The sequence below is a fragment of the Amphibacillus marinus genome, from assembly GCF_900110345.1.
GTDB lineage: Bacteria > Bacillota > Bacilli > Bacillales > Amphibacillaceae > Amphibacillus_D > Amphibacillus_D marinus.
In genome coordinates, this window is the sequence record NZ_FODJ01000013.1 from 55257 (window position 1) to 99542 (window position 44286).

Below are 44286 nucleotides of genomic sequence, written 5' to 3' on the forward strand. Positions count from 1 at the left end.
ATAGCTTAAGGTTCACTTCATATGCTACCTTGCCCCACTTTATGTTATTAAAGTATGATTTGGATTTTCCTTTCATAGTAAACAACTTAATCAATGATTTTCATGCATCAAAAGAAATTTGCACAAAAAGAATAAATCAAATTAAGAAAAATACAAATATTTTTGATAATCATTTTTATAGAAAATGAACACATATTACTTACTTTTTAATGTATTATTAAGTACATAATACAACTAATATGTAATCAATTGGAGTGATTTTAAAATGAATGGAAATTCACCTGTAACCTACCATACTCTGTACGACACTTTACCGAGATTTGAATCAATGATAGAAAATAAAATTGAGAATAATGATATAAGCAATAGTAAAATAGATGTAGTATTGATTAAATCATTATTGATAGCCAAACACTTAAAAAAGGTGCTCAATAATAATGATCCCTTACTTTTTAGAAACAAAACTTTAACTAATTTAGAAAATAATATAAAAATTGTTGAGAGATCCCTTAAAAACCTTAATAATTCCAATGATTTTACTAATATCAATAGTAGAATTGACGATATCATAACTGATACCAGCAGTCTTCTCAATACTAAGGATTCAGAAGACATAAACAACATTAGGGATACTGTTGTCTCATTTAGACGGTCTTTGGGTAGACATAAAACAGTTTTAACTGAAGAAGCCTCTAATTTAAAAAAAGAAAGTACAGAACTCGCAAATTTGAGAGAACAACACATGGAAAAATTTAATTCCATTGCAAGAGAAATAGAAGAAAAAAAACAAGAAATAGTACACTTTAAAAAAGAATTAAGCGAGGAATTTCTGGATCAAAAATCGGAACTTTTTGACAATTTAGAAATGGAAATTAATGAATCAAAAGCAAAATATAATGGTGTTTTTGATGATCTCGCTAAAACACTTAAAAATGATTTCAAAAATATGATTGATATATACGATAATAAACTAGAGAGTATAATAAATGAAACTATTATAAGAAAGGATAAATATGATAAGGATTTAAGTGCCCATAAAAGATCTGTAGAGGAAATTGTTGGTATAATTTCAACAACTTCGATTTCGGGTCACTTTAAAGAAAATGCAGACTTTAATAGAAAATCAAAGAATATATGGCAAATTGTGACTATCTCAGCTTTTTTACTAACAGTTATATTCGGAATTTTCGCCTTCATGTATGATACATCTAACACTTGGGTGGGACTAGTTTCAAGAGGTATTGTAACTACAGCACTTGGGTCTTTAACTGCTTATGCAGCAAGGCAAGCTTCAAAAAGCGAGGCCGAGGAGAGAAACAATAGAAGAATGGAAATAGAGCTTAAAACTTTAGATCCATATATTGCTTCTTTTAAAAATGAAGATAGAATAAAGTTAAAAGAACAGTTATTCCCTACTATTTTTGGAAATAATACAGCTTCAGAATTAAATTTAAATGAAGCGTTGGATGTTAAAATAGATAATATTAATGACCTCCTTAAACTATTATCAGAAATAGTCGGTAAAATCAAATCATAAATTTTTTTGGTCACTATTTTAGAATAGTGACCATTTTAATTATAAATGTTATTAAATTACTACTAAAAAAATTTAGTAGTTTAAAATTCTATAAATTAATATATATGTATTATTTTGTTGAATACATAGATCTTTTCTCTCACATAAGATAAAATAGGAATATATTTTAATAAGTAAATTAACTTTTGATTTTTAAGGGGAATTTTGAATGGAAGCAAATGAGATTCTTGAAATATCGACTTCATTAGCTAGTGGTGCACTAACTCTTTTTCTTGGAACTGGTTTTAGTAAACATATGACTGACGATAATGCACCTAGTTGGTTAGAACTCCTATATGAGTGTGCCGAAAAACTAAATGATGATGATTTAATAAACAGTTTGTTTGTTACAAATGATGAAGGCGTAGTGAGCAAATGTAATTTTCAATTAACTATTTGCGCCCAAATATTAGAAGAAGAGTTCACAAAAAACAGCAAGGATATAAGGGAAGAAATAGCGACGATTATTGAAGAGAAAATTAATATACATACTATTAACCCTGACCACATTAGAGAGTTTAGAAAATTCTTGGAAAGTCACAACGATATTAACATCATAACAACTAATTATGACTCGATTATTACTGATTTCATCTTACCACAGGCAAGTAAAACTGTAGTAGAAGGCACCATACTCCCAAAAACACTAGATATTAAACCAGTTCTTCATATTCATGGATCGATCAAAAAACCTAATTCAATAATTTTAACAGAAGCTGATTATTTTAATTTTTCACATAATGAAAGTTATATGTCAAGAAAGTTATTCACTTCAATACAAGAAAATACTATTGTTATTATTGGTTATTCTCTAGGCGATTTTGATTTGAATCGCATTTTAAATGAAGCTAAGGAATTAAAGTTAGATAATACAAAGCGAAGCGATATTTACTATGTGAGCAGGGATGCAGTAAATGATATATATCAGCGATATTATTACTCAACTTTTGGTGTAACTGTATTAGAAGAAACCGAAATAAGCGATCTTTTTCAGAGAATAGAGGGGAGTTATCATGAAGCTGAAAAAATAATAGAATATTCAAAGAGACTACATGAGGTTTTTGAAAATAAGGTTGGTTTTACTGACGATTTTATTAAATTAAGCGACTCCTTATATAAGATATTATTGTGGGCAGATGTTGGCGGTCATTCATTAAGAGATGAGAGCTTGCAAAGATTAATTATAGACTTTCTTCATCAAAAAAAGAAGAAAACACTTGAACCCCATGCATGGAATCAATATGCACACTTAGCTGATTGGTTGATATATCTCGGATCAATAATAGACATTGCCGAAACCTCTATAGAAGATGAGTACCTAGAATTAGTAAAATACTCTTTCAGTAAGATGAGCAAGATTACAGAACGTGGATACTCATGGAAAGCACATTCAATTTGGTTTCAAAATTTTATAAAATTAAAAAGTTCTAATAAAACACTCATACATAAGATGAAAGAAGAATCATTTTTTCGTGAAAGTAATAGTGTTGAAGAGATTATTAATTAGATCGGAGTAAGAAGTACTTCTGCTAATCAAAAAGAGTTGAAGTGTTGTTTGCAATCACCATGAATCACATTTGAAATATGATTCCTAACTGTTTTCTGCGATATGAATAGTTCGTCTGCTATGTCCTTGGTTGTTTTATCCTGCACCAGTAGTTCGAATACTTCTCTTTCACGTTTGGTCAATAATTGCTTCGGTTTATAGTCGTGATCCTTCAAAATTTAGACCCCTCCTTGCTGTCCTTAAAGCTGCAGTTGAAGGGTATTAATTCATTTAGTCATGGTATTTTATGATGACAATGGCTTTCTGTGCTTTGCCAAACCACTTTTATTTCAAATCAAACGACTGTCATTGTGGGACAATAACCTAAATAACAAAGTCTTTTCTCAAAGTTGTGCGTAATTAAGATACATGCACAACTCATTCATTTACTATATACTAGCTAACGAAGGCATCTAACGCCAGCCTAATTAAACACCTCCGTTTTGTTTCTTTAGCATATGTAACCTAACGCCAGCTTGATACTGTCACAGGAAAGCAACATTTACGCATGAATACGAACAGCGCTTTAACGCTCCCTCTTACTTTGCAGTTCGTAAATAAGTTCCCTCATTAGATCATTTTTTTCACGCATCAAGTTTAAAATGGTGATTGCAAAATAAATGAGAAAAATAATTAAGCCCAACGGTAATAATGCCATGATAAATTGAAAAAAACTAAATAACATAGTAAACCCTCCTTAAGCTACTGATTTTGTTTCCTTAACTCCCGCAATTGTAACGCAATGTCCTCTAATGCTTCTTTTTTTCCTTGCATCAGGACAAGTACCTTAATTAAGAAGTAAATGAAAAAAACACCTAATGCTAGCGAAGCAATATACATAAAAATTGCTAAAACCAATCTTAAACCCTCCTTATCATTTATTATCACCATTTTACCATATAATCCCTTAATGACATAGGACTATTTCTACCCAAAAGCGTGTAATCTGGTTCAATAAAATCATTGCATTCCCTTTGTTAAAAAGCGATAATAAGAGATAGGCAATTGTTTGAGAGGGGATTATTTCCATGCATGAAAATATGAAGAAAATAGACAAGATTGTGAATGAACTTGAGACAACTGGGACTGGCTATGATTTATTAAGGTATGTGGCCTTGCCTGACCTACTAGGTAAAGATGCTGCACAAATTTTATATGTATTGGGTAAGAACATGGCTCGAGAATTAGCTTTTTCTTCTGTTGGGGAGATTAGTGGATTCTTTTATAAAACAGGCTGGGGCAGTCTAGAGCTTATTAAAGAGAAACGGGCTGAGCATATTTTCAAGCTGCAAACTAGGGCTATTTCACAGCGCTACCACGCTGGCATTGTGACAGATTATCGTCTAGAGGCCGGATTTTTAGCTGCGGGTATGGAGCAGCTTAATAATTATAGCTGTGAATGTGTTGAAGAGGAAAAACCGAAGAAGAATTATGTTGAGTTTCGTGTTCAGCATTACCGTTAAAAAAATAAGGACCGAGCAATTCAATCATTGCTTTGGTCCTTTTCTTGATTTAAATGGGCCAAAATCGTTTCAGCAGTTGGTACAGGTATCCCTAATCGCTGGAGTGTTTCCATTGATGCCTGTTTAATTTCGGTAATTGATTTAAAATGGGTCAGTAATAGTTTTCTCCGTTTTTCACCAACACCTGGAATCGCGTCAAGCTCTGATTTAAAGGCGCTTTTTCCTCTGAGTTGGCGGTGGAAGGTGATCGCAAAGCGGTGTACTTCATCTTGAATCCGTTGAATTAAGTAAAATGCTTGTGATTTCCGATCGAGTTCAATTACTGCTGGTGGTGAGCCATATAAGAGCTCACTTGTTTTGTGCTTATCGTCCTTTGCTAAACCACAAAGGGGAATGTCTAAACCGAGTTCATTTTCCAGCACATCAAGAGCCGCTGACATTTGCCCTTTACTACCATCGACCAAAATAAGATCGGGTAATGGCAGTTCTTCCTTAAGCACCCGTGTGTAACGCCGTCTAATGACCTCGCGCATTGTGTCATAATCATCTGGTCCCTCGACATCTCTGACTTTATACTTGCGGTATGCCTTTTTCTCAGGCTTACCATCGACAAAGACCACCATGGCTGAGACCGGGTCAGTTCCTTGAATATTTGAGTTATCAAACGCTTCAATGCGATGAGGCGTCTCAATATTTAGCGCCTCACCCAACCGTTCAACTGCTTTAATGGTACGCTCCTCGTTTCGTTCAATTAGCGAGAATTTTTCCTCTAGGGCAATTTCGGCATTTTTCCCAGCAAGCTCCGTTAATTCTCGTTTTCGACCACGATATGGAATGGTAACATCAACTTCAAGTAGTTCGGTGAGTAGCTGATAATCAATTGGTGCCGGAACAAGAATTTGCTTTGGTTTGGGATGGTTTTGATGCAAATAAAACCGGCCAACAAAGGTGGTAAAGGCTTCTTCAGCATCGTCAAAGAAAGGGAAAATTGAGACATCACGTTCAATTAGCTTGCCCTGTCGAATAAAAAAGACTTGGACACACATCCAGCCTTTATCATAAGCAAAGTTAAACACATCCCGATTTACTTGATCGTTCAAGGTCATCTTTTGTTGCTCCATAACCGCATCGATATGCTGAATTTGATCACGAAGCTCCATTGCCCGTTCGAAATTAAGGGTTTCACTCGCCTGTTCCATTTTTTGCTTAAGCTCTTTTTTTATCGTCTGATGGCCACCGTTTAAAAAAGCGACCAGACTTTGAACAATGCCATGATAGACCTCTTTAGCGGGGGGCTGCTCCTGACAAGCCAAGCACTGGCCAAGGTGGTAATACAAGCAATGCTTTCCCGGTGGATTATTACACTTTCTTAACGGGTAAATCCGATCCAATAGTTTTTTGGTTTCACGGGCTGCCAGAACGTTAGGATAGGGACCGAAGTACTTCCCTTTATCCTTGTACACCTTTCGGGTCACAATTAATCGTGGATGCCGTTCATTGGTGATTTTTAAATAAGGATAGCTTTTATCATCCTTAAGCAGCACATTGTACTTAGGATCATATTTTTTAATTAAATTCATTTCGAGAATAAGGGCTTCTATCTCAGATGAAGTGACAATATACTCAAAGTCAACAATCTCTTGCACGAGGCGCTGGGTTTTTTGATCGTTCGCACCTGCAAAATAAGAGCGGACTCGATTTTTTAATTTTTTAGATTTCCCAACATAAATAACTGTTCCATGTTTATCCTTCATTAAATAACAGCCGGGCTGAACAGGGAGAACAGCCAATTTTTCCTGAATTGTTGTTGCCATCATAAACACTCCATCACACTGATAATCTTATTCTTATTATAGCATAAACACTAGCAAAAGCCGTAAAAACACCTCATCCTATGTAAATGATGAGGTGTTTTATAGAAATTAATTAATAATATTAAAACCACCAATAATAGGTAATGGTTTCATTAACCCTTTATTAGCATTCAACATACCAATAATCAGAAATGCTAATCCGATTAGGTTCCCAATTGGCGAAATAACGGCCCAACCAAATATCGGAATAATCTGCGTTAAAGTCCAAATTAGTGCTTGATAGATAAATAAGATTAAACCCTGATTTGCGTGATATTTAGCAAATACTGAGTCCTTCGCAGCAATTAACGGAATAAAGAAAAGTAAGTATGCCAGTATTGCCATTACCTTATTTTGGTGGAAATCCTGTTCATCCGCAACTCTTTCTGTCGTCATGTTTCTACCTCCTTTCTAATCTCAAAACTTTAATAATATAAAAGTGCTTGCTGAAAAGATCGTAGCATATTCATTTATCTGAAACAATCCTTTCAGATTAAAACAATTACTTAGCACTATTTAGCAAGACGAGCTAGGTCAATGGTCGTTCATTTGACGTTTTTCTACTACTAATTTATAGTCCATCTTAACTGAAACACCTGCTGAGATCATTTAGACGATACTTATGTCTCAATCACTATGATTTGTTATTCTTTTCTCAATACCCATATTACCTATGGATAAAACTATTTTTGGAATTAAAAAATAAAATAAGCATCTAGCAGATTTGCCAGATGCTTATTCACTATTATGCATGTTGTTTAATACGCTCTTCTAATGCTTCTTTAGGCTGGAAGCCAACGATCTGATCAATAACTTCACCATCTTTGAATAATAGCAGGGTTGGGATACTCATCACGCCGTATTTACTGGTTGTCTCTTGATTATCATCAACATTCAACTTGACGATTTTAACCGTATCGCCCATTTCTTCAGCTAACTCTTCAAGAACGGGTCCAATCATTTTACATGGTCCACACCAAGGTGCCCAAAAATCGGCCAAAACTAAGTCTGAACCTGTTTCTTCAGCAAAAGTTGCATCAGTTGCATTTATAATTGCCATAGTTTATTCCTCCTTAACGAATTGCGTTTACGTATACAAGTCCTAGTATATCATCACAGGGGAAGGATTGGCTAACGGTTTGCTTACTAGCTAGTTTACCCCCAATATAAAGAACCATGCGTTTACTTGAATTCCAATATTGTTACGCCACTTCCACCTTCGTTCATTGCCCCAGCTGTTGCCGAAGCAATGTGGCGATGCTTAGCAGCAAATTCTTGAACCCCTTTTCTAAGCGCACCGGTGCCTTTTCCATGGATAATTGAAACACGTGGGTAACCAGCGAGTAACGCATCATCAATATACTTCTCAAGGGCCTGAAGAGCATCCTCAAACCGCTCGCCTCGTAAATCTAGCTCCGTCTTAACATGATAGCTAGCGCCTTTAATGGTGGCAAGTGGCTTTTTAACAATCGGATCGTCCCGCTTGACTAACTGAAGGTCCTTCTTCTTGACCTTCATTTTCATCATCCCGACCTGAACCTGAAAGTCATGCTTGCCAATCTGTTCAACAATAGTACCGTTCTGATTAATCGTTAATAGTTTGACCTCATCACCAACCTCAAGCGTTTGATCTTGATTGCTATGCTTAGAAGTGGGAATAACCTGACCCTTCTTGGCTAGGGATGGCTGAGCTTCATCAAAGAGCTTTCGTGCTTCAATCCATTCATGCTCCTTAAGCGTGGATTGATGCTTCATTTCGCGGATAGTAGCCACAATATCTTCTGCTTCTTGCCGTGCCTTTGCGACCGCCTTCTCAGCTTTCTCTTCTGCCTTTTTATATAGCGCTTCACGCTCACGTTCGAACTGCTGCCACTGTTTTGCTAAATCAGCTTTTAACTGCTCTGCCTCATCTAATGCTTGAGCTGCATCCTGATAATCTTGTTCAGCACCGCGTCTTGCTTGGTCAAGTGAGGCAATCATATTCTCAACACTTTTCGTATCCGTACCAATTAATTGCTTAGCGGCAACAATTAATTCATCTTCGAGCCCTAATCGGCGTGAAATGTCAAAGGCGTTACTTCGACCTGGTACCCCAATTAGCAAGCGATAGGTTGGTTTTAATGTCTTAACATTGAATTCAACTGACGCATTAATCACCCCAGCACGATTATAGCCGTATGCTTTCAGCTCTGGATAATGCGTGGTCGCAATAATACGGGCGTTTCGTTTCACAACAGCATCCAGAATGGCCATTGCTAAGGCGGCTCCTTCCTGAGGATCAGTTCCTGCACCTAGTTCGTCAAATAGCACAAGGGTTCGATCATCAACATGTTGCAAAATGTCAACAATATTTGTCATGTGCGATGAAAACGTACTTAGACTTTGTTCGATTGACTGCTCATCACCAATGTCGGCAAATACTTCATTAAACACCGCCAGCTGACAGCCGTCTAAAGCAGGGATTTGTAAACCTGATTGCGCCATAAGTGTACAAAGCCCGACAAGCTTTAAGGTCACCGTCTTCCCGCCTGTATTTGGTCCCGTAATGACAATAGCATGATAATCAGCCCCAATGATAATATCATTGGCGACAACTTCAGCATCAGCTAACAATGGATGTCGTGCCTGCTTCATCTCAATATAGCCTTGGTCATTCATCTTCGGCATGGCTGCGCGCATTAATTGGGCAAGCTTAGCCCGAGCAAAGATAAAATCAAGTCCAGTCAGCACGTCAACATTTTGCCTTAACGCGTGCTGGTCAACAGCAATTCTGATCGTTAATTCGCGTAAGATGCGTTCAATTTCAGCCTGTTCCTGTGCTTTGGCTTCAGATAATGCATTGTTAATATCAACAACTGCTTGGGGCTCCATAAACAATGTTTGGCCAGATGCTGACTGATCATGGACAATTCCACCTATAGCCTGGCGATACTCTTGTTTAACAGGCAAGACGTACCGATCATTACGAATGGTCACAATCGCATCTGACAGCATTTTACTCTTTGAACGCGTGTAGCCTTCAAGTCTCTCCCTAATTCGACTTTCACTTGTTCTAATCTTGGTACGAATGGTTCGGAGTTTATCAGATGCACCGTCCATTACATGACCGTGATCGTCAATGCATTGCTTGATCTCGGTTTCCAGCTCTGTTAACGGCACAATATTAGCAACCATTTCCCTAATTAGCGGTGATTGCGGCTCCTCCATTTGCTCAATGAATCGGCGTAATCGTTTACCACCATAGATTGTACTTGCAATTTGCAAACATTCCTGCGGATTAAGAATACCACCAATTTCTGCTCGTTTGATACTTGGTTTGATATCAGTAATACCGCCGAAGGGTACGTCCCCATGCTTACGAACAATCTGGACCGCTTGATCAGTTTCCTCTTGAAGGAGCTGAACTTGCTCAAGGTTAGTAGACGGCTTTAGTGCTCGGGCCTGATCCTTTCCGAGTGAAGACGCCGCCTGTTCTACTAACTGGTCAATAATTTTATTAAATTCTAAGACACGAAATATACGTGCATTCATCTTTATCACCTATCTTCTTTTTGTCGCCAAAAGGCTGTTAATCGATCAAGAGACCAAGTATTGACAACGGTCTCAGCCTTTAGCCAGCCTCGTCTTGCTACACGAACCCCCGCCGTCATGTAGCTTAATGTCGCTTTATTATGGGCATCTGTATTAATAGCAATTTGAGCACCCTTATCCTGAGCAATCCTTACCCAATCTGCTGATAAATCAAATCGCTTTGGATTCGCATTTAACTCAAGAATCGTACCTGTTTCAACTGCTTTATCAATAAGTTGTTCGACATTAGCCCGATAGCCTGACCGTTTGCCAATAATGCGCCCAGTCGGATGGGCAATCATTTTTACGTACGGATTCTCCATCGCATGGACAAAACGCTTCATGATCTCTGCTTCGCTCTGATTAAAGGAAGAATGAATCGCGCCAATGACAAAATCCATTTCCTGCAAAAAATCATCAGCGAAATCAAGATGTCCATCTGGGCGAATATCCATTTCAACCCCACATAAAATATTAATATTAGGATAGACAGTACGGAGACGCTCAATTTCTTTTCGCTGCTCTCGAAGGCGTTGTTCAGTAAGTCCGTTAGCAACTCGCAAGAACTTTGAGTGGTCGGTAATTGCGATGTAACGATAACTAAGCTCACTAGCAAGCTGAACCATTTCTTCAATTGACTGTGCCCCATCACTCCAAGTCGTGTGCATGTGCAAATCACCCTGAATGTCTGCTTGTTCAATTAAGGGTATTTCCTGCTCAAACGCTTCTATTTCACCAGAAAACTCACGTAGCTCTGGAGGAATGAAGTTCAGATTAAAGTGCTTAAAAAAATCAGCCTCAGTCGCAAAAGTTGTTATTTCTCCAGTCTCAACGTTTTCAACACCATATTCACTGATCTTCTCACCTTGAGCCTTGGCTCGCTGCCTCATAGCGACATTGTGATCCTTGGAACCAGTAAAATGATGTAAGGTTGTCGCGAATTGATCGTCAGTAACTATGCGAAAATCAACTGAGACGTCATACTTTCCTTGTAACAGAACAGAAACCTTTGTCTGACCAGCAGCAATGACCTCTTTAATATCAGGGAGCGCAAGCAGCGCATCTTTAACCTGTTCAGGTTGGTCTGTTGCAATGATATAGTCAAGATCCTTGAGCGTTTCACGAAAGCGGCGCATACTGCCTGCAATGGAGAAGCGTGTTATCTTGGGAAGTTCGGCTAAATAAGCTTCAACCCTTGCTGAAATAGGCATGACCTCATAGACGGGTAGACGTTCTGGGCGTTGGCCAACCTCTTCAACTGCTTTTAATATTTTTTCAGCTGACTTCTGACCAAATCCTTTTAAGCTCGCAATTTCACCAGCTTGTGCTGCTTTTTTTAAGCTCGTTAGATCGACCACATTAAGCTCCTGATAAAGTTGTGCTAGCTTCTTGCCACCCAAGCCTGGTAGATCAAGCAACGGCACTAGTCCGGCTGGAACCTCTTGCTCTAATTGTCGGAGCGTCTCAGACTGACCCGTTGTCAAATATTCCTCAATGACAGTAGCAGTCCCTTTGCCGATCCCTTTTATCTGTGTGTAATCATCAATTTCATTCCGTGATCGTTGATCAGTTTCTAAAGCCAAAGCCGCCTTCCGATAGGCCGATATTTTAAAAGGATTCTCTCCCTTAAGCTCCAAGTAAATTGCAATCTGTTCAAGTAATTTTATAATATCTTTTTTATCAATGGTCACCATCTTGCAGTCCCCCAACAGCCTTTTTTAAGTAAGAAAAACCCCTGTGCATGTGCTGACAAGGGTTAGCCATTAATCATATGCTCAAACCATAATGTTCTAACCTGTTCTGAAAGCACCGGTGTCTGATCAATCATGAAAGCAGCAAGGTTTGACTGTTCCAGGACAGATTGCACCTGCGCAACAGGTAGAAGTGAAGCAATAAAAATAAGGACGAATAGCACAAGGTATTGCTCAACAAAGCCAAAAACAGCACCCAATAGTCCATTAATTGCGCTCAATATCGGTAAATCCGCTACAAAATCAAGCATTGAGCTGATAATGCTTAATATGATCTTTGTACCAAAGAACAGCACAGCAAAAGCAATCATATTGTAATAAGCATTTTCCAAAGGTAACGTATCATTAAAGAAAGCCCATTGCTCGCCAGATATGCGCGGATAAGGGATAAGCATTTCTAAATGACCAGCCAAGCTATTGTAAAAATTCACAGCGACAATAAAGGCTACGAAAAAACTAATAAAATGAAAAACTTGCAGGACTAACCCACGCTTTAAACCTCTAAATACTCCAAAAACCAATAAAGCAATAATAATAATATCTAACATCGGTCTAGTAATCCTCTTTCTCTTCTATTTTTTGTAATAACTCGTTGTATTGTTCTGTTAATTTAACATAGTCATTGACAGCATTTACAGCTGTTAGAACAGCTAATCGTGTTGTATCTAAACTTTTATTATTTTGATAAATATCACGCATCTTCTCATCGACCATACTGGCAACAACGCGCGTATGGTGAATATCTTCATCACCAATAATGGTGTATTTTCGACCATATATTTCAACCACGGTCCGTGTTTTTTTTGCTTGGGACACACTAATTCCCCTTTCTATCAAATCCTAATATTTATCTTAACATGAACCGGTTGATTTAGGAAACTATTCTCTTAATAGTTTTCTTGCTATAATGAAGGAAATGATCATGAAAGGAGAAACCATGGGACAAATCGTTGTACAGGTTACCGATCAAACATTAACAAAAATGAAAGACAATTATCAAAACGAACTAAGGAATCCCCCACCTGGTGCGGCGTTTTCAGCTAAAAAGGCTGGTATTACGATTACTGGTTATAAATCTGGCAAAGTTTTATTTCAAGGGGCGAACCCTGAGATGGAGGCCAGTAAATGGGGCAACCTTTCAACTGGGCAAACTAAGCCAAAATCAGCTTCAACGCAACACCCCTATTCACCCGAACCTTCGCTCTATCGTCAATCATTAATTGGATCTGACGAAGCAGGTACCGGTGATTATTTTGGCCCGATCACTGTTGCAGCGGCATATGTAAAGGCAGATCAAATTGAACTCCTTAAAGAGCTCGGGGTACGCGATTCCAAAAACCTAACGGATGCTTCGATTCAACAAATTGCTCAGCAAATACTTTTGTTAGATATTCCATACTCACTTGTTATTTTACATAATCCGAAGTATAACCAGCTTCAAGCTAAAGGCTGGACGCAGGGTAAAATGAAAACAATGCTTCATCATACCGCAATTGAAAATGTGCGAAAAAAAATAGCCCCTGAGCAGCCTGATGGTATTTTAATTGACCAATTTTGCCTGCCTAATATCTACATGAAGCATTTAAAGTCAGAACAAAAGACGTTACCGAAGTCAACCTATTTCGTCACTAAAGCAGAGAGCCATTCAATTGCCGTCGCAACAGCCTCAATTATTGCGCGTGCAAGCTTTGTCAAGCAAATGGATTTACTAAGTAATCAGGTTGAATTCACACTACCAAAAGGGGCATCGGCAAAGGTTGACCAAGTAGCGAGTCGCGTCATCCGCCAAAAAGGAAAGACGTACTTAGACCAAGTAGCCAAGGTCCACTTTGCCAATACGGCAAAAGCATTTGCCTACTTAAAGAAATAAGTGAGGTGGTTGGATTAACAGCATAAAAGCAGTTTTTTAAAAAAAGTGGGCTCCTCTGTAATGTACCAGCAAGACTGCAAACAAAGAACTCGCCACCTAGTAGGCGAGTTCTAATACTAATACATAAGGAAAAACCAAATAACAAATAGAAGACAAATTGACAGATAGCTTATTGTGCCAACTCTACGCACTTTAACGGGATAGCCTGCTTTCTTTTCTAAAGACCGGACATATTGATAAAGGTACAGAACAAAAAGAAACAAGCCTGGTGCCAACAAAAGTCGATATCGTGAAACATCAACGTTAAGAAAAAACACGATCAGGATCATCCCTACAAGAATACCGATACTTGCATGAGCAGCACCTACGTAGAATCCATTTCTGGATGAGTGGATAGTAAAACCTCCTTCTTTATTGGCAATACTATTACCATCATAACATAAGTCTTTGCCCATTTAACAAGTCCAATAGACTTATCACCTTGACCAGATCTCCACTAAATCAGCTTCCTGTTCACCTTTAATAAATACCTGGTTAACCTCAGAAAAATCGTCTTCAATCGAAATTCTGAAATCTCCGGTTGGATTTTCCTTACTTGTTAAACGATTGTATTTCAACTCAATGACAAGCTGATCGTTATCTAATTCATATTTAACATGCGAGAAACCACTTGCTGAATAGAGCAAAAAGCCATTTAGCTTAAAAGTATCCTCACTTACGTCTACCTCTCTAACAATAACATTGGTTTCATTGAAAGTAAGCTTAGTCAGATAAACGTAATAACCACCTGCTATTATTATTAAACTAACATAATTACGACAGCAAGCTTCCGATAAATTGATTTCACTTTTACACCTCTCTTGTATGTTTAGATTCTTACAATTATCATACTGTAATTTTCCAAAAATATCAATTTACCAACCATAAAAACAGACTAGCAGAGAGTAATTACTCCTTGCTAGTCTTGTTAGTTAACCTCTTAATTCAGCCTGATGGTGGTCTTGAACAGCGGTTAGAATGGCTTGGTAGGATGCTTCTACTTCATCATCGGTTAAGGTACGCTCTGGATCAAGGTACAGTAAGCTAAAGGCAAGTGATTTCATTCCAGTAGCCAAGTGGTCACCCTGATAGACATCAAATACATGAATGCTCTTTAAAAGTGCGCCAGCTGCTTGACGGACCGTTTGCTCAATCGCACCAGCAGGCACCGCTTCATCTACAACAAGGGCAATATCTCTTGAAATTGATGGAAAGCGTGGGATCTTCGCAAAGCTTGGCTCGTCGTTGTACATCATGAAGAGATAGTCTAAATCAAGATCAAATACATACGTATCCTTTAGATCAAAGCTCTTTTGCACAGTTGGATGCAATTGGCCAATAAAGCCAACTGGTACCTCCCCAATGCATACTTGAGCTGTTCGACCAGGGTGCATGTCAGGCATTTCCATTTGGCGATAGTTAGCCGTATAGCCGAGTCGCTCAATTAGCCCTTCGACAATTCCCTTGATGACGTAAAAATCAACCTCTTTTGCTTCTTGTTGCCAAGGATGGCTGAGCCATCTCCCGGTAATCGCCCCACTCGCTCGCAGCTTTTCATCGGGTTGGGCAGAAATTTGCTCTTCTGTCGTAACAAAAATACTGCCACATTCATAGAACCCTAGATTTTGCTGCTTACGCGCTTGGTTATAGGATAACGAGGCGAGCATTTCTGGTAAAATACTTAATCTTAGTGTGCTATGCTCTTCACTCATTGGCATCGACAGTCTAACCGAGCCCTGCTTAGTCTGAGCAATCTCTGGGCTTACCAGCATACCTGCCCGCTCTGCTGTTGTAAGTGAATAGGTAATTGCCTCTGATAGGCCAGCACTTTGGAAGTATTGCTTCACATAACGCTTTAATAACTGGTGATCAGTTAACCGCCCCGCTTGTTGCGCACCTTGTGGTAACGTATACGCAAGATTATCATAGCCGTAAATACGGGCAATCTCTTCTAACATATCCTCAAAAATCGTAATATCCTGACGTCTAGTCGGAATGGTAACAACAAATGTCTCCCCGTCCTGTTCAAAGGAGAATGCAAGCTTGGTTAAAATGATCTTAATCTCATCGTCAGTAATTTCGGTACCAAGTCGATCATTAACACGACTTGTTGTGATGGTTACCTGCTTTTCGGAACGATCGAGTTGATCAAACTCAGACACGCCCGCTAAAATGGTCCCATTCGCATACTTAGCCAGTAACTGTGCCGCTCTATATCCAGCACGTTTTACCCGATCTGGATCAACACCCTTTTCAAATCTGGTGCTCGACTCACTGCGTAATTGGTGGTCCTTTGCAGCTGTGCGGACTCTGCTTCCAGCAAAATAGGCTGCCTCGAGCAATACTGTTGTTGTCATATCTGTTACCTCAGAATTAGCGCCACCCATCACACCTGCTAAAGCTGTTGCTTCTGAGCCATTGGTGACGACCAGATGCTCAGGCGATAACGTCCGGGTTTGATTATCTAGTGTAACAAACTTTTCCTGATCATATGCCCGACGGACAACGACCTGACTTGAGCCAAACTTATCAAAGTCAAATGCATGTAACGGCTGACCATATTCAAGTAGGACGTAGTTCGTAATATCGACAACATTATTAATGGGACGAATGCCAGCCGCTATTAAATAGTTACGCATCCATAACGGAGCCGGTCCAACCTTAATATCCTTAATTAAAAAAGCGCCATAATAGGGATTATCCTCTGGTACTGCTACTTTTATTGAGACGAGCTCGGTCGCACTTTCTGCTACTGGTGCAATTTCCTCACTTGGTAACTGAACCGTTTCATTTAATATTGCCGCTACTTCATAAGCAACGCCCAGCATACTGAGTGCATCTGATCGGTTTGGCGTTAAGCCTAACTCTAAGATAGCATCATCTAGATTTAAATAATCACTTACGTCATGACCCACCTCAACATCAGCTGGAAAAACAAAAATCCCCTCGACACTTTCCTTCGGTACGTATTGCTCAGCTACACCTAACTCCTGCAAGGAGCAAATCATGCCGTTAGATTCAACCCCACGAAGCTTTGCTTTTTTAATTTTAAAATTCCCCGGAAGGACGGCACCAGGTTTGGCAACGGCCACCTTTTGCCCTGCTGCAATATTAGGGGCGCCACAAATAATTTGTAGTGTTTCAGAACCAACATTCACCTGACATAAATTTAATTTATCTGCATTTGGGTGCTTTTCACATGACTCGACATAGCCGACGACAACATGATCACTTTTCGGCGCAATATAACGAATACTTTCAACTTCAATCCCGGTTTTGGTAATCTTATCTGCAAGTGCTTCTGGTGTATGTCCACCTAAATCCACATAGTTTTTTAACCAATTTAACGATACAAGCATCTTGTTCCCTCCTTAGACCTGATGGTATTGCTGTAAGAATCGAATGTCATTTGTATAGAAGTGACGAATATCATCGACACCATATTTCAGCATGGCAATTCGCTCGGGTCCCATCCCAAAGGCAAAGCCACTATAAATATTCGGATCATAACCGGCCATTTCAAGAACAGATGGGTGAACCATACCACCACCTAGAATCTCAATCCAGCCTGTTTGCTTACAAACTGAGCAACCCTTACCTTGACAGACCTTACAAGAAATGTCCATTTCTACAGAAGGCTCAGTAAATGGGAAGAAGCTTGGCCGCAAGCGAATTTCACGTTCTTCACCAAAAAATTGCTTGGCAAACTGATTAAGTACGCCCTTTAAATCACTCATACGCACATTTTTATCAACGTATAAACCTTCTATTTGAGTAAATTGGTGCGAGTGCGTCGCATCATCAGTATCACGACGATACACCTTACCGGGGCAAATCATTTTGACTGGTTTATTGCCCTTATATTCCCCCATTGTCCTTGCCTGAACAGGAGAAGTATGGGTGCGTAATAACAGGTCTTCAGTAATGTAAAATGAATCCTGCATGTCACGCGCTGGATGACCTTTAGGTAAATTTAATGCTTCAAAGTTGTAATAGTCTGTTTCAACCTCAGGACCTTCGCGCACCTCAAAGCCCATTCCAATAAATAAATCTTCAATCTCAGTTACAATATCAGAAAGTAAATGAGAGCCACCCACCTGAACAGGGCGACCTGGTAAGGTAACATCAATCGTCTCTGTCTTAAGTTGTTCATTTAAGGCAGCCGTTTCAAGCGCTTGTTTTTTACGATCGAGTTCCTCAGCAATCTCACCACGAACTTTGTTGGCTAACTCACCAAGAACAGGTCGCTCCTCAGCTGAAAGCTGGCCCATCCCTCTGAGCACCTCGGTAATTGGGCCTTTTTTCCCTAAATAAGATACACGAACTTGCTGAAGGTCATTTAATGTTTCCGCCTGCTCAACCTGCGTTAACGCCTCAGCTCTTAATGCTTGTAATTTTTCTTTCATATTAATTGCCTCCTTTTCATCAATCAAACGCATCACGAAGCCTCTGGAAATGACGTTTAGCACATACAAAAAAGCCCCATCCCCTAAAAAGGGACGAGGCTATCTAATCGCGGTACCACCCTTGTTGACAAAGCCAGTATGCTTTGCCCACTTCATTTTCATAACGGACATCGTGTCCGGTACGCTCTTACTTAGCTGTTAAATAGTAACTAAGGTCCCAAGCGCCTGCTCCAGAGTGAAGGTTCAGTCTTTTAACAATGCGTCTGCTTTCAGTCGAGGCAGAGCGTTCCTGTCAGTCATTGTGTTGTAAAAGCTTACTAACTCTTTCATTGCTTTTGGTATATTCATCTTTGTCTTATTATAGAAAACAAAGCGGGAAGATGCAACTCTTTCTTTTAAAAAATCATACTCAGTACTTTAAAGAAATTAAATAGGTATTATCACCTAAAGATAAATAAGTTAATTTGCAATAAAATTACTTTTTTATATTTTTTTCTGGAAAAAACATTGACTTAAATCAACGCTTTATATATGATTTTGTAGTACTTTATACATAAATAGGAGGATGAAAAATGCAAAACACCAAAAAATTAGTTCGTTTAGTATGTGCTGTTCTTCTTGTTTTTTCACTTTATAGCGCTCCAATTCAATCTATCGTGTATGCTACTGATAATGTTGATCAAACGATAGATAATGAACAATTTATAGGCATAGATCAAACAGAAGAAGAATTAGCTGATCGTGAAGAAAATGATAGTGTTGATCATGATTATTCTGAGAATAAAGAGTTAGATGAATCAGTTAATTCAACTCAAGACGATGATCATCAAGAAATGATAGAAGAGTCTGACGAAAAAAATATTACTACAAATGAGCCACAGGCTAAAACGATTGATTCTGAATCACCAACAGTTCATTTTGAGGACTCTGAACTTAGAAATGCAATTGCTCGTGAACTAAAGATTAATGATCGACCAATTACTGAACGTGATATGGAGAAATTGACATCCTTGTGGGTGCCGAACTATGGAATCCAATCTTTAGATGGCCTGCAGTACGCCATAAATCTTGAAAATTTATCCTTACAGAGGAATAGAATTACTGATATTCTTGTCCTATCAAACTTGAGCAATTTAGAATCTGTTAACTTAAATGAGAATCCCATTTCCGATATATCTGTGTTTCGAAGCCTTACAAAATTAAGATCACTAAATTTAGAAAACATTCTTTCAACAGATGAAGAGACAATTGAATATTTAACTGACATTGGCGTTTTTGTCAACTATAGTCTAACACCCAATGCACCAAAAGGACTATTTGCTGATGGAACCTTACACGATTTAGTCGCTAACGATCTTGGTATAAAAGGTAGGGTTCTTACCGAAGAAGATTTGGATAAATTAGAAAAGCTTGACATCTCTTATAAGTCAGTTCATTCCCTTGGTGGTTTAGAGTATGCGAATAATTTAAGTCATCTTGATTTATCATGGGCAACTGTTAACGATTTTAGTACATTACCATTGCTTACGGGACTCAAATATTTAAACTTACATTCGAATTATCCTTATAAAGATTTAGAGGTCATTTCAAGTTTAAACAAGCTTGAATACTTAAACATTCAAAATAGTAAGGTAACAGATATTAGTGAATTGTCAGCGTTCCCCAACTTAAAAGAACTATATGTAGGTGGTACTTCTATCAAGGATTTAACGCCTATTGAACAGTTTACCGATTTAGAAGCTTTATCAGTTAATTATCTTAAAGGACACGATTTAAATTTTCTTTCCAAACTAGTTAAGCTAAAATACTTAGATGCAAGTGGCACTGATTTTAATGACATTTCCGTTTTAGCAAATTTACCAAAGTTAGAAACTTTAATTATGTATTATAATGATGTTAAAGATATTCAACCATTACAAAAATTAGTAAACTTAAAATCAATTGATTTCTACGAAAGTCAAATTAGTGATATTAGTCCTCTGGAAAATTTAGTTAATTTAGAATATATTCGCATAACTAGCAGTCAAATTAGCGATATTAGTCCTCTGGCTAAACTAACCAAGCTTAAATTTCTTGGTATTCCTAATAACAACGTTAGTGATATTAGCGTTCTAGCAAATTTAACGTCAATAGAACGACTTGACTTAATTATGAATAACATAACTGATGTAAGTAGTTTAAGTAATTTAGACAATTTAGTTGATTTAGATGTATCATGGAACTTTATTACTGATTTAAAACCATTGGCAAAAATTAAAAACTTACAGTACTTATTTATACAAAGTAATAATTTAACTAATATTCAGGCATTAAAGGATGCTAAAAAACTAGTTCAAATATCCCTAAGTGACAACTTTATTGATGATCAAGAAACTATTCAATATTTCCTTGATCGTGGTGTAGCAATTTACGGTCTAGATGAGCAACATCAACAAATTGAACATGAAACTCTATTACCTCTATTCCCAGAAAGTAAAGGCTATGAAATAAAAAAAGATGGATCTATATCCATCGACTTATCCAAACAAGAGAATAAACAAGCTGCAAAATTAGACACTGAACAGGTGGAAATGCTTATTAAAAACAGAAAACCACTTATTATTTATCGTTCAGGCGTTACTGTGAACATTCCAATATCCGCTTTTCTTTACGGAAAGGACCCTATTACGATCGAAGTAATAGAGGAGGCAGCTGAAAAGAATAGTTTAAGCAAAACTTTTGTGTTTAAAATAACACAAGGTTCTAAAGTCATTAGTCAGTTTGAGCAAGGCATTACATTAACTTTTGAAGTTGATAGGAGCTTAGCTCAAAATGTAAATAATCTTAAAGTATTTTATTTTAATGAAGAAAAAGGCGTCTGGGAAAATATTGGTGGATCTTATAATGGTGGTAAAGTAACAGTTGTTACAAATCACTTTAGTAAATTTGCAGTATTTGAAGTTGCTGGTAATGACCCAACTTCAAATACTATCGTTGAAATTATCAAAACTGATAATAACAATAATCATGTACCAGGAAACAAGTCCAGTAATGATACCGCGCAAAGTGAAGAAAGTAGTAACAAACCAATTTCATCTAATAATGGCAGTACAACAAGATTACCGGAAACAGCAACAAATCTTTATGCATTCTTATTAATAGGGGTATTGCTGTGTTTAGGTGGTGCAAGTGCAATCATTTTAAACCGTAGAGTAGCAAGAGTCACTAGATAAATTAAAACTATTAGTACGGTTCCCTTTCTCCCTAAAGTTGAGTAAGAAACTTTAGGGAGCTGTTTTTTTATGGTTAAATATAATGAAGATAGGGTCAGACACAATTATGAAAATAAGTAATACACCACTTGTCGAGAAATAAGAAAGGTAGCAGGTTGCACGGCTATGAATTCTATCATGATTTACCAGTATTAACAGGGTGCCATATTTTAAAAGTTAAAGTTTAGGATGGTATAGTGCAAATTATATAAAGCCTTCACACGACTAAAACGCTATCCAGACGGACATTTTAATATATTTATTTCTTCTTGTATGTGGTTAGATAGGTATTAATAATCAATATAATGGTTAGCATAGCGCACCCAGCAATCCCATCGCTTTCCATGGACACGGCTTTGGGCTCAGAGGATGTGAGTCAGCTAGACGCTACGACATGATGTCGCGACACTCATCTAACATTCTCAAAGTGGATCTTCAGCTGCACTGGTCCCATAGGATTCTACGGGACTGCTGGGTGCTTGGGCGCCACTATTTTCACGACATAAGGAGTGAAAAAAGATCGTGCTTTCGTGCCGGTGAGTGAAAGCAAGTCCATTAGCTGACAGAGCGGGTTAATATTCTAGTCCCTCTCTTAATGTTCGTGTTTAGAACTAGTATAAGCAATTATGAAATTCATTCAATTGTTAGAGATTCAAAAAACAACTTTCATTATTATAAAATCATATGGTATAACATAATGCCCGTCGCAACACTTACATTTAACGATTCCGCTTGACCAATAATTGGAATATGAATACGCTTGTTGGCTAACTCTACATGTTGCGGTTGAACACCATTCCCTTCATTACCCACGATAAGCGCCATTTTTTCACTTTGTGGTAATGATTGAATGGGCTGTGCTTGCTCAAGTGTTGAGGCGCAAACAACAAAGCCTTGTTCTTTATGCTTAGCAATACTTTCAGCTAAATTGGCATGGGTAATTGCAATATGAAAAAGTGACCCCTGCGTGGAGCGAATTACCTTATCATTATAGATGTCAACAGTTCCCTCACCAAGAATGACTAAATCAAATCCAGCGGCATCTGCTGTCCGAATTATGGTGCCCAGATTGCCTGGGTCCTGAACGGCGTCGAGCATAACGACGCGGTTGACCCGCTTAGGTTCTAGTTGTTCCATATGTACAACAGCCAGAATACCTTGAGGTGACTTCGTTTGTGCCATATGTTCAAAAACATTGCTTGCCACTTCAATAATGGTTATGTCCGCAAGTTCAAGTTGGGTTGTGAACCCTTCAGCAACAATAACTGTTTCAATTCCCCAGCTGCTTTTTATTGCTTCTTCTATAAGATGCTCACCCTCTAATAGGAATTTCTGCTCCTGCTGGCGATATTTCTTTTTTTGCAGCTTGACAATATTCTTAATCGTTTCATTCTTAACAGATGTGATCATGTCGTTCATCCTTTTATAACAATTTGTTTTCTTAATCATACATATTTACCCCAATTCCGGTCAAACTATTTTTCAGAACGACTAAATTAAAATGAGGTGATCAAATGGATCTTAATTTAAGAAAGGCTATTCTAGCGAATGTGTCTGATAATAGTAAAGATGAACTTGAAGCAACGATCGTTGATGCAATTCAAAATGGTGAGGAAAAAATGCTCCCAGGCTTAGGTGTGTTTTTCGAATTAGTGTGGAAGCATTCTGGCGAAAACGAAAAGAATAGCATTTTGCAACTTCTTGAGCAGGGTGTTCAAACTGCTGGTGCATAGTTGATGACAAGACACTTTTATTTAAATAAAGTGAATCTTCAATTAGTGGTGGGGTTTACAGTCAGCTAACCTGCGATAAAGTGTCTTTTTTCATATTGCGCCTTGTCGATTATTGCTTTAAAATAGAAGGCAATAGTCATGTAATTAAAGGAGTAGTCAGATGGACATTCGTTTATTTCAAAGTATGCTTCAAGCGCAAACAACCGATAATCTTAGATTGCCAAGTAGCTCAAACAGCTCAGCGCTATTTAATGACTTGTTAATGACACAGATGCAACCACCCACTTTGTTAAATCCAATCGAGACCGGGCTGTCTATTCGAGAAATACTTGAAGGCAGACCATCATTATTAGCTCAGACAAGTGCTGTTACCACACCCGTTCAGGCAAATGTAGCACAAGATCTTGATGCGATTATTAAGGAAGCTGCTGCGACCTATCAAATTGATGAACGACTGATTCGTTCAGTTATTAAAACGGAATCTAACTTTAATCAGCATGCTGTTAGTCGAGCTGGCGCTGAAGGCTACATGCAACTTATGCCCCAAACAGCTAAAGGGCTTGGGGTAACTGATTCCTTTAATGCTAAACAAAATATTTTTGGTGGGACGAAATATTTACGTCAAATGCTAAATCGCTATAATAATAACACTACTTTGGCACTAGCTGCTTATAATGCCGGGCCGGGTAATGTCGATAAATATAACGGCATTCCACCGTTTACTGAAACACAAAACTATGTCAAAAAAGTATTAACGCAATATCAGGCCTAGTAACGAGATCAGCATGTAGATCTCGTTTTTTTATGGCCGTTTTCCTTGTTTGCCATCTTCAAACTGCAGATCCCAACTAAATACGTCACTGTCTGCCTTTTGCTGATAGGATAAATAAGCGCTAAAGACCTTTCCATTCTTACTCTTCAGCCCTTTGACGAACACTTTACCCTTGGCTAGGAGTTGCTTTGCCATGGTCTTAGTCACTTGTTTTTTAAAGCTAGCTAGAAATTTATCACGCTTCCAGATGACAAACTGACATCCTGCCTGCCAGTTGCTACAACCAAACCCTTTCTTACCTTCAATTATTGGATGATCGCAAAGTGGACATGTACCAACCTGTTCATTCTTGCTTGGCTCTTGTTTGCTAGGACGTGATAGGACTCTAATTGGCTTAGCCTGGTCTTCTTTTACAATGGCAACTGATTCTTTGGTGAATTGATAAATTTGGGTAAGAAATGCCTGCTTCGATAATTGATTTCTTTCAACATCATAAAGTGACTTTTCAAGCTGGCCAGTGAAATTGAGATCAAACAATTGTTTGATTGGAAAAGTCTGCACTAATTGCTGTCCTAGCGCTGTGCATTCAAGCTGTTTATTAACACGCTTAATATACTTAATATCAATCAGCTTTTTTATTGTTTCAGCTCGGGTAGCTGGCGTACCAATACTATAACCCTTCAACACCTCAACTAAGCCTTCCTCTTCCTGCTTGGATGCTTTGCCACAGGTCTCCATAACACTTAACAAGGTGCGTTCAGTATGCTTTTTGGGTGGCTTTGTCATATGAGTAGAGAGCTCCGATTGTGTAACCACTGCTGCCTCACCTTGGTACAGATCAGGTAAAAGGACATCCTTCACTTCAATGTGCTCAACCTGTTTCCAGCCCGCAACCTGCTGAATCCGCCCCTTCGTCACAAATATGCCTTTAAGTGCAAGACTCGGTATTTCTGTCCTAATAATGGTTTCATCATATTCAGCAATCGGCATAAACTGCATAATAAATCGATTTCGAATTGCTTCGTAAACGCGTTGCTCGTCTTGTGAGAGCCGCTTTGGTAACAGATAAGTTGGGATGATGGCACTATGGCTGTCTACCTTAGCATTATTAAAGACGCGCTTGTTTTTGAAAAAGTTTATCTCATCCCGATATGGCAACGCTTTGCTGTGCACCTCTAACACCTGCGCCGCTTTCTTAACTAGGCTTTCATCAAGGGCTGTGCTGGAGGTCCTTGGGTAGGTAATGTATTTTTTCTCATAGAGTGATTGAGCGACTTTCAACACCTTATCAGCCGTCCAGCCTTGAAAACGACTCGTGATATAGCCTTGGAGCTGAGAAAGATTAAATAGAGATGGTGGGTATTCCTTCTTGCGTTTCACTTGCTTTTCAGATACGACTGCTTGCTGATCCTTTAATTGACTTTCAATGGCTTGTAAAGTCGCTTGATCCGTAAATTTGTCCTTTTCCTCTGTATAAATCCCTTGATAGCTCTGCTTATCCTCTGGTTGAAAAGTAGCCGCTAGCTTGTAATAAGGCTCTGGTTGGAACGTTTTAATTTCTCGATCTCGGTCATAAATTATTTTTAAAGTCGGCAGAAGTACTCTGCCAATATTTAATACTTTTCCTTTTCCAGTTTGATATTTTAATGTGGCGACAGAGGTTAAATTAATACCGATTAGCCAATCGGTCCATTGTCGACTTAGACCGGCATTTAACAAAGGCCGTAGCTCTTGATTCGGCTTCAGTTCTACTAACCCTCGTTTAATTTCGGCAGGTGTCCATTCATTAAGTAATAGTCGTAAAACAGGCTTGTTTGTTTTACTCTTGTAAATAATACTGTCCCCAATTAGCTGACCCTCTCGATCATAATCGCAGGCAGAGATAATTTCCTTAACATCTTGCCGTCTAATTAAAGTATGGATTGTTTTTAATTGCTTAACGGCACCACCATCACGCTGCTTGCGATTTCTAGGATTAGCCTTTACCTTATACTGAAATGCAGTCGGAATAAATGGGAAGTTCTCTAGCTTCCAGCGCGCCATCTTCTGATCATAGTCCTTGGCATCATAAAGCTCAAGCAGGTGACCAAACGCCCAGGTTACCAGATAGCCGTTGCCTTCATAGTAGCCATCTTTTTTTGTCGAGACAGCCAGAGCTTCCGCAATATTTTTAGCCACTGATGGCTTTTCTGCAACAAATAATTTCATCATTTTACTCCGTTCTCAACAGGATTACTAATCTTCCTAAAGCTTATCATAGACTATCGATCGTCTCAACGGGATTGTCTATCTTTACTAAAATCACGCTAAACAGGCGGTAAAATAAGCTAATGTTTGTCTAAACTAAAAAAACTTGCCTTCATTAGTTCGAAAACCATGAAAGCAAGCTGGTTACATAAATCGTTTAATCAAATGTAATTGCTCTAACTGTGGTATTATCTAAGCCTTTAATGACCTCAACAATTAATTTTACAGCATGATCGAAATCATCCTGATGAATAATTCCGGCATGGGAGTGAATGTAGCGGGTCGCAATGCCAATGGACAATGCTGGTACCCCATTTGCCGTTAAATGAATCGAACCACTATCCGTCCCGCCAGCAGCGATAGACGCATATTGATAGGGAATATTATGCTGATCAGCTGTTTTGACGACAAAATCACGAACACCCTTATGCGAAATCATTGAGCGATCATAGACAACAATTTGTGGACCCTGACCGAGCTTACTATCTGCATCAGCTGCCGAAATCCCTGGTGTATCACCAGCAATTCCGGTATCTACAGCAAAGCCAATATCAGGCTGAATGGCATGTGCTGCTGTTTTAGCACCACGCAGACCAACCTCTTCTTGAACAGTGCCGACTCCATAAACGACGTTAGGGTGCTTTGCGTCTTTTAGCTGTTTTAGCACTTCAATTGCTACTGCACAGCCAATCCGATTGTCCCAAGCTTTTGCTAACAAGAGTTTATCATTCTTCATTGGTTGAAATTCAAAGTAAGGAATGACTGAGTCACCTGGTCTTACCCCAAACGATTCGGCTTCCTCTTTACTTGTCGCACCAATGTCAATAAACATATCTTTTATTTCATAGGGTTTTTTTCGAGCTTCCACCGGCATAATATGAGGCGGTTTAGAGCCAATAATACCAACGATATTGCCTTCCTTCGTTGCTACGGTTACGCGCTGGGCCAGCATTACCTGATTCCACCAACCCCCAATGGTTTGGAAGGATAAAAAGCCCTGATCATCTATCCGCGTCACCATTAGCCCAATCTCATCCAAGTGGCCAGCAACCATAACCTTAGGACCATTCTCATCACCGACTTTTTTAGCAATTAGGCTTCCTAAGTGGTCAGTAAACACCTCTGTTGCATAGGGTTCGATATGCTTTTTCATCACCTCACGCGCTTCTCGTTCGTTACCAGAGATGCCATTCGCCTCGGTCAATTCCTTAAACATAGTTAATTTATCATTCATTTATGTATGGCCTCCTTTTTCTAAATACCATTATAACGTAAATCTCAATTATCATAAAGGGAGCTTATTTAGTGGCAAAAAAAAATCCTTTGAAAAGCATATAAATACTTGGCGTCCTCATCATACAGATAAAAAGCCTCTTGGATATTAATGGGGCAAATGTCATCATTAATTCTAGGTACTCTTTTGGCAATGTGTAGGTTTTCTGATTGCCCTTATCCAGGGTATGAATTGTTTCCCTATTTAATAACTTTAATATGTCAATCTTAATGCTTGACTTATTAATGAATAATTTTCTTCGTATGGAAAATTAACAACTACTAGTAACTATTATTTTTTTTATGTTAATATATAGGTGGATAATAGGAGGGATGGAGGAACGCCAATGAGAAACAATAATCCAAATGAATTTGATCGTGCCTTTTTCGGTAAGCCTGGTTTTATGATTATTATCGTCCTTATCATTATCATTGTTAGTATTCTTTTAAATATCTGATTCCGCTAAAACTGGATTATCCGCATAATTCTAACAAATTTTTAGCAACTAAAAAACGAGCACCTCTTAATAGTGCTCGTCCTGCCGTTTAAAGTTTACTTCATTTTTTGCTAAATAGGCTGCTTGAATCGCCTGATCGTCAAAACCTAAATTCTCAGCTAATGTCAGGTATAAGCCGAATACGGTCAAGTAGCTTGGTTGTGTTTGATCATCCCTAAAATAATCAATGGCCCGATAAAGCTGATTAAACAAATCGGTTAAATCACCGGTAAATGGTAAATGATCAACTTGGTCAACAATAAAACCTTGATCAAGACCAAGTGAAAGGATGAAATGAATACCATCGACATATTCTTCTAAAATAACTTCTGCTGAGCTTGCTGGCTTTAAGCTCCAAAACTTAAAGCAACGTGTTTCATTAGCGAGTTCGCCTAGTTCTACGAATAAGGCAAGTATTTTTTGCTCAAACAGCTGGTCAGATGTCACGTGATGGTTAGTTTGAATATATTGATCTAGTTTCTGTTGCATTTCAAATAATGGTTTCCAGTTCAATGTCGACGCGCTCCTTTATTATCTCAAGAATTCTCGTAAACTTACGCCGTTTGACTTCTTTCTAAATACAAAGATTAATGGCACTAAGCTAATGCTTAATATGACTGTTGTCATTGGCGAAAAGCTCGTAATAGATTGGCCAATTGTCGTATAGACAATTGTCATTGGAATAACCGTAAACAATGATGACTCCATGTAAGATCGAAAATGATCTGATGATTCATAGATTAGAAAAGATAACAGATGAAAATGGATAAAAGGAATTAGTCTGAGGATAGCAATTTGACCAGTTGATAGCTCAGCATCCTGACCGACAACCTTTGCTTTCATTTTCGATAAACGCCTAGTTGTATTTGGCATAATACGGGCAAGCTGATAGAATAAAGCACTTGATAACATCACCCCAACAATAGATAGCAAAATCCCTGGAATAATGCCAAAAATTAAGCCTCCTGCAATAAAAATAACTAACACAGGGATAAATAAAATTGGGCGGATGACATGTAGTAAGATAAACACAAGAGGTGCAATTAAAAAATGTGTGCTCCTAATTAACTCAATATAAGACTCTATTTGTGCCACTTTATCATCGCCTCCCTTCGTATCTCTTCAACTTATGAAAAAAAATCACTGATTATGCTAAACCCAAAGTACCAGCACAGTCCAATAACGATCTGACAAATTAACAACAGGGGCAAACCTAGCTTAAAAGATAAATGCTTCGTTTTGTGCCGATAACCATACATACCCGTAAGCGCACCTAGTGAACCACCCAAAATGCTAATTGTCCAAATCATTCGCTCAGAAATTCGCCATTTATTTTGTTTCGCTCTCTGCTTATCTGTCCGCATTAGCAGTAATCCTATTATATTTATGATAATGATATAGGTAATGATCATGTTCATGGCCTACCTTTTTACGACTATTTGTTAAGTGATTAAACTTTACCATGAATTTGGCATAATGAAAAGAGTTGTCCTCTTAACTAAGAAAACAACTCTAAACGTTGAAAAGCTTATTTATTTAAAGCAGCTTTTGCTTGATCAGTTAATTGTGTAAATGCTTGTTGATCAGAAAGTGCTAATTCTGCAAGCATCTTACGGTTAACTTCAATACCAGCCAACTTCAAACCGTGCATTAAACGGCTGTATGAAAGATCATTTGTACGTGCTGCTGCATTAATACGTGCAATCCATAATTTACGGAAGTCACGTTTCTTTTGCTTACGATCACGATAAGCATATTGACCTGATTTCCATACTTGTTGCTTTGCTACTTTAAATAGGGCATGTTTTGAACCATAGTAACCCTTTGCTAGTTTTAATAAACGTTTACGACGCTTACGTGTAACTGTTCCACCTTTAACACGTGCCATTTTAATTCCCTCCTATATATCTAACCGAATCTATTAGTATGTCTTATCTTGGTAACATTTGATCAATACGTCTTTGGTCCCCAGCAGAAACGACTGCGCTTTTACGCAATTTACGCTTTTGCTTTTGAGACTTGTTCGCAAACATGTGGCTTGTGTATGCATGTGAGCGTTTAAGCTTTCCAGAACCTGTTCTTTTAAAACGTTTTTGAGTGCCTTTATGTGTTTTCATTTTTGGCATGAGTTGTTCCTCCTTAAAAGCATATGAATTAAAGCTTATTTTTCGTTGATAGGGGCGAGCATTAAGAACATGCTACGTCCGTCCATTTTAGGTCTTTGCTCGATAGTTGATAAATCCTTACATTCATCCGCCATCTTTTCAAGAACTTTTCTTCCAAGATCTTTGTGCGTAATTGCACGACCACGGAAACGAATTGAGACTTTAACCTTGTCTCCTTTTTCCAAAAACTTGCGTGCATTTTTTAGCTTGGTATTAAAATCATGATCTTCAATGCCAGGGCTTAAGCGCACCTCTTTGACATTAATAATTTTTTGATTTTTACGCGCTTCTTTCTCTTTCTTTTGTTGCTCAAATCGGTATTTACCGTAGTCCATAATTCTACATACGGGCGGCTTGGCCGTTGGCGCAACAAGAACTAAATCTAAATTGCGATTTCCGGCAATTTCCAAAGCCTCTTGACGAGATTTAACACCAAGTTGATCGCCATTAGAATCAATAAGTCGTACCTCGCGTGCGCGAATATTCTCATTGACATTCATATCTTTGCTAATAATCATCCACCTCCGTGATTTTTTAAAAGCGTCATGAACTATGACCTGCTGCTTTCATTTGAAAGCAACATGACCGTTGCAATGGTCAACTGACAAGCTTGCTGTTCGATTCCCAGTCTGATGGGTAAACCGTTCATCTGCTGGGCAAAATAAAAAAGTGTCGGTACTTTATGCACCCACACGTATTCTGTCATTATTTCAGAATCCTATGCTAACCTGACAACTACATTACTGTGTCGTTCAGGCGAGAAGCGGGTGCCTCTACTTGTCGATAGATCATATTCAATTTCACTCAAACTATATTATCATGCATTGCTTGGTAAGTCAACCCTTTTTTAACGGTCGTTCGAACATAAAGTATGAATAAGCACGATAGCTAATTGGGATCGCCAGCACAAGAGTAAAGAGTGGAAACATACCTTCAATAAAGAAAGAAACGAGAAACGCTAGTGCAGCTAGAAAAAAAGAACAATTACCCATTACGCTATTAATTGGTTGACCAGCTAAGAAAAAGCCCTTTCCTCTTTTTATATCTCTTGCATAGCAGAGTTCATGATAGGCCACCACGTCAAACAAGTGGTTGTCTGTTACTAATTCTTCTATACCTAGAATTTCGTCATTGCATTTTTCACAAAGAATCTTCTTTACTGTCATGATGTCACCTCTTAATCAAAAATAACAGAACATGCGCTAAAGAAAAAAATTAGCACATGTTCCCTTTTATTATTAGCTGTTTCTCATTGTTTTTTCATCAATTTCTTTCTTAATTAAAGAAATATAAGCATCTAAAGCAATTGTTTCAGATTGCTGCTCACCATAGCGTCTAACGTTAACAGCTTCATCTTCAACCTCTTTGTCGCCAACAACAAGAGCAAATGGGACTTTCTCTGTCTGTGCTTCACGGATCTTATAACCAATCTTCTCATCACGTTGATCAAGCTCAACACGAATACCTGCAAGTCTTAGCTTATCTTCAACTTTTTTCGCATAATCACTATGCACGTCTGGAGAAACAGGAATAATTCTTGCCTGAACTGGTGCTAACCAGGTCGGGAAGGCACCCTTGTACTCTTCGATTAAAAATGCAACAAAGCGCTCCATTGTTGACACGACACCACGGTGAATCACAACAGGACGATGATCCTTACCATCCTCACCAACATAAGTGAGATCAAAGCGTTCCGGTAAGTGGAAATCAAGCTGTACTGTCGACAATGTCTCATCTTTGCCTAATGCCGTCTTGACTTGAACATCTAGCTTCGGTCCGTAAAAAGCCGCTTCGCCATCAGCCTCAACGTAGTCAAGATCCATTTCCTCCATAGTCTCCTTCAGCATTGCTTGTGCTTTTTCCCACATCTCATCGTTATCGACATACTTTTCCTTGTCCTCAGGATCACGATACGATAAGCGGAAATAATAATTGTCAATGCCAAAGTCACGGTAAACGTTTTGGACGAGTTCAACGACTCTGATAAACTCATCCTTTAATTGATCTGGTCGCGCAAAGATATGCGCATCATTCAAGGTCATCGCTCGAACGCGTTGTAAGCCAGCAAGTGCGCCTGACATTTCGTGACGATGCATCGTGCCTAGCTCAGCGATCCGAACAGGCAGATGACGATAGCTATACAGCTGGTTTTTGTAGACCATCATATGGTGAGGACAGTTCATCGGACGGAGCACAAGGTCCTCATTATCCATCTCTAGCGTTGGGAACATATCATCCTTGTAGTGATCCCAGTGTCCACTTGTTTTATACAGTTCAACATTACCGAGAATTGGTGTATAAACATGCTGGTAACCCAGTCTTTCCTCGAGATCAACAATGTACCGCTCAATGCTCCGACGAATTGTTGCCCCTTTTGGTAACCAAAGTGGTAGACCTTGACCGACTTTTTGCGAAACAGTAAAGAGGTTCAGCTCTTTACCAAGCTTCCGGTGATCACGCTCTTTCGCTTCCTCTCTTAGCCGTAAATACTCCTCCAAATCTTCCTTCTTAGCAAACGCTGTACCATAAATCCGCTGGAGCATCTTATTGTTGCTATCACCACGCCAATAAGCACCTGATATACTGAGCAGCTTAAAGATTTTGATTTTGCTAGTAGATGGGACATGGACGCCACGACAAAGGTCAAAGAATTCACCCTGCTCGTAAATGGTCACCTTCTCATCAGCTGGAATTGCCTCAAGTAGCTCTATCTTTAAGTCATCACCAATTGCTTTAAAGCGTTGCTCAGCCTCTGCTCGTGAGACTTCTAGACGTTCAATTAATACATTCTCATCAATGATCCGCTTCATCTCTTTTTCAATTTTCGGTAAGTCCTCTGGCGTTAAGGCATCAGCCATGTCGATATCGTAATAGAAGCCATCCTCAATTGTTGGTCCGACCCCTAGCTTAACCTCAGCACCATATATTCGCTTTACGGCTTGTGCCATTAAATGCGCGGTTGAATGGCGCATAATCTCAATGCCCTCTGGCTGTTTATTGGTAATAATTGAAATGGCTCCATTAGCCGGTAACGGTGTTTTTAAATCGTAAAAAACGTCATCCAGTTTAACCGCCAATGCCTGCTTCCGTAAGCCTGGCGAGATCGACTGGGCAATGTCTTCACCAGTTGTCCCAACAGGAAACCCTTTTACTGTACCGTCTGGAAATGTGATGTTTAACTGCTCTGCCATACTACGTTCACTCCTTTTATAATTGTAATCGTTCGCTACGCACAAAGACGTCAATTAAAAAAACGCTCATCCCTCTGCGTAATCGCAAAGGGACAAGCGTTAGCTCGTGGTTCCACCCTAGTTCCCAACCATTCTTAACAAATAGTTGGCTTCATTAGCTCCGTAACGGGGAGAGGCGCTACCTCTTAGTTTTTTAAAAGAAAAAAATTCAGAAGTAGAGTTCAGAGGTGGTAATTATAAGTGAATTGACCAGGAAGCTTTCAGCAACACTTCCCTCTCTATTGATCATCATTCCTATAACCATGTCCTCATCAATACTTTTAAAATATGATATGCCTTGTATTATAAAAGGTTAAAAAATAAAAAGCAAGTCTATTTTTATATTTTAAACGCAATTTTCGTGATGATTACCTACAGTCTTTACATAGTAACCACTAAACTTAAATTAGTATGGAAAGGCATGTTCAGGACAAATAATGACCCGTTCTTCAAAAACATTTTGTAACGTTGTTAATATGGGGTCTGTTTGTGCATCACTATAAATGTACAAGTTCTTCGGATTCAGAGCAAGTAACGGACATAAACATTCATCATCATAGGAGAAATCATAGATATGTAGTGGTGTCGACATGATGAGTTGATCTAATTCATGATTTTGATAGCGTTTACCCCCATCTTGATAAATGCGAAGTTGATCAGCGTCTTGCTTTAAATAGCAAATAGCTCCAAGTGCTCGTTCCTTTACGAAATCTCGTAATGATTGCAGAAAGATTTGATAGCTTTCGTCTTGCTTTTTCTCGTCAATCGCACGGGCAACAACTTCATCAATCACCCAGTCCGCTTGATGATAAAACTGCTGAATTGTTAATTCGTAGTCATAGAGGTCTTTCTTGTCCTCCAGCTTGAAGTAACTCTGATAAGTGACATAAAGATCTGTCAAAAAGCTCACACCTTTATATTGCTCAGTTAACAGGATTTGCGCTGCAATCGCTAAAATTGTGTCAATTTCGTTAAAATCATAATAATAATAGTGATTAATGAGTCGATCCTTTAACGTTGAGCGCAGATCATAATAGAAAAACAGCTCTGCTAGCCAGTGTGATATCCGCTCAACATCATGATCAAATATCTCGATTTCCTGATCGTTAACTATGCGCCACATCAATTGTTGCTCTCTAAGTTTAATCCTTAGAAGATGTTGATCCATTTCATTTTTAAATTTAACTTTAACCATTTTTCATCACCCATCTCTTCTAACACTGTTACATTGTATGGGGTTGTCCAGAAAAAAATGATTAATTATCTTGTTTAAGCTTAACTTTTCTCAGTTCTTTTCTTGATGAGGCAAACAAATGGTGCCAGTGAATGTTTTTAATGATTAAATAATACCTCATTAAAAATCCCCTTCACTAACACCAAATATTAGCCAACCAAAAAAGCATGTCAGACATTTTATTGGGCTTAGCTAAAAGGTTAATCTTACTACCACTAGTCTTTGCCCTCAACCTGTCCAACTTGCTTCAACTTAGACATTCCTTCTATTATTCCCACTCAATGGTACCGGCTTACTAACCTGACGAATCCGTTCGACAATACGTCCTGCTTTAAGCTCTTCAATATCACCTCTAGTAGTCATTGATAAATGCTTCTCTAACTGCTCAAGCGAATAATTTGAGCTAAAGAAAACCGGCAAACCTTCCATCATTCGATACTGTAAAATAGAACCGAGTACCTCATCTCTAAACCAAGCTGAAATGGATTCTGCCCCAATATCATCAATCATCAGCACCGGTACTTTTTTAAATTGATCGACCTTTTCCCCAACAGAATCATCCTTAAATGATGACTTTATTTCTCTAACAAATTCGGGCATATAAATGAGCATCGAGCTAATGTTACGATCAGCCAACTTATTAGCTATGGCACCGAGAAAATAGGTCTTACCTACACCAAACGGACCGTAAAAGTACAGACCTTGACTTGGTAGTTCATTGTCTACTTGACTTAAATAGTTCACCATCTCCTCGATTGCTTGATGCCGTTCAGAGCTCCTGCTATCAATATTCTCCATGCTGGCTTTTAGGATGTCCTTTGGCATATAGAGACTTTTAATTAATGCTGATCGCTGCGCTTGGATCTCTTTTACCTTAGTGTACTTACATTTTTCATAAGTAATATGAATATTAGCATCCTCAATATGGATAATCGGTTTATAGCCTGGCAGAATATTATGCTCACAGCCTTTAGGACAATTCGCACAGTCCTTGTTTTGTGAGTAATATTCATATAGCTTAATCAACTGACGGTCAATTGCACGATCGTCTAATGCTGGATGTTTATTGATGATCTGCTTAATCTCTGAATCAGTTAAAATTTCACTGCGCATATTTTGATAGACATCTTGAAAAGATTGCTTTTCTTTCATCCATTTCTTTAGTGATGCTTGAATCGACTCCATCAGCTAACCCACCTTTATTTATTAATTTTTTTTACTATTAAAAGCTGCTAACAGTTCAGCCGCATTTACGCCGGATCCTGATTTTAATTCTGCTGGTTGTTTAGCCTGTTCCTGCTTTTGCTTTTTAAACCAGTCGGGCACAATCTCTTTGCGACCGTTTGATTTTGAGTAGTTTTTCGTCGTTGGTTTACCCGTATGCCAACCCTGATATTTTTTATGCTCTGACTTAGCTAAAGTCATTGCTTGTTGAACCGTCTTGACATTCTTACGCGCCCAATGGCTTGCTATCTTTTCTAAATAAGATTTTGATAGCTTCATATCAGATTTTAACATAACGTAATGAATAAGCACATTCATTACGCCCGGATTAAGACCTTGGTTATCCATAATGGTTGCAATCATTTTTAAATCTTGGCTGGCGGCTTGGTTTCCGTTAGCAAGATCCTCTAGTAATTCCTTAGGACTAATTGCTTCCATTCGCTCAATAAATTGATCCTGCTTAGACTTCTCGCTGTCAACAGGGGTAATCATTGCTTTTTCACGACGATTATAACTGAGTGAGCCACTAATAACTGTGCCAACTAAGTCAAAGCAAACCTGCTTAAATTCTTCTCGATCAAGTTCATGCTCACTAGTGACTGACCATTGGATCGCTTTCTCCACTTGTGTGTTAGATAGCTGATAGAGGGCAACCATTTGCTGAATAAGCTTGCGATTATGTTCAGATAATACTTTATTTAATGGCAACATCCGCGCAGCTAAGGACTGCTCAAGCCATGACCAATCGACACTATCCTTACTTAGCTGAGGTGTCGCCCCCTTTGACTGCGAGTCAAAAGTAACAGCTTGATCTGACTGTCTCAAACCAAGGTAACTATTCTGAAATACTTCAGTGAAGGGCACCGTTACCTCTTGCCCTACCTGTAATTTAGCATTAGCGCTGTCCTGATACAAGCCCGCTAATACATTAAACTTGTCTTCGCCAATTTGATGATAAAGCAGCTGACTTAACAAATCATCAGCTAAAAAGTCAGCCGGTATACTGGGATAATTCAAGCTATATTGGTAAACAGTATCGTTGTCCGTATCCTTTTGGTAGGTCCTAATTAAGCCAATTGCTTCACATTTAAGTCTTGCTTGATAAATCTCCGTTAGTGGCTGATTTAATAGTTGCATCAAATAATGATGTGAGGCTAACTGTTTAGAGCTAGGTATATGGATTAATGTCATATAGAGGGCTGTTGCATGCATCCCAATAATTGGCTGATAGAGTTGGTATATTGCTTGATAGTGATCTGCTTGTAACACGTATGAACCAATAATTTGATAGCCATCGCTAGGTAATAGTTTACCAATTGATTGATGCATCGTCATCCCCCTTCCTACTGTTTACTATAAAATAAATCATCATATGAAAAAGAGCCAATCTGGCTCATTTTCTAATCTGAGTGTTTAATTAGCTCTTTTAATTCATCTAAAAAAACATTAATATCTTTAAACTGTCGATAAACAGAGGCAAAGCGCACATATGCAACTTCATCAATATTAGCTAAGCCATCCATAACTAATTCGCCTACTTCATTACTTTCAACCTCTGAGGTGCCACGACTACGCAACTCTTTCTCGACAGACAACGCTAAGTTCTCAAGTCGTTCTAAAGAAACGGGTCGCTTCTCGCAGGCTTTAATTAAACCTCTAATTAGCTTTTCTCGACTAAATGCTTCTCGAATTCCTTCTTTTTTTACAACAACCAGGGGAATCTCTTCAATCCGTTCAAAGGTGGTAAAGCGGTAATTACACGCTTCACATTCGCGACGTCTGCGAATGGCGTCGCCACCCTCAATTGGTCTTGAATCTAATACACGAGTATTTTTATCTTGACAGTTTGGACATCTCATTTATGTTTATTCCCCCTTAGAAAGTTAAATTTCCCTGCTGTTTATTAAGTCTATAAGACGCCTGTGTATACTAATTCACTCGGTCTAATGGTGTCATTTCAGACTTAAGCTCTTGATAGAACTTTGTAATCAGGTTATGACTAAATCCAAGGTCAAACAAGCTTCCTTCTGTAGTAACTGAAAAATCAACTGCTGTCTGTAACGGCCTCACCATAATAATGGTCACAATGACAAAGGCTTTTCTTTTACCTTTGAAATTGATCGTTATTTCACCATGGTCTTTAGAGGTAGCCATAACCTCACAGCCTGGTTTTCTTTTGAAATACTGTGTCACTACATCAAGTGCTTTATCCTTCGTCGTTTTATAATACTTACTACGCAAATTTGGATCCCAGTGTTTTTCCAAAGTTTCTGAATGATTATTAAAATATTTATTAAAGGTTTCTTTAAAGCCCATTACGACACCCCATTAATCTAAATTTACTATCGACAAAAAAGTCCAATTCCACCTTATATTTTAACATGTTTTGGACAAGAAAACGATAACAATGCGAAAGTTCTCTGCTATATTTAAATAAAGCGGCTCAGATGCGTTTACTATTACTGTAATGGAAGCAATAATTACCACAACCATGAGCATGTAGTTAATTCTGGTCACTAAACTGGTTTACTTTTATCAAACTAGAAGCAAAATAACTTCTTTTTCAAAAAACAAAACGAGCAAATTAAATATGCCAGTTCTGTTTGACTAAAAAGAAATAGTCCAAGCAGAAAACGGATATTCTAAATGCTCGTGTCTTTATTTAAATTAAAAGGTTATTAAAGTGCTTCTTGAACAGGCACTTTAATTGGTCCAAGCCCTCGAGGAACTTCAACCTTCTCTAGCTTCTTAGATTGTAGGCTGTCTGCAATATAATTACATGCAACATTTGGATCAATTATATCGCCACATGTGTAAACATCAATGCTTGCATAGCCATGCTCAGGAAAGCTATGAATGGTTAAATGAGACTCCGAAATAATAACCACACCACTAACACCTTGTGGCGCAAATTTATGAAAGGCAACTTCTCTTACTTCAGCACCAGCTTTAAGCGCTGCATCAACAAAAATTTGTTCTATTCTTCCCATATCATTTAAAATCTCAATGTTACAATCCCACATTTCAGCAATTACATGTCTTCCCATTGTATCCATAATAAACACTCCCCCATTTTTACGTAATCAAAAATGATGTCTGGTTTGCCACGGGGGAAAGTTAGTCCAAAGAGGTCCTAACCCTTTAAGCAATCAGAGGATCATTTTCCTGCTGCTAAATATAACATGTACAAAGATAATCAATTTATGCACATGCAGAAAAAGTATATATCGAAATTGAGGGTTTGGCAAGATTTTTTATAACTTTTTTTATTTTTTTGTTTAATGACAGAAAATTAAAAAAGCAATAACCAATGACAAAACGTTAACCCTAAGGTAATAATAACGCTAACAGCAAATCAAATTGCTTTTTAGTAGCCAATTTTGTCCCATTGTTATCAATAATATAGTCAGCCCATGCTTTTTTTTGGTCAATACTAAGCTGTGCATTTATTCTTTTTCTAGCAGCTTGCTCATCTATTTGATCACGCGCCATTAAACGGGCTAATTGGTTATCAGGGGTTGTATAGGCAACGACAACACAGTCTACTAAATGAGTCAGCTTACTTTCAAACAGCAATGGAATATCTAAAACTACGATTGGATGATGTTTCTTGACCAATTGCTCTTTTCTCATCTTTAGCTCATCAAAAATAATGGGATGAACGATTTCATTTAATGCTGCTCGACTCTCCTGGTTATTAAAAATAAGCTTAGCTAACTGCTTACGATTAATCGTGCCATCAGCTACTAATATCTTGTCTCCAAATGTGGTAATAATATCGTAATATGCTTTTTTTCCTGGTTCAACAATTTCGCGCGCGATTTGATCTGCATCAACCACAGGAATGTGTGCTTCAATAAAGAGTTGAGCAATCGTACTTTTCCCCGTTGCAATACTTCCTGTTAATCCGATAACAATAGCCATCTATGCCACCTTCTTTAGTTCAATTTCTAGAATATAAGCCTGCTAATTGCAAGCATGATTAGTAACAGTCCTGGGAGATAGCGAATTAGACTTGGTAGTGCTTTGATGGCACACTTCTCACCAAGGCGAATACCAAGAGTTAAAAAAAGCATTGTTGTTACAGAAATGACCACAGATGCCCAAAGCGATACACCAGCTAAAGAAGCACCCATACCAGCAGCAACGGCATCAATTGATAATGCTAGTGCTAACCAAAAAGTTTCCACTCCGGAAATATGACCGGAATGGTCTAAATCCGCTAATGAAGGCTGCTTTAAAATTTCAATAACTAGGCCGATACTTTTTAATTCAAAACGGTATTTTCTTTGTACTTGTCTTTTTGGTTCTGGCTGATCAAAGGTAAAGAAACTATAGCAGCCTAACCCAAATAAACAAGCAGCACCTAAGTATCGGGTAAATTGTTCTGTTAGTACAAGCGTCAGTAGTTGACCTAGCATCATGGACAGACCAAAGATCACACCTGAGCAGATTCCGATCCAAACCACGACGTTGGCCGGAAGTCGCAATTTCTTCAACCCATAGCCAAAGCTAACCATAAGGCTATCAAGGCTAACAGCAACAGCTAAAATAATTAAGGAGAGTATATTCATCATCTCCACAAGCACCCTCTCCAAGTTTCTATAATAAAACTCAGATTAGTATATGGGCACTTGAAATAAGATGTGAAGATTAGAAATTCTTCCTATTTTAGGCTAACTTGTTTGTTGACAGCTAGGACAGAGATGGGTACCCCTGTTTGCGACTCTAATTTTTTCAATTTGATTGCCACAGCGCATGCATGGTTTTCCAGTTTGCCCATAAGCATAGAGCTGTTGTTGAAACATACCCATTTGACCCTGACTATTCAGATAACTTCGAATAGTAGTCCCACCCTGTTTTACAGCCTCCGTTATTGTCGCTTTTGCTTCTTGTAAGATAGTCGCTATTTCAGTTCGCGTCAATGATGCCCCTGTTCTAAGCGGATGAATTTGAGCACGAAATAATGCTTCGTCAACGTAAATATTCCCTAAGCCTGCAATGACAGCTTGATCGAGCAAGATATTCTTAATAACCCGTTGACTTCTCGTTATTTTAGGAGCTAAATTCTCTAAATTATAGTGGTGCTCAAATGGATCAGGTCCTAATTGATTAAGGGGCCGATTAACACGTTCATCACCTTTCTTGAAAACATGCATCGTACCAAATTTTCTAACATCATGATAATGGAGACTCTTGCCACTATTAAAATGGAACAAGATGTGGGTATGTTTATCAGCTTCCTCCTCTGATGGGTGAACTGCATATTTGCCTTCCATGCGCAAGTGAGATACGAGTGAATAATGATCTAATTCAAAAATTAGAAACTTACCTTTACGATCAATCTCTAATATCGTTTCATTGGTTAATAGCGCTTGAAACTTTTTGGCATCGTCTGGTTGTTTAATTATTTTGGGCCAATGAATATCTATCGTGGCTATTGTTTCATTTAGCACGAGCTGCCTTAAGGTTTGGCGCACCGTTTCTACTTCTGGTAATTCAGGCATTTCCTCTTCCCCTTTGCTTATTTAGCATCGTACCATGATTCGCCATAAGCGTAATCTACTTTTAGCGGCACTGCTAATTTCACAGCCTGCTCCATTGTTTCAGGGACAAGCTTCTTTAAAATATCAATTTCTTCTTTTGGCGCTTCAAGGATTAACTCATCATGAACTTGTAGCAACAATCGGGACTGTAAGCCTTGATTCTTAATTGCTTCACTTAAATGAAGCATTGCTTTCTTAATAATATCTGCTGCACTTCCCTGAATAGGTGTATTCATTGCCGTGCGCTCAGCAAAGCTACGCAAATTAAAGTTTCGGCTGGATATCTCAGGAAGATAGCGCCTGCGCTGCATTAAGGTTGTGACATAACCATCCTGCTTCGCTTGTACGACAATATCCTTCATATAGGCTTGTACACCTGGATAACTCTCCAAATAACGATCGATAAAAGCCTTCGCTTCTTTCCGCGTAATTCCTAGATTTTGTGACAAGCCGTAGTCACTTATGCCATAAACAATCCCAAAGTTAACCGCTTTTGCTTGCCGACGCATTAAGCTATCGACCTGCTCAGCTGCAACATGAAAGACATCCATTGCTGTTTGAGTATGAATATCACGATCCTCTTGAAATGCTGTAATGAGCTTATCATCATTAGCGATATGGGCAAGCACGCGTAATTCTATTTGAGAATAGTCAGCAGCGAAGATTAACCAATCTTGCTCACTTGGAATAAAGGCCTTTCTAATCTTTCTACCTTCTTCAAGCCTTATTGGGATATTTTGCAAATTAGGATCAATTGAGCTTAACCGTCCAGTTTGCGTTAAGGCTTGATTAAAACGGGTATGAATCTTGCCATCCTGATGAATCACTTTTAATAAGCCCTCAATATATGTGGATTGTAATTTACCTAATTGCCGATACAGTAAGAGCTTCTCGATAATTGGATGCTTATCCGCAAGCTGTTCGAGTACATCCGCCGATGTTGAATAACCTGTTTTTGTTTTCTTTATCACAGGTAGTTCTAGCTTTTCAAATAAGATCGGGCCTAGTTGCTTTGGTGAGTTCAAGTTAAACGCCTCACCTGCAAGCTGATGCACTTCCTGCTCAATAGCAGCTAAGCGGTCCTTCAATTCAACCTGCATAACTTCAAGCTGCTCTCGATCAACAGCAACCCCTGTTGCTTCCATTCCGCCTAAAATAACCGCTAAAGGCAATTCAAGCTCTTTTAGGAGTTCAACCTGCTGATTGTCTTTGAGAATCGTCTCTGCTTTCTCCTTTAAAATATACAATGCTTTAGCCTTTCTTGCCAAATGATCAGCTAGTTTAGGTTCTTCAGGAATGGTTAACTTTGCCCCTTTACCATAAACTTCTTCATCATACAAAACTGCTTCGTAGCCTAACCGATGACTAATAGCTGGAATATCATGATTATTTTCAGATGGGTTAATTAAATAAGAAGTTAACAATAGATCAAAGGTCAAGCCCTTCACCTTGATTCCGTACCTTAATAAGGCAACTGTTACTTGTTTTGAGTCAAACGTTATTTTATTCATCGTTGGATCTTCTAGCCATTGCTTAAAATCGTCAGATGCTAAAGCTGTATCAGTTGAGATAAAATAATTCTCCTTCTCATTGGCAATTGCAAAACCAATGATTGTCGCATTATGATAGTTATCCTCCACCATCTCAACGACGAATGATTCGTGTCCAGTGAACGGGATCTGTTTAATCGCATCGACACGAACCACTTCAAGTTTAGAAAGCTCAGCCTGTTCGTTAGCTTGATCATCATCACTACTAATTGTGCTAATTAATGATTGAAAGCCTAGCTCTTTAAATAAAGGTAGCAACTTACTGGACTGGTTACCTGAGTATGTGACGTCAGCTAACCCTATTTCAATCGGTGAGTGCTGATTAATGGTAACTAACGCTTTGCTCATAAAAGCAGACTCTTTGTGCTCTACTAATTTTTCTTTCAACTTTTTCCCACTTACTTGATCAAGATTATGATAGATATCATCAAGGGTGCCAAATTGCTTAAGTAATTTAATCGCCGTTTTCTCTCCTACTCCAGGAACACCGGGCACATTATCAGAGCTATCACCCATTAGTGCCTTCATATCAATAATTTGATCTGCTCTTAGTTCTAATTTCTCATACAGAAAAGCAGGTGTGTAGACGTCAACCTCACTTAGGCCTTTTTTGGTAATTTGAACGTTTGTCTGCTCTGAGACAAGTTGAAGCATATCCTTATCACCACTAATGACTTGAACCTCAACACCGGCATTAACAGCCTGCTTTACTAATGTACCAATGATATCATCTGCTTCATATTGCTCAAGCTGGTAATGTTTAATTAAGCTCGCCTCAAGTACTTCTTTAACTAAGTGAAATTGCTCAGATAACTCGGGTGGGGTTTTTTGTCTACCACCTTTATAGTCTTTAAACGTGTTATGGCGAAATGTTGTTTTCCCTGCATCAAAAGCGACCAACATATGTGTCGGTTTCTCATCCGCCAATACTTTAAGTAGCATTTTGGTAAAGCCAAACACGGCGTTTGTGTATACACCTTTATCATTACTCAGTAATGGTAATGCAAAGAAAGCTCGATATAATATACTATTACCATCAATCAGCACTAGTTTTTGCTTAGTTGTCATAAATGATCTCCTTTTCTCCTTCTTCTTTCTATCTAGTTTACCATGTTTTAATCAATTAATAAAAAAACACGAAATTACCTTTTGAACTGCCCCCTGTCAAGTAGACAGTGGAAATAATAAAAAAGATTTATGCGGCCATCGCTCTATATTCCATAGGGCTAAGGCCGTTTAATCTTTTTTGGTATCTTTCATGATTATAAAAATGGATGTACGCATCTATCGCGGTAGTAAGTTCCTCAAATGTCTTATATTTATGTAAATAATACTTCTCACATTTCAGTGTCCCAAAAAAGGACTCCATGGGTCCATTATCAATACAACGACCCACTCGTGACATGCTTTGTGTCATCTTTGCCGCATCTAGCTTACGTTTGAAGCCTTTAGAGGTATATTGGAATCCACGGTCACTATGGATAAGAGGGT

General features: G+C 38.5%; 44 protein-coding genes and 2 other annotated features (1 of these 46 cut by a window edge). Of the genes, 8 read left to right on the forward strand and 36 right to left on the reverse strand.

Going from position 1 to position 44286, the window contains the following annotated elements; genetic code table 11:
* The 3 genes from BM000_RS14760 to BM000_RS14770 all read left to right on the forward strand — a co-directional run.
* A protein-coding gene (locus BM000_RS14760) for an ImmA/IrrE family metallo-endopeptidase (RefSeq protein WP_091499893.1) crosses the window boundary here: on the forward strand, window positions 1–188 show its end. The gene continues 307 nt to the left of window position 1, outside the view; 188 of the gene's 495 nt are visible here — the last part of the coding sequence; its start codon lies beyond the left edge, outside the window; it ends in the stop codon at window positions 186–188.
* Between the two features lie 77 nt (window positions 189–265).
* The gene (locus tag BM000_RS14765; protein WP_091499894.1) at window positions 266–1537 is read left to right on the forward strand and encodes a hypothetical protein; all 1272 of its coding nucleotides are present in this window, start codon (window positions 266–268) and stop codon (window positions 1535–1537) included.
* 208 nt (window positions 1538–1745) lie between these two features.
* Window positions 1746–3083: an SIR2 family protein gene (locus BM000_RS14770; protein ID WP_091499895.1), complete on the forward strand. Its 1338-nt coding sequence runs from the start codon at window positions 1746–1748 to the stop codon at window positions 3081–3083.
* 26 nt (window positions 3084–3109) lie between these two features.
* On the opposite strand, the gene BM000_RS14775 is transcribed toward BM000_RS14770, so the two are convergent.
* The 3 genes from BM000_RS14775 to BM000_RS16880 all read right to left on the reverse strand — a co-directional run bounded on the left by BM000_RS14775 (window position 3110) and on the right by BM000_RS16880 (window position 3980).
* Window positions 3110–3298, reverse strand: coding sequence for a helix-turn-helix domain-containing protein (locus tag BM000_RS14775; protein WP_091499896.1), 189 nt, complete (start codon window positions 3296–3298; stop codon window positions 3110–3112).
* 350 nt (window positions 3299–3648) lie between these two features.
* Entirely contained in the window at window positions 3649–3807 is a 159-nt protein-coding gene (locus BM000_RS16875; RefSeq protein ID WP_177178322.1) for a hypothetical protein, read from the reverse strand.
* Between the two features lie 17 nt (window positions 3808–3824).
* Window positions 3825–3980, reverse strand: a complete 156-nt coding sequence (locus tag BM000_RS16880) for a hypothetical protein (RefSeq protein ID WP_177178323.1) — start codon at window positions 3978–3980, stop codon at window positions 3825–3827.
* Between the two features lie 170 nt (window positions 3981–4150).
* On the opposite strand from BM000_RS16880, the gene BM000_RS14780 reads away from it, so the two are divergent.
* Window positions 4151–4585 carry a YslB family protein gene (locus BM000_RS14780; protein ID WP_091499897.1) on the forward strand — a complete coding sequence of 145 codons (435 nt, stop codon included), beginning with the start codon at window positions 4151–4153 and terminating at the stop codon, window positions 4583–4585.
* 20 nt (window positions 4586–4605) lie between these two features.
* Here BM000_RS14780 and uvrC read toward each other — a convergent pair whose 3' ends face one another.
* The 7 genes from uvrC to zapA form a co-directional block, all read right to left on the reverse strand.
* Window positions 4606–6399 carry an excinuclease ABC subunit UvrC gene (gene uvrC / locus BM000_RS14785; RefSeq protein ID WP_091499898.1) on the reverse strand — a complete coding sequence of 598 codons (1794 nt, stop codon included), beginning with the start codon at window positions 6397–6399 and terminating at the stop codon, window positions 4606–4608.
* A gap of 108 nt (window positions 6400–6507) precedes the next feature.
* Window positions 6508–6834 carry a DUF4870 domain-containing protein gene (locus BM000_RS14790; protein ID WP_091499899.1) on the reverse strand — a complete coding sequence of 109 codons (327 nt, stop codon included), beginning with the start codon at window positions 6832–6834 and terminating at the stop codon, window positions 6508–6510.
* A 349-nt stretch (window positions 6835–7183) separates the two neighbouring features.
* Complete coding sequence (gene trxA / locus BM000_RS14795; protein ID WP_091499900.1) at window positions 7184–7498, reverse strand: thioredoxin; 315 nt, start codon at window positions 7496–7498, stop codon at window positions 7184–7186.
* A 122-nt stretch (window positions 7499–7620) separates the two neighbouring features.
* Entirely contained in the window at window positions 7621–9969 is a 2349-nt protein-coding gene (locus BM000_RS14800) for an endonuclease MutS2 (protein ID WP_091499901.1), read from the reverse strand.
* 5 nt (window positions 9970–9974) lie between these two features.
* Window positions 9975–11699, reverse strand: coding sequence for a DNA polymerase/3'-5' exonuclease PolX (gene polX, locus BM000_RS14805; protein ID WP_091499950.1), 1725 nt, complete (start codon window positions 11697–11699; stop codon window positions 9975–9977).
* A 65-nt stretch (window positions 11700–11764) separates the two neighbouring features.
* Window positions 11765–12307, reverse strand: coding sequence for a CvpA family protein (locus BM000_RS14810; protein WP_091499902.1), 543 nt, complete (start codon window positions 12305–12307; stop codon window positions 11765–11767).
* Window positions 12308–12311: 4 nt separating this feature from the next.
* Entirely contained in the window at window positions 12312–12575 is a 264-nt protein-coding gene (gene zapA / locus BM000_RS14815) for a cell division protein ZapA (RefSeq protein WP_091499903.1), read from the reverse strand.
* Between the two features lie 121 nt (window positions 12576–12696).
* Here zapA and rnhC point away from each other — a divergent pair, with 121 nt between their 5' ends.
* Window positions 12697–13629 (forward strand): ribonuclease HIII, encoded by a 933-nt coding sequence (rnhC, locus tag BM000_RS14820; RefSeq protein ID WP_091499904.1) that lies wholly within the window; start codon window positions 12697–12699, stop codon window positions 13627–13629.
* 116 nt (window positions 13630–13745) lie between these two features.
* Here the strand turns inward: rnhC and BM000_RS14825 are convergent, their stop codons facing one another.
* From BM000_RS14825 to pheS, 4 genes are all read right to left on the reverse strand, one after another.
* Window positions 13746–14084 carry a hypothetical protein gene (locus BM000_RS14825; RefSeq protein WP_091499905.1) on the reverse strand — a complete coding sequence of 113 codons (339 nt, stop codon included), beginning with the start codon at window positions 14082–14084 and terminating at the stop codon, window positions 13746–13748.
* Window positions 14085–14105: 21 nt separating this feature from the next.
* Window positions 14106–14315 carry a hypothetical protein gene (locus tag BM000_RS14830; RefSeq protein WP_091499906.1) on the reverse strand — a complete coding sequence of 70 codons (210 nt, stop codon included), beginning with the start codon at window positions 14313–14315 and terminating at the stop codon, window positions 14106–14108.
* A 285-nt stretch (window positions 14316–14600) separates the two neighbouring features.
* Window positions 14601–17027 (reverse strand): phenylalanine--tRNA ligase subunit beta, encoded by a 2427-nt coding sequence (gene pheT / locus BM000_RS14835; protein ID WP_091499907.1) that lies wholly within the window; start codon window positions 17025–17027, stop codon window positions 14601–14603.
* Window positions 17028–17039: 12 nt separating this feature from the next.
* The gene (gene pheS, locus BM000_RS14840) at window positions 17040–18074 is read right to left on the reverse strand and encodes a phenylalanine--tRNA ligase subunit alpha (RefSeq protein WP_091499908.1); all 1035 of its coding nucleotides are present in this window, start codon (window positions 18072–18074) and stop codon (window positions 17040–17042) included.
* A gap of 572 nt (window positions 18075–18646) precedes the next feature.
* Here pheS and BM000_RS14845 point away from each other — a divergent pair.
* Window positions 18647–21286, forward strand: a complete 2640-nt coding sequence (locus BM000_RS14845; protein ID WP_091499909.1) for a leucine-rich repeat domain-containing protein — start codon at window positions 18647–18649, stop codon at window positions 21284–21286.
* 711 nt (window positions 21287–21997) lie between these two features.
* On the opposite strand, the gene BM000_RS14850 is transcribed toward BM000_RS14845, so the two are convergent.
* A complete protein-coding gene (locus BM000_RS14850; protein WP_245751697.1) occupies window positions 21998–22774 on the reverse strand; it encodes a TrmH family RNA methyltransferase in 777 nt (258 codons plus the stop codon).
* A gap of 65 nt (window positions 22775–22839) precedes the next feature.
* Here BM000_RS14850 and sspI point away from each other — a divergent pair, with 65 nt between their 5' ends.
* Both sspI and BM000_RS14860 read left to right on the forward strand, forming a co-directional pair.
* Window positions 22840–23058 carry a small acid-soluble spore protein SspI gene (gene sspI / locus BM000_RS14855; protein WP_091499911.1) on the forward strand — a complete coding sequence of 73 codons (219 nt, stop codon included), beginning with the start codon at window positions 22840–22842 and terminating at the stop codon, window positions 23056–23058.
* Window positions 23059–23218: 160 nt separating this feature from the next.
* On the forward strand, window positions 23219–23830 hold the full coding sequence (locus tag BM000_RS14860; protein ID WP_091499912.1) for a lytic transglycosylase domain-containing protein: 612 nt from the start codon (window positions 23219–23221) through the stop codon (window positions 23828–23830).
* 30 nt (window positions 23831–23860) lie between these two features.
* On the opposite strand, the gene BM000_RS14865 is transcribed toward BM000_RS14860, so the two are convergent.
* The 21 genes from BM000_RS14865 to BM000_RS14965 form a co-directional block, all read right to left on the reverse strand.
* On the reverse strand, window positions 23861–26038 hold the full coding sequence (locus BM000_RS14865; protein WP_091499913.1) for a type IA DNA topoisomerase: 2178 nt from the start codon (window positions 26036–26038) through the stop codon (window positions 23861–23863).
* 196 nt (window positions 26039–26234) lie between these two features.
* Window positions 26235–27311 carry a M42 family metallopeptidase gene (locus BM000_RS14870; protein WP_091499914.1) on the reverse strand — a complete coding sequence of 359 codons (1077 nt, stop codon included), beginning with the start codon at window positions 27309–27311 and terminating at the stop codon, window positions 26235–26237.
* A 562-nt stretch (window positions 27312–27873) separates the two neighbouring features.
* On the reverse strand, window positions 27874–28359 hold the full coding sequence (locus BM000_RS14875; RefSeq protein ID WP_091499915.1) for a dUTP diphosphatase: 486 nt from the start codon (window positions 28357–28359) through the stop codon (window positions 27874–27876).
* 18 nt (window positions 28360–28377) lie between these two features.
* Window positions 28378–28941, reverse strand: coding sequence for a TVP38/TMEM64 family protein (locus BM000_RS14880; protein ID WP_091499916.1), 564 nt, complete (start codon window positions 28939–28941; stop codon window positions 28378–28380).
* Window positions 28942–28973: 32 nt separating this feature from the next.
* Window positions 28974–29264: a DUF1294 domain-containing protein gene (locus tag BM000_RS14885; protein ID WP_091499918.1), complete on the reverse strand. Its 291-nt coding sequence runs from the start codon at window positions 29262–29264 to the stop codon at window positions 28974–28976.
* Window positions 29265–29374: 110 nt separating this feature from the next.
* Window positions 29375–29734 (reverse strand): 50S ribosomal protein L20, encoded by a 360-nt coding sequence (gene rplT, locus BM000_RS14890; protein ID WP_091499919.1) that lies wholly within the window; start codon window positions 29732–29734, stop codon window positions 29375–29377.
* A 43-nt stretch (window positions 29735–29777) separates the two neighbouring features.
* Window positions 29778–29972, reverse strand: a complete 195-nt coding sequence (rpmI, locus tag BM000_RS14895; protein ID WP_091499921.1) for a 50S ribosomal protein L35 — start codon at window positions 29970–29972, stop codon at window positions 29778–29780.
* Window positions 29973–30007: 35 nt separating this feature from the next.
* The gene (gene infC / locus BM000_RS14900) at window positions 30008–30511 is read right to left on the reverse strand and encodes a translation initiation factor IF-3 (RefSeq protein WP_143063947.1); all 504 of its coding nucleotides are present in this window, start codon (window positions 30509–30511) and stop codon (window positions 30008–30010) included.
* Window positions 30512–30668: 157 nt separating this feature from the next.
* Window positions 30669–30796, reverse strand: a sequence feature (ribosomal protein L20 leader region).
* A 51-nt stretch (window positions 30797–30847) separates the two neighbouring features.
* Window positions 30848–31177, reverse strand: a complete 330-nt coding sequence (locus BM000_RS14905; protein WP_091499925.1) for a hypothetical protein — start codon at window positions 31175–31177, stop codon at window positions 30848–30850.
* Window positions 31178–31249: 72 nt separating this feature from the next.
* Entirely contained in the window at window positions 31250–33202 is a 1953-nt protein-coding gene (gene thrS / locus BM000_RS14910; RefSeq protein ID WP_091499926.1) for a threonine--tRNA ligase, read from the reverse strand.
* A gap of 85 nt (window positions 33203–33287) precedes the next feature.
* Window positions 33288–33526, reverse strand: a binding site (T-box leader).
* A 121-nt stretch (window positions 33527–33647) separates the two neighbouring features.
* Window positions 33648–34436 (reverse strand): sporulation protein YtxC, encoded by a 789-nt coding sequence (ytxC, locus tag BM000_RS14915; RefSeq protein ID WP_091499928.1) that lies wholly within the window; start codon window positions 34434–34436, stop codon window positions 33648–33650.
* Between the two features lie 291 nt (window positions 34437–34727).
* A complete protein-coding gene (gene dnaI, locus BM000_RS14920) occupies window positions 34728–35660 on the reverse strand; it encodes a primosomal protein DnaI (RefSeq protein WP_091499929.1) in 933 nt (310 codons plus the stop codon).
* 21 nt (window positions 35661–35681) lie between these two features.
* Window positions 35682–37028 carry a replication initiation and membrane attachment family protein gene (locus BM000_RS14925; protein ID WP_091499931.1) on the reverse strand — a complete coding sequence of 449 codons (1347 nt, stop codon included), beginning with the start codon at window positions 37026–37028 and terminating at the stop codon, window positions 35682–35684.
* A gap of 71 nt (window positions 37029–37099) precedes the next feature.
* Window positions 37100–37558 (reverse strand): transcriptional regulator NrdR, encoded by a 459-nt coding sequence (gene nrdR / locus BM000_RS14930; protein ID WP_091499932.1) that lies wholly within the window; start codon window positions 37556–37558, stop codon window positions 37100–37102.
* Between the two features lie 70 nt (window positions 37559–37628).
* A complete protein-coding gene (locus tag BM000_RS14935) occupies window positions 37629–38015 on the reverse strand; it encodes a cytosolic protein (protein WP_091499934.1) in 387 nt (128 codons plus the stop codon).
* 362 nt (window positions 38016–38377) lie between these two features.
* Window positions 38378–38755, reverse strand: coding sequence for an adenosylmethionine decarboxylase (speD, locus tag BM000_RS14940; protein WP_091499936.1), 378 nt, complete (start codon window positions 38753–38755; stop codon window positions 38378–38380).
* 271 nt (window positions 38756–39026) lie between these two features.
* Window positions 39027–39623 (reverse strand): dephospho-CoA kinase, encoded by a 597-nt coding sequence (gene coaE, locus BM000_RS14945; protein ID WP_091499938.1) that lies wholly within the window; start codon window positions 39621–39623, stop codon window positions 39027–39029.
* A 26-nt stretch (window positions 39624–39649) separates the two neighbouring features.
* Window positions 39650–40276, reverse strand: a complete 627-nt coding sequence (gene ytaF / locus BM000_RS14950) for a sporulation membrane protein YtaF (RefSeq protein ID WP_091499951.1) — start codon at window positions 40274–40276, stop codon at window positions 39650–39652.
* Between the two features lie 99 nt (window positions 40277–40375).
* Window positions 40376–41206, reverse strand: a complete 831-nt coding sequence (mutM, locus tag BM000_RS14955) for a DNA-formamidopyrimidine glycosylase (protein ID WP_091499940.1) — start codon at window positions 41204–41206, stop codon at window positions 40376–40378.
* Between the two features lie 17 nt (window positions 41207–41223).
* Window positions 41224–43863, reverse strand: coding sequence for a DNA polymerase I (gene polA, locus BM000_RS14960; protein WP_091499941.1), 2640 nt, complete (start codon window positions 43861–43863; stop codon window positions 41224–41226).
* 127 nt (window positions 43864–43990) lie between these two features.
* Window positions 43991–44286: IS3 family transposase (locus tag BM000_RS14965; protein WP_143063920.1), on the reverse strand; the 296-nt coding region annotated here is incomplete at its 5' end.

Coding starts and splice junctions, on each gene's coding strand:
- BM000_RS14765 (WP_091499894.1), top strand. CDS start 266: ATGAATGGAAATTCACCTGTAACCTACCATACTCTGTACGACACTTTA.
- BM000_RS14770 (WP_091499895.1), top strand. CDS start 1,746: ATGGAAGCAAATGAGATTCTTGAAATATCGACTTCATTAGCTAGTGGT.
- BM000_RS16875 (WP_177178322.1), bottom strand. CDS start 3,807: ATGTTATTTAGTTTTTTTCAATTTATCATGGCATTATTACCGTTGGGC.
- BM000_RS14780 (WP_091499897.1), top strand. CDS start 4,151: ATGCATGAAAATATGAAGAAAATAGACAAGATTGTGAATGAACTTGAG.
- uvrC (WP_091499898.1), bottom strand. CDS start 6,399: ATGGCAACAACAATTCAGGAAAAATTGGCTGTTCTCCCTGTTCAGCCC.
- BM000_RS14790 (WP_091499899.1), bottom strand. CDS start 6,834: ATGACGACAGAAAGAGTTGCGGATGAACAGGATTTCCACCAAAATAAG.
- trxA (WP_091499900.1), bottom strand. CDS start 7,498: ATGGCAATTATAAATGCAACTGATGCAACTTTTGCTGAAGAAACAGGT.
- BM000_RS14800 (WP_091499901.1), bottom strand. CDS start 9,969: ATGAATGCACGTATATTTCGTGTCTTAGAATTTAATAAAATTATTGAC.
- BM000_RS14810 (WP_091499902.1), bottom strand. CDS start 12,307: ATGTTAGATATTATTATTATTGCTTTATTGGTTTTTGGAGTATTTAGA.
- rnhC (WP_091499904.1), top strand. CDS start 12,697: ATGGGACAAATCGTTGTACAGGTTACCGATCAAACATTAACAAAAATG.
- BM000_RS14825 (WP_091499905.1), bottom strand. CDS start 14,084: ATGGGCAAAGACTTATGTTATGATGGTAATAGTATTGCCAATAAAGAA.
- pheT (WP_091499907.1), bottom strand. CDS start 17,027: ATGCTTGTATCGTTAAATTGGTTAAAAAACTATGTGGATTTAGGTGGA.
- pheS (WP_091499908.1), bottom strand. CDS start 18,074: ATGAAAGAAAAATTACAAGCATTAAGAGCTGAGGCGTTAACGCAGGTT.
- BM000_RS14845 (WP_091499909.1), top strand. CDS start 18,647: ATGCAAAACACCAAAAAATTAGTTCGTTTAGTATGTGCTGTTCTTCTT.
- BM000_RS14850 (WP_245751697.1), bottom strand. CDS start 22,774: ATGATTAAGAAAACAAATTGTTATAAAAGGATGAACGACATGATCACA.
- sspI (WP_091499911.1), top strand. CDS start 22,840: ATGGATCTTAATTTAAGAAAGGCTATTCTAGCGAATGTGTCTGATAAT.
- BM000_RS14860 (WP_091499912.1), top strand. CDS start 23,219: ATGGACATTCGTTTATTTCAAAGTATGCTTCAAGCGCAAACAACCGAT.
- BM000_RS14865 (WP_091499913.1), bottom strand. CDS start 26,038: ATGAAATTATTTGTTGCAGAAAAGCCATCAGTGGCTAAAAATATTGCG.
- BM000_RS14870 (WP_091499914.1), bottom strand. CDS start 27,311: ATGAATGATAAATTAACTATGTTTAAGGAATTGACCGAGGCGAATGGC.
- BM000_RS14885 (WP_091499918.1), bottom strand. CDS start 29,264: ATGAACATGATCATTACCTATATCATTATCATAAATATAATAGGATTA.
- rplT (WP_091499919.1), bottom strand. CDS start 29,734: ATGGCACGTGTTAAAGGTGGAACAGTTACACGTAAGCGTCGTAAACGT.
- rpmI (WP_091499921.1), bottom strand. CDS start 29,972: ATGCCAAAAATGAAAACACATAAAGGCACTCAAAAACGTTTTAAAAGA.
- infC (WP_143063947.1), bottom strand. CDS start 30,511: ATGAATGTCAATGAGAATATTCGCGCACGCGAGGTACGACTTATTGAT.
- BM000_RS14905 (WP_091499925.1), bottom strand. CDS start 31,177: ATGACAGTAAAGAAGATTCTTTGTGAAAAATGCAATGACGAAATTCTA.
- thrS (WP_091499926.1), bottom strand. CDS start 33,202: ATGGCAGAGCAGTTAAACATCACATTTCCAGACGGTACAGTAAAAGGG.
- ytxC (WP_091499928.1), bottom strand. CDS start 34,436: ATGGTTAAAGTTAAATTTAAAAATGAAATGGATCAACATCTTCTAAGG.
- dnaI (WP_091499929.1), bottom strand. CDS start 35,660: ATGGAGTCGATTCAAGCATCACTAAAGAAATGGATGAAAGAAAAGCAA.
- BM000_RS14925 (WP_091499931.1), bottom strand. CDS start 37,028: ATGCATCAATCAATTGGTAAACTATTACCTAGCGATGGCTATCAAATT.
- nrdR (WP_091499932.1), bottom strand. CDS start 37,558: ATGAGATGTCCAAACTGTCAAGATAAAAATACTCGTGTATTAGATTCA.
- BM000_RS14935 (WP_091499934.1), bottom strand. CDS start 38,015: ATGGGCTTTAAAGAAACCTTTAATAAATATTTTAATAATCATTCAGAA.
- speD (WP_091499936.1), bottom strand. CDS start 38,755: ATGGATACAATGGGAAGACATGTAATTGCTGAAATGTGGGATTGTAAC.
- coaE (WP_091499938.1), bottom strand. CDS start 39,623: ATGGCTATTGTTATCGGATTAACAGGAAGTATTGCAACGGGGAAAAGT.
- ytaF (WP_091499951.1), bottom strand. CDS start 40,276: ATGATGAATATACTCTCCTTAATTATTTTAGCTGTTGCTGTTAGCCTT.
- mutM (WP_091499940.1), bottom strand. CDS start 41,206: ATGCCTGAATTACCAGAAGTAGAAACGGTGCGCCAAACCTTAAGGCAG.
- polA (WP_091499941.1), bottom strand. CDS start 43,863: ATGACAACTAAGCAAAAACTAGTGCTGATTGATGGTAATAGTATATTA.